52 protein-coding genes and 1 other RNA gene (2 of these 53 cut by a window edge) are annotated in these 57671 nt (G+C 67.3%); 38 read left to right on the forward strand and 15 right to left on the reverse strand.

The window, feature by feature from the left end; all coding sequences use genetic code 11:
* The 8 genes from ACILRJ_RS16200 to ACILRJ_RS16235 form a co-directional block, all read left to right on the forward strand.
* Positions 1-183, forward strand: the 3' end of a protein-coding gene (locus ACILRJ_RS16200; protein WP_395684247.1) for a hypothetical protein. The gene continues 1290 nt to the left of window position 1, outside the view; only the last 183 of its 1473 coding nucleotides appear in the window; the start codon falls outside the window, past its left edge; its stop codon occupies positions 181-183.
* 466 nt (positions 184-649) lie between these two features.
* A complete protein-coding gene (locus ACILRJ_RS16205; protein ID WP_395684248.1) occupies positions 650-1993 on the forward strand; it encodes a hypothetical protein in 1344 nt (447 codons plus the stop codon).
* Positions 1994-2230: 237 nt separating this feature from the next.
* On the forward strand, positions 2231-3022 hold the full coding sequence (locus tag ACILRJ_RS16210; protein WP_395684249.1) for a peptidylprolyl isomerase: 792 nt from the start codon (positions 2231-2233) through the stop codon (positions 3020-3022).
* Positions 3023-3095: 73 nt separating this feature from the next.
* Positions 3096-3863: an ABC transporter permease gene (locus ACILRJ_RS16215; RefSeq protein WP_395684250.1), complete on the forward strand. Its 768-nt coding sequence runs from the start codon at positions 3096-3098 to the stop codon at positions 3861-3863.
* The gene (locus tag ACILRJ_RS16220) at positions 3860-5062 is read left to right on the forward strand and encodes an ABC transporter ATP-binding protein (RefSeq protein WP_395684251.1); all 1203 of its coding nucleotides are present in this window, start codon (positions 3860-3862) and stop codon (positions 5060-5062) included. Before ACILRJ_RS16215 ends, ACILRJ_RS16220 begins: the two co-directional genes overlap by 4 nt.
* A complete protein-coding gene (locus tag ACILRJ_RS16225; protein ID WP_395684252.1) occupies positions 5059-5940 on the forward strand; it encodes a methyltransferase domain-containing protein in 882 nt (293 codons plus the stop codon). The genes ACILRJ_RS16220 and ACILRJ_RS16225 overlap by 4 nt, the downstream gene beginning before the upstream one ends.
* Positions 5941-5944: 4 nt before the next feature.
* A complete protein-coding gene (locus ACILRJ_RS16230) occupies positions 5945-7804 on the forward strand; it encodes a hypothetical protein (protein WP_395684253.1) in 1860 nt (619 codons plus the stop codon).
* Positions 7805-7812: 8 nt separating this feature from the next.
* A complete protein-coding gene (locus ACILRJ_RS16235) occupies positions 7813-8700 on the forward strand; it encodes a glycosyltransferase family 2 protein (protein ID WP_395684254.1) in 888 nt (295 codons plus the stop codon).
* 6 nt (positions 8701-8706) lie between these two features.
* On the opposite strand, the gene ACILRJ_RS16240 is transcribed toward ACILRJ_RS16235, so the two are convergent.
* From ACILRJ_RS16240 to ACILRJ_RS16250, 3 genes are all read right to left on the reverse strand, one after another.
* Positions 8707-9321, reverse strand: a complete 615-nt coding sequence (locus ACILRJ_RS16240; protein ID WP_395684255.1) for a hypothetical protein — start codon at positions 9319-9321, stop codon at positions 8707-8709.
* Between the two features lie 77 nt (positions 9322-9398).
* A complete protein-coding gene (locus ACILRJ_RS16245; protein WP_395684256.1) occupies positions 9399-10016 on the reverse strand; it encodes a hypothetical protein in 618 nt (205 codons plus the stop codon).
* Between the two features lie 67 nt (positions 10017-10083).
* Entirely contained in the window at positions 10084-12030 is a 1947-nt protein-coding gene (locus ACILRJ_RS16250) for an OPT family oligopeptide transporter (protein WP_395684257.1), read from the reverse strand.
* Positions 12031-12273: 243 nt separating this feature from the next.
* Between ACILRJ_RS16250 and def the strand changes: the two genes are divergently transcribed.
* Positions 12274-12810, forward strand: coding sequence for a peptide deformylase (gene def, locus ACILRJ_RS16255; RefSeq protein ID WP_395684258.1), 537 nt, complete (start codon positions 12274-12276; stop codon positions 12808-12810).
* 238 nt (positions 12811-13048) lie between these two features.
* Here the strand turns inward: def and pyrF are convergent, their stop codons facing one another.
* The 4 genes from pyrF to ACILRJ_RS16275 form a co-directional block, all read right to left on the reverse strand.
* Positions 13049-13867: an orotidine-5'-phosphate decarboxylase gene (pyrF, locus tag ACILRJ_RS16260; RefSeq protein WP_395684259.1), complete on the reverse strand. Its 819-nt coding sequence runs from the start codon at positions 13865-13867 to the stop codon at positions 13049-13051.
* 26 nt (positions 13868-13893) lie between these two features.
* Positions 13894-15555: an energy-dependent translational throttle protein EttA gene (gene ettA / locus ACILRJ_RS16265; protein WP_395684260.1), complete on the reverse strand. Its 1662-nt coding sequence runs from the start codon at positions 15553-15555 to the stop codon at positions 13894-13896.
* A gap of 128 nt (positions 15556-15683) precedes the next feature.
* Complete coding sequence (locus ACILRJ_RS16270) at positions 15684-16286, reverse strand: TetR/AcrR family transcriptional regulator (protein WP_395684261.1); 603 nt, start codon at positions 16284-16286, stop codon at positions 15684-15686.
* Entirely contained in the window at positions 16286-17341 is a 1056-nt protein-coding gene (locus ACILRJ_RS16275) for an alpha/beta hydrolase family protein (RefSeq protein ID WP_395684262.1), read from the reverse strand. Before ACILRJ_RS16275 ends, ACILRJ_RS16270 begins: the two co-directional genes overlap by 1 nt.
* A 135-nt stretch (positions 17342-17476) precedes the next feature.
* Between ACILRJ_RS16275 and glyA the strand changes: the two genes are divergently transcribed.
* The 10 genes from glyA to ACILRJ_RS16325 all read left to right on the forward strand — a co-directional run bounded on the left by glyA (position 17477) and on the right by ACILRJ_RS16325 (position 25388).
* Complete coding sequence (gene glyA / locus ACILRJ_RS16280; protein ID WP_395684386.1) at positions 17477-18730, forward strand: serine hydroxymethyltransferase; 1254 nt, start codon at positions 17477-17479, stop codon at positions 18728-18730.
* Positions 18731-18738: 8 nt separating this feature from the next.
* Entirely contained in the window at positions 18739-19455 is a 717-nt protein-coding gene (locus ACILRJ_RS16285) for a CTP synthase (protein ID WP_395684263.1), read from the forward strand.
* Entirely contained in the window at positions 19455-20030 is a 576-nt protein-coding gene (nrdR, locus tag ACILRJ_RS16290; RefSeq protein WP_395684264.1) for a transcriptional regulator NrdR, read from the forward strand. The genes ACILRJ_RS16285 and nrdR overlap by 1 nt, the downstream gene beginning before the upstream one ends.
* A 29-nt stretch (positions 20031-20059) precedes the next feature.
* Positions 20060-21151, forward strand: coding sequence for a bifunctional diaminohydroxyphosphoribosylaminopyrimidine deaminase/5-amino-6-(5-phosphoribosylamino)uracil reductase RibD (ribD, locus tag ACILRJ_RS16295; RefSeq protein WP_395684387.1), 1092 nt, complete (start codon positions 20060-20062; stop codon positions 21149-21151).
* A gap of 11 nt (positions 21152-21162) precedes the next feature.
* On the forward strand, positions 21163-21750 hold the full coding sequence (locus tag ACILRJ_RS16300; protein ID WP_395684265.1) for a riboflavin synthase: 588 nt from the start codon (positions 21163-21165) through the stop codon (positions 21748-21750).
* Positions 21747-22856: a 3,4-dihydroxy-2-butanone-4-phosphate synthase gene (ribB, locus tag ACILRJ_RS16305; protein WP_395684266.1), complete on the forward strand. Its 1110-nt coding sequence runs from the start codon at positions 21747-21749 to the stop codon at positions 22854-22856. The genes ACILRJ_RS16300 and ribB overlap by 4 nt, the downstream gene beginning before the upstream one ends.
* Positions 22857-22965: 109 nt before the next feature.
* Positions 22966-23430, forward strand: a complete 465-nt coding sequence (ribH, locus tag ACILRJ_RS16310; RefSeq protein ID WP_395684267.1) for a 6,7-dimethyl-8-ribityllumazine synthase — start codon at positions 22966-22968, stop codon at positions 23428-23430.
* Positions 23427-23894: a transcription antitermination factor NusB gene (gene nusB, locus ACILRJ_RS16315; protein WP_395684268.1), complete on the forward strand. Its 468-nt coding sequence runs from the start codon at positions 23427-23429 to the stop codon at positions 23892-23894. Before ribH ends, nusB begins: the two co-directional genes overlap by 4 nt.
* A gap of 25 nt (positions 23895-23919) precedes the next feature.
* Entirely contained in the window at positions 23920-24900 is a 981-nt protein-coding gene (gene thiL / locus ACILRJ_RS16320) for a thiamine-phosphate kinase (protein ID WP_395684269.1), read from the forward strand.
* The gene (locus tag ACILRJ_RS16325; protein ID WP_395684270.1) at positions 24897-25388 is read left to right on the forward strand and encodes a phosphatidylglycerophosphatase A; all 492 of its coding nucleotides are present in this window, start codon (positions 24897-24899) and stop codon (positions 25386-25388) included. The genes thiL and ACILRJ_RS16325 overlap by 4 nt, the downstream gene beginning before the upstream one ends.
* 75 nt (positions 25389-25463) lie before the next feature.
* On the opposite strand, the gene ACILRJ_RS16330 is transcribed toward ACILRJ_RS16325, so the two are convergent.
* The 7 genes from ACILRJ_RS16330 to ACILRJ_RS16360 form a co-directional block, all read right to left on the reverse strand.
* Complete coding sequence (locus tag ACILRJ_RS16330) at positions 25464-26942, reverse strand: hypothetical protein (RefSeq protein WP_395684271.1); 1479 nt, start codon at positions 26940-26942, stop codon at positions 25464-25466.
* Positions 26943-26974: 32 nt separating this feature from the next.
* Positions 26975-28450, reverse strand: a complete 1476-nt coding sequence (locus ACILRJ_RS16335; protein ID WP_395684272.1) for a hypothetical protein — start codon at positions 28448-28450, stop codon at positions 26975-26977.
* A gap of 87 nt (positions 28451-28537) precedes the next feature.
* Positions 28538-29986 carry a hypothetical protein gene (locus ACILRJ_RS16340; protein WP_395684273.1) on the reverse strand — a complete coding sequence of 483 codons (1449 nt, stop codon included), beginning with the start codon at positions 29984-29986 and terminating at the stop codon, positions 28538-28540.
* Between the two features lie 118 nt (positions 29987-30104).
* Positions 30105-31469, reverse strand: a complete 1365-nt coding sequence (locus ACILRJ_RS16345; protein ID WP_395684274.1) for an FAD-binding oxidoreductase — start codon at positions 31467-31469, stop codon at positions 30105-30107.
* A 13-nt stretch (positions 31470-31482) separates the two neighbouring features.
* Positions 31483-32073 carry a BON domain-containing protein gene (locus ACILRJ_RS16350; protein WP_395684275.1) on the reverse strand — a complete coding sequence of 197 codons (591 nt, stop codon included), beginning with the start codon at positions 32071-32073 and terminating at the stop codon, positions 31483-31485.
* A gap of 10 nt (positions 32074-32083) precedes the next feature.
* Positions 32084-32473: a YraN family protein gene (locus ACILRJ_RS16355; RefSeq protein ID WP_395684276.1), complete on the reverse strand. Its 390-nt coding sequence runs from the start codon at positions 32471-32473 to the stop codon at positions 32084-32086.
* On the reverse strand, positions 32470-34293 hold the full coding sequence (locus ACILRJ_RS16360) for a penicillin-binding protein activator (protein WP_395684277.1): 1824 nt from the start codon (positions 34291-34293) through the stop codon (positions 32470-32472). The genes ACILRJ_RS16355 and ACILRJ_RS16360 overlap by 4 nt, the downstream gene beginning before the upstream one ends.
* A 90-nt stretch (positions 34294-34383) precedes the next feature.
* On the opposite strand from ACILRJ_RS16360, the gene rsmI reads away from it, so the two are divergent.
* From rsmI to lpxC, 17 genes are all read left to right on the forward strand, one after another.
* Positions 34384-35238 (forward strand): 16S rRNA (cytidine(1402)-2'-O)-methyltransferase, encoded by an 855-nt coding sequence (rsmI, locus tag ACILRJ_RS16365; RefSeq protein ID WP_395684278.1) that lies wholly within the window; start codon positions 34384-34386, stop codon positions 35236-35238.
* Positions 35239-35345: 107 nt separating this feature from the next.
* An RNA gene (rnpB, locus tag ACILRJ_RS16370) (RNase P RNA component class A) lies at positions 35346-35694 on the forward strand.
* A gap of 452 nt (positions 35695-36146) precedes the next feature.
* A complete protein-coding gene (mraZ, locus tag ACILRJ_RS16375) occupies positions 36147-36590 on the forward strand; it encodes a division/cell wall cluster transcriptional repressor MraZ (protein ID WP_395684279.1) in 444 nt (147 codons plus the stop codon).
* A gap of 13 nt (positions 36591-36603) precedes the next feature.
* Entirely contained in the window at positions 36604-37530 is a 927-nt protein-coding gene (gene rsmH / locus ACILRJ_RS16380; RefSeq protein ID WP_395684280.1) for a 16S rRNA (cytosine(1402)-N(4))-methyltransferase RsmH, read from the forward strand.
* 2 nt (positions 37531-37532) lie between these two features.
* Positions 37533-37796, forward strand: coding sequence for a cell division protein FtsL (gene ftsL / locus ACILRJ_RS16385; RefSeq protein ID WP_395684388.1), 264 nt, complete (start codon positions 37533-37535; stop codon positions 37794-37796).
* Positions 37793-39562, forward strand: coding sequence for a peptidoglycan D,D-transpeptidase FtsI family protein (locus tag ACILRJ_RS16390; protein ID WP_395684281.1), 1770 nt, complete (start codon positions 37793-37795; stop codon positions 39560-39562). Before ftsL ends, ACILRJ_RS16390 begins: the two co-directional genes overlap by 4 nt.
* Positions 39559-41058 carry a UDP-N-acetylmuramoyl-L-alanyl-D-glutamate--2,6-diaminopimelate ligase gene (locus tag ACILRJ_RS16395; protein WP_395684282.1) on the forward strand — a complete coding sequence of 500 codons (1500 nt, stop codon included), beginning with the start codon at positions 39559-39561 and terminating at the stop codon, positions 41056-41058. Before ACILRJ_RS16390 ends, ACILRJ_RS16395 begins: the two co-directional genes overlap by 4 nt.
* Positions 41052-42428 (forward strand): UDP-N-acetylmuramoyl-tripeptide--D-alanyl-D-alanine ligase, encoded by a 1377-nt coding sequence (gene murF / locus ACILRJ_RS16400; protein WP_395684283.1) that lies wholly within the window; start codon positions 41052-41054, stop codon positions 42426-42428. The genes ACILRJ_RS16395 and murF overlap by 7 nt, the downstream gene beginning before the upstream one ends.
* Positions 42418-43551 (forward strand): phospho-N-acetylmuramoyl-pentapeptide-transferase, encoded by a 1134-nt coding sequence (gene mraY, locus ACILRJ_RS16405; RefSeq protein WP_395684389.1) that lies wholly within the window; start codon positions 42418-42420, stop codon positions 43549-43551. Before murF ends, mraY begins: the two co-directional genes overlap by 11 nt.
* Positions 43551-44762, forward strand: a complete 1212-nt coding sequence (ftsW, locus tag ACILRJ_RS16410; protein WP_395684284.1) for a putative lipid II flippase FtsW — start codon at positions 43551-43553, stop codon at positions 44760-44762. The genes mraY and ftsW overlap by 1 nt, the downstream gene beginning before the upstream one ends.
* A complete protein-coding gene (gene murG / locus ACILRJ_RS16415) occupies positions 44759-45844 on the forward strand; it encodes an undecaprenyldiphospho-muramoylpentapeptide beta-N-acetylglucosaminyltransferase (RefSeq protein ID WP_395684285.1) in 1086 nt (361 codons plus the stop codon). Before ftsW ends, murG begins: the two co-directional genes overlap by 4 nt.
* Positions 45841-47298 carry a UDP-N-acetylmuramate--L-alanine ligase gene (gene murC, locus ACILRJ_RS16420; RefSeq protein ID WP_395684286.1) on the forward strand — a complete coding sequence of 486 codons (1458 nt, stop codon included), beginning with the start codon at positions 45841-45843 and terminating at the stop codon, positions 47296-47298. Before murG ends, murC begins: the two co-directional genes overlap by 4 nt.
* Positions 47295-48332, forward strand: coding sequence for a D-alanine--D-alanine ligase (locus tag ACILRJ_RS16425; RefSeq protein ID WP_395684287.1), 1038 nt, complete (start codon positions 47295-47297; stop codon positions 48330-48332). Before murC ends, ACILRJ_RS16425 begins: the two co-directional genes overlap by 4 nt.
* Positions 48329-49201 (forward strand): cell division protein FtsQ/DivIB, encoded by an 873-nt coding sequence (locus ACILRJ_RS16430; protein ID WP_395684288.1) that lies wholly within the window; start codon positions 48329-48331, stop codon positions 49199-49201. The genes ACILRJ_RS16425 and ACILRJ_RS16430 overlap by 4 nt, the downstream gene beginning before the upstream one ends.
* Positions 49198-50430 (forward strand): cell division protein FtsA, encoded by a 1233-nt coding sequence (ftsA, locus tag ACILRJ_RS16435; protein WP_395684289.1) that lies wholly within the window; start codon positions 49198-49200, stop codon positions 50428-50430. The genes ACILRJ_RS16430 and ftsA overlap by 4 nt, the downstream gene beginning before the upstream one ends.
* A 252-nt stretch (positions 50431-50682) precedes the next feature.
* A complete protein-coding gene (gene ftsZ / locus ACILRJ_RS16440) occupies positions 50683-51861 on the forward strand; it encodes a cell division protein FtsZ (protein WP_395684290.1) in 1179 nt (392 codons plus the stop codon).
* A gap of 309 nt (positions 51862-52170) precedes the next feature.
* A complete protein-coding gene (gene lpxC, locus ACILRJ_RS16445; protein ID WP_395684291.1) occupies positions 52171-53082 on the forward strand; it encodes a UDP-3-O-acyl-N-acetylglucosamine deacetylase in 912 nt (303 codons plus the stop codon).
* 234 nt (positions 53083-53316) lie between these two features.
* Here the strand turns inward: lpxC and ACILRJ_RS16450 are convergent, their stop codons facing one another.
* Positions 53317-53730 carry a DciA family protein gene (locus tag ACILRJ_RS16450; protein WP_395684292.1) on the reverse strand — a complete coding sequence of 138 codons (414 nt, stop codon included), beginning with the start codon at positions 53728-53730 and terminating at the stop codon, positions 53317-53319.
* 77 nt (positions 53731-53807) lie between these two features.
* Between ACILRJ_RS16450 and ACILRJ_RS16455 the strand changes: the two genes are divergently transcribed.
* On the forward strand, positions 53808-54746 hold the full coding sequence (locus tag ACILRJ_RS16455; protein ID WP_395684293.1) for a peptidoglycan DD-metalloendopeptidase family protein: 939 nt from the start codon (positions 53808-53810) through the stop codon (positions 54744-54746).
* 215 nt (positions 54747-54961) lie between these two features.
* Positions 54962-57671, forward strand: partial view of a preprotein translocase subunit SecA gene (gene secA / locus ACILRJ_RS16460; protein WP_395684294.1) — the 5' portion only. Its footprint extends 38 nt past the window's final position; the window shows 2710 of its 2748 coding nt (coding positions 1-2710); its start codon is at positions 54962-54964; its stop codon lies beyond the right edge, outside the window.

Here is a 57671-nt window from a genome sequence, read left to right on the forward strand (position 1 = left end):
ACGGGCGTGGCTGTGGCTCCGGCAACGGGCGCCGTGGTGTTCAACGGTCTGCCGGCAACGGGCTTCATGAGCTACAACATCATCAATGCGAATGCGCAGCCGGGCAAGCTGGCCAACTACGGCAGCCTGTTCCGTCACCGTGCGAACCGTTCGTGCACCGTCGGTGGTGTCGCCTGTTCGTAATGGTTTGACGTGATGTGTTTCACCGGAGGGGGCCGCAAGGCCCCCTCTTTTTTTTTGGTGCGCCCGGCACGGGCACGTTCCTTGAGGCAGACCTCCCGTCAGCCGACCACCGGCGAGCGAAGTGATTGCAATGGAGACGCCGGACGTGCGTCGGCTGTTCCAGCGATGCGGGATCGAAGGATGCGGCGGGCGTCTCCGAAGGCCGCAACGCTTGATCGACTTTCCGGCGGCGTGGCCAAGGGCGCGCGCGATGGCCAGGTCGAGACCGACGGGTGCCGTTGCGCCCTGTCCACCGCTGCCTAGGCGTCATGCCAAAATCGCCCGCGGAGCGGAGGAAAAGCGCCGCTGTACGTACCCGGTGCTTCCGTGCACCGTCTACATTTCACAACAATTTTATACCCCCGGCCGGCATGGAGAGGTAGAATGGGCGCGACGAATTCTGCTCGCAGCACGTGGACTTGAACCCATGTTTCATCGCTTCCAGCTTCAACGCCCGATCCGCCTCCTCGTCGCCGTCGTCGGCGCACTTGTTGCGCCGCTGGCCAGCGCCCAGGTGCAGATCAAGCTGACCACGACGCAGTCGCAAGACTGCACCGCCCTCACCGACTCGCAAGGCCTGCGCTTGGCTCCGGACGGCGTCAATCTGTTGGCAACTGGCGTGGCGCTGTCGGGCAACGGCTGCGGTGGCAACAACGCGGCGGACTATCAGGTGGCTACCTCGGTCCCTGCCAATGTGACGGCGGGTACGGCATTCAACGTCAGCTGGTCCGCGGCGGCGGCTGCCACCGCCTGCTATTACAGCGGTTCATCAGCGGCAGGTTGGCCGGTTGGTAGCAGTGCCTGCACGGGCGCTGCCTGTGCGGGTTCGCACAATACGTCGGTAACCGTAGCCGCAGCGGGCAGCTATACCTTCGGCGTGATCTGCACCAATGCCACCGGCGCGGCCTCGGGCACAACCACCGCCACTGGCGCCCCGCAACCGCCGCAGCCGAACGGTTTCGCGCTCACGGCGCCGGCCACCGCGACGGTGGGTACGCCGTTCTCGGTGAGCTGGTCGGTCAGCGGCGCCACCTCCTGCACCGGCACGGCCTCGCTGAGCGGCAGCTCCGCCAACCTGCCGGGCTGGACGGACACGACCTCCCCCGGTTCCCCGCGCAGCGTGACGGCGACCTTGGCCGGCACCTACACCTTGCAGCTCATCTGCTCGAATGCCGTCCCTGGCAATGCCACCAGCCAGCAGGCGATCGTTGTCGTCGGCGGCGGTGTCGATCCCGACAACTGCCCGGCCACGCCGATGTCGCGCATGACAGTGGCAACTATCCAATACCCGAACATTCCGCCGGGGAGCACCACGCGCACCAACGTGGATCTGCGCGCCTACGAAAACATCTGGGGCCACAGCGACAAACTGGACGCGGCCGTCCTTTGGCCCGGTCGGGCCGGCTCCCAGCCAGCGATCATGAACTGGCCCAAGACGCAGTACATTGCGGCAAAGTTCCATGTGCCCGCCGGTCAGTCGACCACGTCCAATGGATGGCTGGGTTATGGCTCCTATTTCTCCGGGCCTGCCATCACGCTGGCTATCAGCACGCAATGCGGTGATTTCGCACCGGTCAATCCGCTGTGCGTGACCACGCGCAACGGCGGCGAGTCGTTCGGCAAATGGCGCATCGTGCCGAATCTCAATGGTTGCCCGCTGACGCCGGGTCAGGACTATTTCATGAACATGCGCATGGAAAACCCGCAGACGAGTGATTGCGGCGGTGGTGGCGCTTGCACACTCGCCACGAACAATACGTTCACGAACTGACATCCACACGGTCTGACCTTCGCGCCGGCAGCAATGCCGGCGCGAAACTATTTGTGCGGTCGCGATTCCAATGCGATCCAGAATCCACTGATACGGAGTTTCATCATGTCGTCGTTGCGCGTTTGCCTGCCCGTGATTGCTTCCCTGCTGTTTTCCGCACCGTGTATCGCGCAGACGACCGGAGCACCCAGCACGGTGGTGGTCAAGCAGGGTGACGTCAGTGTCACGCTGGCCGACGTGGACGCGTTCGCGAAGAGCGTGCCGGCGAAGGACCGGCGCGGCTTCTTCGACAATCCCAATCGCATCGAGTCGCTGCTGACCAACCTGCTGCTGCAAAAACAGCTCGCTGCCGAGGCGCGTGCCGCGGGAATCGACAAGTCGCCGGCAACCCAGTCGCAGATCGAGCTGGCCATCGACACCGAACTGGCCAAGATCCGCATGCAGCAATTCCGTACCGACGTGAAAGTGCCCAACCTGGATGAGCTGGCGCGCGAGGAATACATTGCGCACAAGGAGAAGTACCTGCTGCCGGTGACGGTGACGGTCAAGCATGTGCTGATCTCCACCAAGGAGCGCAGCGACGAAGAAGCAAAGGCCCTGGCGGACAAGGTGGCCGTCGAAGCGAAAGCCGATCCTGCCGGCTTCGACGCCCTGGTGGAGAAATATTCCGACGATCCCAGCAAGGCCGACAACCACGGCGTCATCGTCGATGCGGCCAGCGGCAAGTACGCGCCGGAGTTCGCCCAAGCTTCGGGCGAGCTGATGAAGCCGAACGAAATTTCGCCGGTGGTCAAGACCGGCTTCGGCTACCACGTGATCGAACTGGTCAAGCGCGAAGAAGCGAAAAAGCGCAGCTTCGAAGAGGTCAAGGGCGAGATCGCCGCGCGCCTGCGTAGCGAATTCGTGGACAAGCAGGTCAAGGGTCACACCGACGCGCTGCGCAACCAGCCGATGGATGCCAATGAGGCTCTGGTAGCGTCGTTGCGCCAGCGTTACGCCGACGAGGCGACTTCACCCGCGGGCAAGTGAGCAGCGGCGTGCGCATGGCCATGCAGCCATCCTGTGCGCGCGCTCGACGTTCCAGCGGCTTCTCGCGCCCGTGATGCCGGTCGCACTGACGCTGCGCTTCGTGCAGCGCGAGCTGCGCAACCGTTTCGCGGGCAGCTTCTCCGGTGGCCTGTGGGCGGTGCTGCAACCGCTGCTGCAACTGGCCGTCTACTCGCTCGTGTTCGTGCACATCTTCAAGGCGCGCGTCCCCGGCGCGGATGCGCCCGGTTACGTGCCGTTCCTCGTCACCGCACTGTGGCCGTGGACCGCCTTCGCCGAGGCGATCCTGCGTTCGACCACCGCGGTCCAGGACAATGCGGCGCTGATCGGCAAAGTCGCGTTGCCGCGCGAGGTGCTGGTGGTGGCGGCGGTGTGCTCGAGTTTCGCGATCCATGTGGCCGGTTTCGTCGCCATCGTGGTGGTCATGGGGCTGCTGGGCGAGAGCATTTCCCTCTCAATGCTGCCGCTGGCGCTGCTGTTGTACCTGCCGCTGTTCGCGCTCGCTCTGGGACTCGCGCTCGCGTGTGCCGCGATCCAGGTCTTCGTGCGTGACCTCATCCAGGCCTTGGGCCAGCTGTTGCCGCTGCTGATGTTCGCCGCGCCGGTCTTCTACGATCGAACCCTGTTGCCCGATCGCTTCCAGGGCTGGCTCGACCTCAACCCGTTCACTTTCTACGCCGAATCGTTCCGCGCCCTGCTGCTCCACCATGGTCGCATCGAACTGGCGCAGGTCGGCATCGCGCTCACCACCGCCGTGTTGTGCCTGCTGCTGGGCCACTGGCTGTTTCGTCGACTCGATCCGCACTTCGAGGACTTTCTGTGAGCAACGTGCTGATCGAAGCGCGTGGCCTCGGCAAGGCCTATCCGAAGGTGCATCGGAGCAGCGACCGCATTCGCGCACTCGGCCGGTTGCTGTTCAGTGGAACCGATCGGGATCGCATCAGTGTATTGCGCGACGTCGACCTCGAGGTTCGCCGCGGCGAATCGCTCGGCCTGATCGGCGCGAACGGCGCCGGCAAGTCGACCCTGCTCAAGTTGCTGACCGGCGTACTCACGCCGACCACCGGCCGCGTGCGCGTGAACGGTGAAGTCGGCGCCTTGCTCGAACTGGGCGCCGGGTTCCATCCCGAATACAGCGGGCGCGACAACATCACGATGGCGGCTGCGCTGCACGGAATCAGCGCGGCCGAACTGCGTCGACGCCTGCCGGAGATCATCGAATTCGCCGACATCGGCCGTTACATCGACGAACCGGTGAAGCACTATTCCTCCGGCATGGTCGTGCGGCTCGGCTTCGCGGTGATCGCGTCGTTGAAGCCGGACCTGCTCATCACCGACGAGGTGCTCGCGGTCGGCGACGAGTCATTCCAGAAGAAGTGCGTGAAGTGGATGCAGGATTACCTTGCCGATGGCGGCACCCTGATCCTCGTTTCGCACAGCATGTATCACATTCAGAAGCTGTGCCGGCATGCGTGCTGGCTGCGCGATGGAGAAGTCGCGATGACCGGCGACGTGTTCGATGTCACCCAGGCCTATCTCGCCTGGCACGAGCGCAAAGCGGCACCTGACATGGCCATCGACAACGCCGATCGGCACAACGTCGAATTCAGCGTGCTCGATGTCGCACTCAACGGCAACGCGGCAACCGCGCCGCTGTTGCTGGAGCGCGGTGATGCGTTGCGTTTGCAGGCTCGCATCCGCTCGCGCGAGGATCGCGTGCCATGCATCGCGGTCGGCATCGTGCGCGCCGATGGCACGCCGGTGTATGGCGTCAGCAGCGAGATGGACGGGCATGTGCCGGTTCGGCTCGGGCCCGGCGAATACGCCTGCGAGCTCGAGTTCCCGGCGTTGCCGTTGCTGCCCGGCAGCTATACCGTGCGCGTGCATCCGATGGACCCCGAAGGCGTGCGTGTCTTCGACACGCTCGAGCGCAGCGTGACGATCCGTGGCGCGACGCGTGAGTTCGGCCTGGTGCAACTGGCGCATCGCTGGCACTCCCCCGCCCGGGAGGGTGGGCCATGAGCGACCAGCTTCCCTTCACCGGCGAGCGCTTCACACCCGAGTGCGTGCGCGAGATCTGGTACGAGCACTGGCACCGCTATGCATTCGCGCGCCGGCTCGCGGTCGGCCGGCGCGTGCTCGACGCGGCGTGCGGCGAAGGCTACGGATCGGCGATGCTGTCGAGCGTTGCGGCGGACGTGGTCGGCATCGACATCGACGCGGCGGCCGTGGCGCATGCGCGTTCGCGCTACGCGGCCTTGCCGCGCCTGCGCTACGAATGCGGCGACGCGACCTCCCTGCCATTCGCCGACGGCTCATTCGATCTGGTCGTCTCGTTCGAGACGCTCGAGCATCTCGCCGCGCAGGAGCAGCTGTTGCAGGGCTTCGCGCGCGTGCTCGCCGACGACGGCGTGCTGGTCATTTCCTCGCCGGACAAGCGCACCTACAGCGAACTGGCCGGCTTTCGCAATGAGTTCCATGTGCGCGAGCTGTATCGCGAGGAACTGCTTGCATTGCTGCGTCCGCATTTCCCGTCGATACGCTTGTACGGACAGAAGCTCCTGTTCCAGTCGGCCATCTGGTCGCTGGATGGCGCGCCGGCGACGAGCGAGGCGCTGACCGCGCAGCGCAGCGACGAGACCGTGCAGCCCGGCCTGGCCCATGCGCCGATGTACTACGTCGCGGTGTGTGCCCGGCGTGAGTGTCCGGCGGACCTGCCGGACCTGTCCGTGTTCGGTGACGACCAGGAATCGGTCTACGCACACTACAATCACGAAATCCGCAAGAACATCAGCGCTGGCGCCCGCATCGCCGAGCTCGAGGCCGAACTCGAACGGTCGCGTGCGCAGCCTGCATCCGCGCCTGTGCGCGACTGGCGCTGGTGGCGCCGCAACCGGTAGACCGATGAGCAGCCAATTCAACTATCAGATCAACTACGGTGCCGGGACACCCGGTGCGTCGCCGCGCATCGACCCCGCCGCGCCGCTGTACGCGTCCGAGGACGGCGTGGTGGCCTCGCTGTCGAACAACGAATGCATCTTCCAGGTCAAGCGCAGCGGCGAGACGCATGTGATGACCTTCCAGGTGCTGCAGGCGCTCGACCAGAGCCGCGAGTTCCGCACGCTCGACGAGCACGTCGCGCGCATCATGGCGACGATCCCCGGGCTTGCCTCGCAGCGCGAAGGCGTCGTGCGCGTGCTCGAGAGCCTGACCCGGCGTGGTCTGCTCGTGTCGGACAGCGAGTTCCTGAAGCGTGTGGCGGGTGCCGCTGCGGCGGAGCCGGAGCCGCTGCGAGCCGTGTTCATCCGCGCCTGCGAACGTCCGGATCGCGTCGAGCGGCTGCTTGCCACGCTGGCCGATTACGAACGGCGTTTCCGCGCCAATCGCCACTACGTGTTGCTCGACGACTCCACCTCGCGCGACGCGGCGAATCGCCATCGCGACCTGCTGCGCGAATTCGCCCGCGCGACCGGCTGCAAGCTGACCTACATCGGCGCCGCCGAACGCCAGCGCCTGCTCGACTCGCTCGCGCGCGCCGTGCCGCAGGCGGCGCAAAGCCTGGCGTGGCTCGCCGGCGGCAGCGAGCCGGGCCGCTTCGGTGGAGGACGCTCGTGGAACGTCGCGATGCTGCTGTCGGCAGGCGCGCGCGCGATCCTGCTCGACGACGACCATCGCCTGCCGCTGCGCCGGCTGGAGGACATGCGCGAAGGCCTGGATCCGAATCCATCGGCGGCGTCGACCACGCGCTTCTTCCGCAACATCGACAACGCGCTCGGTGCCGGCGAGGAGGTCGAAGAGGATCCGTTCGAATTGCATCTGGACGTGGTGGGACGGCCGCTCGGCGCGCTGACCTCGTCGCGGCGCTACGCGATCGAGCCGGCTGCATTGCGCGGACTGACCCTGAGCCGCCTCGACCATCTGCATGGCGGCGCACCGATCCGCACCACCCATCATGGCAGCTATGGCAGCGCGCGCTCCGAATCGGGCCTGTGGCTGTATCATCTGTCGCCGGAAGACCGCGCCGAATTCACGCGCGATCGCGACAGCTACCTGCGCAATGTCGAGGGCGGCAGCGTCTGGTACGGCTACCGGCAGGCTCGCGCGGCGGGCGCCGGCACGTTCAGTCCGTTTGCGTTCGACAACAGCGTCATGTTGCCGTGCACGAATCCGCTCGGTCGCGGCGAGGACGCCTTGTTCTCGAGCGTGGCCGAGCTGTGCCATGACGGGGCGCTCATGCTCGAGCTGCCGCTCGCGATCGGCCACGTGCAGGAGTCGCAGCGCAAACGATCCACGCAGACGCTCGCGGCGCACGCGCCGCGCTTCAATTATTTCGTGACCGACTTCGTGCGCAGGCAATTGCCGCAGTTCAACGCGGATGACCCGGCGCAACGCCTGCGCCTGCTTGCCGCACACTTGCGTGACATCGGTGGAGCAAACGAGCGCGGCTGCTTGCGCCAGTTGCAGGACTACCTCGCCTATTCGCGCGCAGACCTGATCGAGCGTCTGCAGAACCAGTACGACGGCGCACCCGACGCGCCGGTGTACTGGCAGGCCGATGTGCGCACGATCATCCAGGAGAACGGCAAGGCGCTGATCGCGAAGGCGCCACCGCGCCTCGGCGACTGGCCGGAAGGCATCGACGAAGCCGCGTGCGCGACCCGCCTGCGCAAGGAAACGACCGAACTCGCCGGCGCGTACGAGGCCTGGCCCGCGTTGTGGTCGTGCGCGCGCGACCAGGGCGCGCGCCTGCTCGGCGCGGTCTGACCTTCGTCGTGGGTACGGAGTCGATCGCCGGACTCACCAGCGTCATCGTCGTCGCGGCCGACAGCGGCCCCCTGCTGCGCAGCTGCGTCGAATCGATCCTGGCAGCGCGCGATCCGCTCGAACTGCTGCTGGTCGACAATGCCTCGGGCGATGGCGTGGTGGAGCAGGTCGAGGCGGCGCACCGCGCCGATGCGCGCCTGCGGGTACTGCGCAATGCGGGCAATCTCGGCTTCGGCCCCGCATGCAACCGCGGTGCCGCGCAGGCAGTCGGCGACGTGTTCGTGCTGCTCAATCCCGATTGCATCGCCCCGCACGACTTCATCGGGCGCGTGCGTGCGGCGTTGTCGAGCGATCCGCGCATCGGCATGCTCGGCGTGCAGGTCACCGATACCGATGGCCGTCCGGCGCGCGGCAACCGGCGCCGCGATCCGACCTTGCGCCGCGCGCTGGCGACGCTGACCGGCCTTGCGCGGCTGGAAGCGCGCTGGCCCGCGTGGCAGGGCGTCGAAATGCCGCCGGCGAACGGGGCGGGTGTCGAAACGGTCGAGGCCGTGTCCGGCGCGTGCATGATCCTGCCGCGTGCCGCGTTCGAGCGGGTCGGCGGTTTCGATGAAGGATACTTCCTGCATGCCGAGGACCTCGACCTGTGCCGGCGCGTGCGCGACGCCGGTTGGCGCGTCGCGATCGATCCGGGCACCCGGGTGGCACATGCGCAGGGCAGCTCCAGTCGAGCGCGACCGCTGTTCGTCGCGCGCCACAAGCACCGGGGCATGTGGCGCTACTTCACCAAGTTCGATCCCGCCGCGCGCAACCCGCTGCTGCGCGCGGCCGTGTGGCTTGGAATCTGGTCACACTTCGTCACTGCCGGGCTGCTCAAGTCGGCGCGGCGGCGATGAAGCGACTCAGTTGTTGAACGTGCTGTTCAAGCCGATCGAGCATTCGGGCTGACCGATGCAGTCCTGTGGCTGTGCGTTGACGAGACGCCCGTTCACGAAGTAGTCGGTGTCGGGAGTCAACGGACAGTTCTGCACGTTCGGCGAGATACGCCATTTGCCAAACGACTCGCCCGCGCCACGCGTACTTACGCATGCCGTGTTGGCGGGCAGGAAGTCGCCGCACGTGGTGCTGATCGCGATCTCCATCAAAGGGCCGGAAAAATAGGTCGAGTAGCCGTAGAACCCTGAGCTCGTCGTCGTGATGCCGGGCGGCACATGGAATCGCGCCGCGAAGAATTGGTTCTTGCCGAAATGCAACAACGCCGGCGAGGAGCCGTTGCGGCCGGGCCAAGGCACGACGCTGTCATTGTTGTTCGAGTGGCCCCAGATATTTTCGAACAGCGTGAGGTCGACGTCCTGGCGCAACGAATAGCCGGTCGTCGGGTAGCGGATGTCGCCGCGCGACGCGCGGATCGAGCTGTCGGGACAGCCGTCCAACGAAAGGTCGAAGGTGTCGCTAAAGACGACATCGCCCGCAGCGAGCAGGGAGGCGGAGAGTAGCAATGCACTCGTCGCGAACACGGGTCACCTCATCGCTTGTTTCAGGCGCCTTACAGTGTAACAAGCGGCGAATTTCGTATGTTAAAGAGTTGCGCGCTTCAGTGGCCAAGCACGTTGCCTATCGCCAGTTGGCAGCTCGGGTTGCCGCCGCAGTCCGTCGCCTGCGGGTCGGCGAGCCGGATGTTGACGAAATAGTCCGCGCCCGGCGTCAGAGGGCAATTGATCGCGCTCGGCGCGATGCGCCACTTGTTCTCGAAGATTTCGCCGGTGCCGCGCGTCGCGACGCAGCGCGCGTCCACGGGCGCGAAATCGCCGCAGCGCTCGCTCAGCGACAGCGTCAGCAACGGGCCCGAATAGTAGGACGCGTAGACAAAGAAGCCATAGTCGCTGGTCGGGAAATCCGGTGGCACGTGGAAGCGCGCGGCCACGAACTTGTCCTTGTCGAAGTCGAGGATTGCCGACGTGTACTGGTTCCCGCCAGGCCAGGCGAGTTCCGCGTCACTGCTGGTCGCGTGACCCCAGATGCCCTCGAAGCGCGTGAGGTCACCGAACAACCGTACCGAATTGTTGGTGTTCGGGTAACGGATACGGCTGATCGACAGGCGTGAAGAACTGTCCGGGCAACCATCCGCGCTCAGATCGAACGTGTCGGAATAGATGATGTCCGATGCCCCGAAAACCGAGGCGGCAACGAGGAAGGCAGCGCTGGCGAACATTGAAGCTCCTGCGAAATCGATGCACGAGGGCTCGGCGAGGCCGCGCCCTCCGCGGAGTGGACTCTGGCTATGCCGTGCGCCGCGTCGCGCTGCGGTAGAGCAGCCAGCCGACGACGGCGAGTACGGCGAGGCCGGCGAGCTGGCCGAAGTGCAGCTTCTCCGGCAGGGCAAGCACGTCGGCCTTGCCGGACACGACGATCGGGATCGCGATGAGGATGCCGGTCAGCGCTTCGCCGGTGATGAGGCCGGCCGAGAACAGCGTGCCCGGGCGGTGCACGCGATCGCGCTCGGCCTCGTCGTGCGGATGCACGCCATGCTTCTTTTCGACGAACCACGAGATCAGGCCGCCGAGGAAGATCGGCACCATCAGTTCGAGCGGGAGGTAGATGCCGATCGCGGCGCCAAGCACGGGCACGCGGAAGTGCGAGCCGCGCGACTTCAGCCACTCGTCCAGCGCGATGATCGCGGCGCCGATCAGCGCGCCGATGCCGATCATGTCCCACGGCAGGTGGCCGCCGAACAGGCCCTTGGCCACCGACGCCATCAGCATCGCCTGCGGCGCTTCGAGCGAGTTCGGATGCAATGCATCCTTCGGGCCGATGCCGTAGGCGGTCGCGAGCAGGTTCAGCACCGGCGCCATCACGAGCGAGCACGAGAACGCGCCGATCATGAGCATCAACTGCTGCTTCCACGGCGTCGCGCCGACCAGATAGCCGGCCTTGAGATCCTGCAGGTTGTCGCCACCGACGGCCGCCGCGCAGCAGACCACCGCGCCGATCATGATCGCGGCGACCGGGCCGATCTTCGAATCGGGACCGAGCAGCAGCATCAGCACGACCGAGGCGAACAGGATCGTCGCGATCGTGATCCCGGAGACCGGGTTGTTCGACGAGCCCACCAGCCCCGCGAGATAGCCCGACACCGACACGAACAGGAAGCCGGCGACGATCATGATGATCGTCATCGGGATGCTCACCCACCACATGCCGACGATCGCCTGGTACAGCGCGAGCAGGGGCAGGGTGAATGCGACCAGCGCAACCAGCATCCACTTCATCGGCAGGTCGCGCTCGGTCTCGGCGATCGTCGCGCCACCGCTGCCCTTGCGCGCGGCGGCGATGCCACTCTTGATCCCGGAGACGAGCGACTTGCGCAGCGAGAACAGCGTCCACACGCCACCGATCAGCATTGCGCCGACGCCGAGGTAGCGCACCTGCGCCGAACGGATCATCGCCGCCGCATCCGCCGCGCTGGCGCCGGCCAGTTGCAGCGCGAGCGCAGGATCGTGGTTCATGAAGAACGCGTGGTAGAGCGGGATCGCGATGTTGTAGGACAGGATGCTGCCCGACACGACGACGATGCTGACGTTGAGGCCGATGATGTAGCCCACGCCGAGCAGCGCCGGCGACAGGTTCGTGCCCATGTAGCCGAGGTACTTGCCGATAAAGCCGGAGCCGACCGCGTTGTCCGGGATCATCCGCAGGCCGCTCTCGGCGGCGAGCTTGACCAGTGCGCCGATCGCGCCTGCGACGGCAAGGATCTTCACGCCCGGACCCGGATTCTCGCCCGCGCGCAGCACTTCCGCAGCGGCCTTGCCTTCCGGGAACGCGAGCGGTTCCTCGACGATCATCGAGCGGCGCAGCGGCACCGAGAACAGCACGCCGAGCAGGCCGCCGAGACCGGCGATCGCGAGCACCCACGAATACTTGAAGTCCTGCCATGCGCCGAGCATGACCAGCGCCGGGATCGTGAAGATCACGCCGGCCGCGATCGACGAACCGGCCGACGCGCCGGTCTGCACGATGTTGTTCTCGAGGATCGTGCCGCCGCCGAGCAGGCGCAGCACTGCCATCGACACCACCGCAGCCGGAATCGCGGTCGCGATGGTCAGGCCGGCGAACAGCCCGAGATAGGCATTCGCCGCGGCGAGGATCATCGCGAGGATCACCGAGAGGATCACGGCGCGGACGGTGAGCTGCGCGACGGGTGCGGCCGCAGCCGGTTGGGAACTCATGCACTACCCCTTGTCGAAAACCGCGGCAGGCGCCGCAGCCCGGTATCAAAGCACAAGCCCCGGCGGGCGTCACGCCAGCCCGGTCCGGAGCCGAGCCTTGGGTTGCAGAATCCGTTCGCCCTGGGCGCAGACCCCCAGGCCGAAATCGAAGGGCGCGGCAGGCGGATTCGCGCCGGGCCGCTGCAGGCCGGGATGGCTCGGCTGCGCGATAATTGCGCGCGTACAAGGCCAGGCTCTGCACCGATGATTCGCGAAATCCTCAAGATGGGCGATCCGCGCCTTCTGCGCGTGGCGCCGCCCGTGCCGCCCGCAATGATCGCCAGCGCGGACCTCGACGCGCTGATCGCCGACATGTTCGACACCATGCACGATGCCGGCGGGGTCGGCCTCGCGGCGCCGCAGATCGGTGTCGACCTGCAGCTGGTGATCTTCGGCTTCGAGCGCAGCGAACGCTATCCCGATGCGCCCGCAGTGCCGCGCACGATCCTGCTCAACCCGACGATCACGGCATTGTCGGAGGAGCAGGAGGAAGGCTGGGAAGGCTGCCTGTCGGTGCCCGGATTGCGCGGCGCCGTGAATCGCTGGACGCAGATCCGCTACACCGGCATCGATCCCGCGGGCACGGCGATCGATCGCGTCGCCGAAGGCTTCCATGCCCGCGTCGTCCAGCACGAGTGCGACCACCTGGTCGGCCGCCTGTACCCCTCGCGCATCACCGACTTCACGAAGTTCGGCTACACCGAAGCGCTGTTCCCGGGACTCGAAATCGCCGACGACTAGGACAAGAGCGATTCGAGCTCGCTTCCACAAGCTGCGCCGGGCGGCTGCTAGCGACGTTGATCTGCTCGCGCAGCGCCCGTGTCGCGCGGCGTGCCGCATCGGCGAAATCATCGCCGCCGCTTGCGTAGAGGATCGCGCGCGATGCATGTCGTAGGGCGGGTCGAGCGCGAAGCGCGAGTCCCGCCGCAGGCTCGCGGCGGCGTCCAACGACGGCGGCACGCGCTGCGCGCGTACCGCCCTACGTCTTGCGAACGGAATTGATCGCGTCGCGCAGGACGCGCGCTGCGTTGCGCGCCGCATCGGCGAAATCGTCGCCGCCGCTTGCGTAGAGGATCGCGCGCGAGGAACTCACGAGCAGGCCGGTGCCGTCGCTCGTGCAGCCATTCTTCACGACTGCCTCGACGTCGCCGCCTTGCGCGCCGACACCGGGTACGAGGAATGGCACGTCACCGACGAGCGTGCGCACGTCGCGCAACTGCTGCGGCCAGGTCGCGCCGACGACGAGCACGCAGTTGCCGTTCGCGTTCCATTCGTTCGCGACCTTCGCCGCGACGTGCTGGTACAGCGGTCGCCCCTCGACGACGAGATCCTGCAGGTCGCCGGCGCCAGCATTGGAGGTGCGGCAAAGGACGATCACGCCCTTGTCGGCGCGGTCGAGGAACGGTTGCAACGAATCGCGGCCGAGATACGGATTCACCGTCACGGCATCGGCGCCGTAGCGGTCGAACGCTTCGATCACGTAGTTCTGTGCGGTTGAACCGATGTCGCCGCGCTTCGCGTCGAGGATCACCGGCACGCCCGGATGCGCCGCATGGATGTGCGCTATCAGGCGTCGCAGCGCGTCCTCAGCGCCGAGCGCGGCGAAATGCGCGATCTGCGGCTTGAACGCACAGACGAGATCGGCGGTTGCATCGACGATCGCGCGACAGAAGCCGAACACCGCATCGGGATCGCCGGCGAAACATTGCGGGAACTTCGCCGGCTCGGGGTCCAGCCCGACGCAGACGAGCGAGTCGTTGCGGCGCCAGGCAGCTTGCAGCGATTGCACGAACGTCACGACATTCCCCTCGGTCGATGCCGCGATCAGACGAGTTTTTTGTAGCGCAGCCGATGCGGCTGCGCCGCCTCGTCGCCGAGGCGACGCTTCTTGTCTTCCTCGTATTCCTTGTAGTTGCCGGGGAAGAACTCGACGTGCGAGTCGCCCTCGAACGCGAGGATGTGGGTGGCGATGCGGTCGAGGAACCAGCGGTCGTGCGAGATCACGAACACGTTGCCGGGGAACTCGAGCAGGGCGTCCTCGAGCGCGCGCAGCGTTTCGATGTCGAGGTCGTTCGATGGTTCGTCGAGCAGCAGCACGTTGCCGCCCTGCAACAGGGTCTTGGCCAGGTGCAGGCGTCCGCGCTCGCCGCCGGACAGCGTGCCGACGAGTTTCTGCTGGTCCGGACCGCGGAAGTTGAAGCGACCGAGATACGCGCGCGACTGGATCTCGATGCCATTGATGTTGAGGATGTCGGCACCGCCGGAGATTTCCTGGAAGACGTTGTGGTTGCCTTCGAGCTTCTCGCGGCTCTGGTCGACGTAGGCGATGTTGACGGTCTGGCCCTTGACGATCTCGCCCTTGTCCGGCGTTTCCTTGCCGATGATCATCTTGAACAGGGTCGACTTGCCGGCACCGTTCGGGCCGATGATGCCGACGATCGCGCCGGGCGGGACGGTGAAGCTGAGATCGTCGATGAGCAGGCGATCGCCGAACGATTTCGTGACCCCCTTGAATTCCAGCACCTGGCTGCCGAGGCGCTCGCCCGGCGGAATGAAGATCTCGTTGGTCTCGTTGCGCTTCTGGTAGTCGACCGCCTGCAGTTCCTCGATCCGCGCAAGACGCGCCTTGCCCTTGCTGCGGCCGCCCTTGGCATTGCTGCGCGCCCATTCGAGTTCGCGCTGGATCGCCTTCTGGCGTGCCTTCTCGCTCGATTCCTCCTGCTTGAGGCGCTCGTCCTTCTGCTCCAGCCAGGACGAATAGTTGCCCTTCCAGGGGATGCCGCGACCGCGGTCGAGTTCGAGGATCCATTCGGCCGCATTGTCGAGGAAGTAGCGGTCATGGGTGACCGCGACGACGGTGCCGGGATAGTCGTGCAGGTAGTGCTCCAACCACTCGACCGATTCGGCGTCGAGATGGTTGGTCGGCTCGTCGAGCAGCAGCATGTCGGGCTTGGACAGCAACAGGCGGCACAGCGCGACGCGGCGCTTCTCGCCGCCGGACAGCTTGGCCACGTTCGCGTCCCACGGCGGCAGGCGCAGCGCGTCGGCGGCGACTTCGAGCTGGCGCTCCAGCGCATGCGCATCGTTTGCCGCCAGCAGGTTTTCCAGGCGCTGCTGTTCGGCCGCGAGCTTGTCGAAGTCCGCGCCTTCCTCGCCGTACGCGGCGTAGATCTCGTCCAGCCGCTGCTGCGCACCGATGATCTCGGAGACGCCTTCCTCGACGACCTCGCGCACCGTCTTGGCCGGATCGAGCTGCGGTTCCTGTTCGAGGAAACCGATCTTGATGCCCGGCTCGGGGCGAGCTTCGCCCTGGTAGTCCTTGTCGGTGCCCGCCATGATGCGCAGCACGGTCGACTTGCCGGCGCCGTTCAGGCCGAGCAGGCCGATCTTCGCGCCGGGGTAGAACGACAGCGAGATGTCCTTGATGATCTGGCGCTTGGGCGGGACGACCTTGCTGACGCCGATCATCGTGTAGATGTATTGCATGCCTGGCTCCGGGCGTGGACCGCGCAGGCGCCGCAGGGCGCGAGCGGGGGTGAATCGATGGGTTAGCCGCGCATTATCGCCGATTTGCGACTGCTGCGGCTGGTCGCCTGCACGCGCGGCGGCGGGCGTCAGTCCCGGCTCGTCCGCGCGGTCTCGAACAAGGCGGCGACAGTGCGCGTATGCAGCGAAGCGGCGTCGTATCCGGCCGGCAGCAGGCCGGCGATCTCGAGCATCACCGCGCCGTGCAGGGAGGCCCAGATCTGGTGGCCGAGGATCGGCGCGTCGGCCTCGATCGCGCCTTCGGCGATCAGCACGTCGACATGTGCGGCGATCGTGCGCCACATGCGCGCATGCGCGGCGCGCCAGGCGGGGTCGCCGTGGTCGGCGTGCGGATACTCGAACATCAGCCGGTATGTCGCCGTGTCTGCGCGCGCGAACGCGATGTAGGCATCGCGCACCGCGCGGCTGCGGGTGCGGCCGTCGCCGGGTGAATCGAGCGCGCGCTCGAGCGCGTCGGAGAAACGATGCAGGCCGCGCGTGCGCACCGCGGTCATGATCTGTTCCTTGCCGGCGAAGTAGCGGTAGGCGGTCATCGTGCCGCAGCCGAGTTGCCGTGCGACTCGGCGCATGGTCACCGCGGCCGGGCCTTCGTCGACGAACAGGCGTGCGGCAGCGGCGCAGATGCGCTCGCGGAATGCCTCGATTTCCTGTTCGCTGAGTGCGGCCGGCATCAGCGTGACTTCGGCGCGAGTGTGCGGGCGAAGAACGCGAGCGCATCCGCATCGATCTGCGCATGCACCTTAGCGCGATCGACTCCGGGCGGGTCGTTGCAGATGTCCTTCACGCGCGCGGCGAGTGCGGCGGTACACGGCGCCATGAAAACCCAGTGATCGGCGTCCGCGACGGCCTTGGCGTCGACGAGGTTCTTCAGCAGCGGCCGGATGTGCAGCGCGTTTTCGTCCGGCAGCAACACATGGTCATCCTGTGCGTAGTAGAGGAAAACGGGCCGGGTAGTCGTCGCCAGACCTTGCCCCTCGAAGAACAGGCTGAGCGGCGCCATCACGAATGCGGCACGCACGCGTGGATCGGCGGTAGCGCCCCAGCGCGTCAGGCCCGCATGCAGATCAGCGAGGCTTTGCGTGCGTTCGTCGGCGGACAGGCGCGCGAACCAGCACATTTCCGGGTCGTCGGGATGGCGCTCGCAATAGCCGTTGATGCGTTCGAACGCGGGCACCGCGCCGACGAGCAGCAGGCTGGTGTAGCCGCCCGCGGAAAAACCCGCTACGCCGATGCGCGAGGGGTCGATCAGCGCCTTCCAGCGCGGTTGTGCAAGCAGATGGCTGATCATCGCCGACACCTGCCGCGGCCGTCCGGCGAGCACTTCGGGCGTGCCTGCGCCGGTCGTATCGCGGTAGTTGTCCTTCGGATGCTCGAGCGTGGTGACGACATAGCCTTCGCGGGCGAGCGCGGTCGCGAGATCGTGGTGGCCGAGCATGGAACCGCCGTGCCCGTGAGAGATCACGATCAGCGGCTTCGCGCCAGGGGTGGGCGGAGCGCCTGCGTTTGCCGCAACCGTGTAGGCGCCGATCACGGTGGTTCCGGGGGCGACCTCGGACGGATAGAACACCATCCCGGGCAGGGCGCCTGTACCAACCGGATCGCGCGCCTCGATCGTGGCGAAGCCGACACCACTGGCGGCGTGCGATCCGGTCGGCGCGAGCGCGATGAGGCACAGCGCCCAGCGCAGCAGCAGCGCGCCCGGATACGGGGGAATGGAGGTCGGCATGGTAGGCCCCTAGCGTTGCGTACGTTGTACCGTACATCGTACGCAAACGTTTGACAATATCCCCTCGACCCCGCATTCGCGGGCAGGCGGGTACACTTGGCGGTCCCGCTCCCGCTCGCCACCCACGAGGTCAGGATGTTCCCGAAGGACTGCACGATTGCCGGCTACGACGATGCACTGGCCAAGGCGATTGCCGCCGAGGGCCGGCGCCAGGAAGACCATGTCGAACTGATCGCCTCGGAAAACTACGCGAGTCCGCGCGTACTCGAAGCACAGGGTTCGCTGCTCACCAACAAGTACGCCGAGGGCTATCCGGGGAAGCGCTATTACGGCGGTTGCGAATATGTCGACATCGCCGAATCGCTTGCGCTCGAACGCGTCAAGCAGTTGTTCGATGCCGACTACGCGAACGTGCAGCCGCATTCGGGTTCGCAGGCGAACCAGGCGGTGTACTTCGCGCTGCTGCAACCGGGCGACACGATCCTCGGCATGAGCCTCGCCCACGGCGGCCATCTCACGCATGGCGCCAAGGTCAACCTCAGCGGCAAGATCTTCAACGCGGTGCAGTACGGCGTCGACGCGAACGGGATGATCGACTACGACGAAGTGCAGCGCCTCGCAAGCGAGCACAAGCCGAAGATGCTGGTCGGCGGTTTCAGCGCCTACTCGCAGGTGGTCGACTGGGCGCGCATGCGCACGATCGCCGATTCGGTCGGTGCCTTGTTCTTCGTCGACATGGCGCACGTGGCCGGCCTCGTCGCCGCCGGCGTCTACCCGAGTCCGCTGCCGCACGCGCACGTCGTGACGTCGACCACGCACAAGACCCTGCGCGGCCCGCGCGGCGGCATCATCGTCGCGAAGGGCGCGTCGGACGACCTCGTCAAGAAGCTGCAGAGCGTGGTCTTCCCGGGCATCCAGGGCGGCCCGCTCATGCACGTGATCGCGGCCAAGGCGGTCGCGTTCAAGGAAGCGCTGGAACCGGCGTTCAAGCAATACCAGGCGCAGGTCGTGAAGAATGCGCAGGCGATGGCGAAAGCGTTCATCGCACGCGACTACAAGATCGTTTCCGGCGGCACCGAGAACCATCTGATGCTGATCGACCTGATCGGCCGCGACGTCACCGGCAAGGACGCGGAAGCCGCACTCGGGGAGGCGCACATCACGGTCAACAAGAACGCCGTGCCGAACGATCCGCGCTCGCCGTTCGTGACCTCGGGCCTGCGCATCGGCACGCCTGCGGTGACCACTCGCGGTTACAAGGAACAGGATTGCGTCGACCTCGCGAACTGGATCTGCGACGTGCTCGACGCGCCCGGCGACGCCGGCGTGATCGCGCGCGTGCGCGAACAGGTCACCGCGCAGTGCCGCAAGTACCCGGTGTACGGCTGAGGCGGGCGATGCGGGCGCTGCGCATCGGCTTGGTCGGCGATCGCGACGACATGGTCGTCGCGCATCGCGCGATTCCACGCGCGCTTGCGCTCGCGGGCGAAGCCGCCGCGCAGCCGCTCGACGTTGAATGGATTGCCACCGACACGGTTGACGATGTGGCGCGCCTCGCGGCGTTCGACGGACTCTGGTGCGTGCCGGCAAGCCCCTACCGTGACATGGACGGTGCGCTGCGCGCGATCCGCCATGCGCGCGAAGCGCAGCGGCCGTTCCTCGGCACCTGCGGCGGTTTCCAGCACGCGGTGGTCGAGTACGCGCGCAACGTGCTCGGTTGGGCCGATGCCGATCATGCCGAGACGGCCCCGGATGCTGCGCGCGCAGTGGTCGTGCCGCTCAGCTGCGCGCTGGTCGAGGTGCGCGATGCGGTGCATCCGGTTGCGGGTTCGCGCTGCGCGCGCGCATACGGCGTTGCGCGCATCGAAGAAGGCTACCACTGCCGCTACGGCCTCGGTGCGGCATTCCGCGCCGCGCTCGAAGGCGGTCCGCTGCGCATCGCCGCGCTCGACGACGCGGGTGACGTACGTGCGCTCGAGCTCGACGGCCACCCGTTCTTCGTCGCGACGCTGTTCCAGCCCGAGCGCGCCGCGCTCGACGGGCGCTGCCCGCCGCTGGTGCGCGCATTCGTCGACGCGGTCGCCGCGCAATCGCGCATCGAGCGGGCCGCCTGATGCATTGCCCCTTCTGCCAGCATGAAGACACCCGGGTGATCGATTCACGTGTGTCCGACGACGGCGCCACGATCCGGCGGCGGCGCGAGTGCGAGGCGTGCGGTGAACGCTTCAACACGTTCGAGACGGCGGAAATCAAGCTGCCGAACGTGGTCAAGGGCGATGGCAGGCGCGAATCGTTCGACGAAGGGAAGCTGCGCACCGGCTTCATGCGCGCGCTGCAGAAGCGACCGGTCGGCAGCGAACAGGTCGATGCGGCGGTGCGCGCGGTGGTGGAGGAACTGCGTCGCAGCGGCGAGCGCGAAATCCCGTCGCTGCGCGTTGGCGAACTGGTCATGCGCGAGCTGAAGAAGCTCGACCACGTCGCCTACGTCCGTTTCGCCTCGGTCTATCGCAGCTTCGAGGACGTGCAGGCGTTCCGCGAGGAAATCGAGCGGCTCGAGCGCGACCTGCCTTCGCTCGAAGGCCTGCAGTTGTCGTTGCTCGGCGATATCGCGCCGCGCAAGGAACGCAAGCGGGCGGCGGAGCCGTCGGCCCACGAAGCGGCAGCGAAGCCGAAGACGCTGGAAAAGTGAGCGCGTTTTCCCCCATCGATCACGCGCTGATGGCGCGCGCATTGCGTCTGGCCGCGCGTGGCCTCGCCACGACGCGCCCGAATCCGCGGGTCGGTTGCGTGGTCGCGCACGGCGATCGCGTGGTTGGCGAGGGATGGCACGCGAAAGCCGGCGGTGCGCATGCGGAAGTGCTGGCATTGGCCGAAGCGGGCGCGCAGGCTGAGGGTGCGACTGCGTACGCCACGCTTGAACCCTGCGGCCTGCACGGTCGCACGCCGCCCTGCGTGGATGCACTGATCGCTGCCGGGATCGCGCGCGTGGTCGTCGCGAGCGAGGATGCATTCCAGCGTGCGGGCAGCGGCATCGATCGACTGCGTGGCGCCGGCGTCGAGGTGCAGGTCGGCCTGATGCGCGACGCCGCGCGCGAGCTCAACCGCGGCTTCTTCAGTCGTATCGAACGTGGCCGGCCGTGGCTGCGGCTCAAACTCGCGATGAGCCTCGATGGACGCACCGCGCTCGCCGATGGCCGCTCGAAATGGATCACGTCCGCGGCCTCGCGCAACGATGTACAGCGCTGGCGCGCGCGCAGCTGCGCGATCCTGACCGGCAGCGGCACCGTGCTCGCCGACGATCCGCGCCTGGATGTACGGCGGTCGGAACACCATCCCCACCCAAACCCTCCCCTTGGGGAGGGCTTTGTACCGCCGCTGCGCGTCGTGCTCGATCGCTCGTTGCGCACGCCGCGCGCGGCGCACGTACTCGATGGCAGCGCGCCGACCCTGCTGCTGCACGCGCCTGATGCGCGCGTCGTCGACGACCGCTTGGATCGTGTCGAGCGCCACGCGCTCGCCGTCGATGCGGCGGGGTTCGACCTCGCGGCCGTGATGGCGTTGCTCGCCAGTCGCGGCATCAACGAAGTCCAGGTCGAGGCCGGGCCCACTCTGTGTGGCGCGCTGTTTGCCGCGGGTCTCGTCGACGAGCTGCTGCTGTACGTGGCACCGGTCCTGCTCGGCGATTCGGCGCGGCCCCTGCTCGCGTTGCCGCCGCTCGCGGACATGGCGGCGCGCTGGACATTGCGCGTGGCGGAGCAGCGCCAGGTCGGCGACGACATGCGCCTGCTGCTGCGTCCGCAAACGAACTGACCGGAGCATCGATGTTCACCGGAATCATCCAGGCCGTAGGCCATATCGCGTCGCGCGAGGCGCGCGGCGGCGACGCGCGCCTCGTCATCGACGCCGGCGCGCTCGATCTCGCCGACGTCGCTCTCGGCGACAGCATCGCGGTCGCCGGCGTCTGCCTCACGGTCGTCGCGATCGATGGCGCGCACTGGACCGCCGACATTTCCGCGGAGACGCTGGCCCGCACGACGCTCGGCGCGTTGCGCGTCGGCGATGGCGTCAATCTCGAAAAGGCGCTGCGACTGGCGGATCGCCTCGGCGGGCATCTGGTTTCCGGGCATGTCGACGGCGTCGGCACGGTCGCCCGCATCGATGACGATGGCGCCTCGCAGCGCTGGACGTTCCGCCTGCCGCGCGAGCTCGCGCGCTACGTCGCGGTCAAGGGCTCGATCTGCGTCGACGGCACCAGCCTGACCGTGAACGAGGCCGGCGACGACGGCTTCGGCGTCACGCTGATCCCGCACACGCTCGCCGCGACGACCTTCGGCGCGCGTCGCGCCGGCGACACGGTCAATATCGAGGTCGATCTCGTCGCGCGCTATCTGGAGAGGTTGCACGCATGAGTTTCGCGACGATTCCCGAACTCCTCGCCGACATCGGCGCCGGGCGCATGGTCGTCATCGTCGACGACGAGGACCGCGAGAACGAGGGCGACCTCATCATGGCCGCGGCGAAGGTGCGCCCGGAGGACATCAACTTCATGGCGCGCGAGGGCAGGGGCCTCATCTGCCTGTCGATGACGCGCGCGCGGTGCCGCCAGCTCGGCCTCAAGCCGATGGTCGAGACCAACACCTCGCCGCACCACACGAATTTCACGGTATCGATCGAAGCGGCCGACGGCGTGACGACCGGCATCTCCGCGCACGACCGCGCGCACACGATCCGTACCGCGGTGCGCGCGGATGCCTCGCCGGTCGACATCGTGCAGCCGGGCCACATCTTTCCGCTGACCGCGCAGCCTGGCGGCGTGCTCGCGCGCGCGGGACACACCGAGGCAGCAAGCGACCTCGCCGCGCTCGCGGGGCTGGAGCCGGCCGGCGTGCTGGTCGAGATCCTCAGCGAGGACGGCACCATGGCGCGCCGCCCCGAACTCGAACGCTTCGCCGCCAGGCATGGCCTGAAGATCGGCACGATCGCCGACCTGATCCGCTACCGGCTCGAAACCGAGAAGACCGTCGAGCGCGTGCACGATGCCATGGTCGAAACCGAATTCGGTCGCTTCCGGCTGGTCGCCTACCGCGACGTGCTCGCGCGCGAGCTGCATTTCGCGATGGTGCGCGGCGAGATCGACGACGGCTCGCCGGTGCTGACCCGCGTGCATGTGCGCAACACGCTCTCGGATGTGCTGCATCTCGAGCGCGACGACCTCGGTTTGACGGTGACGGCGGCGCTGCGGCGCATTGCCGCGGAAGCGCGCGGCGTGGTGGTGGTGCTGGCCGACGAGAATGCGGCCGACGGATTGCTCGCTCGCCTGCACGGCGCGCCGGCCGCCGAGCCAGCGACGCCCGCGCAATGGCGCCGGCTCGGGCTCGGTGCGCAGATCCTCGCCGACCTCGGCGTGCGCCGCCTGCGCGTGCTCGGAACGCCGCGCAAGCTGGTCGGCCTCGCCGGCTTCGGGCTCGAGGTGGAAGGGTATGTGGAAGAGCGAGGGCTGAGCGCTGACGGCTGAGGGCAGGAGGCAGAGGCAGGAGACGGCGTGGCTCCCACAAGCCCATCCAATCGCGCGCCCGCGCAACCGCGTAAACTCCGGCCCTCAGCCATCAGCCCCCAGTGCTCGAATGCCCACCCTTGTCGGTGAATTGCGCCCCGTAGCGGACGCGCGCTACGCGATCGTCGCGAGCCGCTGGAACCCGCGCATCGTCGATACGCTCGTCGAAGGTGCGCTCGCGGCGCTGCGCGGGCATGGCGTCGCCGACGATGCGATCGACGTCGTGCGCGTACCGGGTGCGTGGGAAATCCCGCAGACGGCAGCGAAGCTCGCCGCGGACGGCAGGGCGAGCGCGATCCTCGCGCTCGGCTGCGTCGTGCGCGGCGACACGCGCCACTACGAGCAGGTCGCCGACGGCTGCGCGGAAGGTTTGATGCGCGTTGCGCTCGAACACCGCGTTCCGGTGCTGAACGGCGTGCTCGCGGTCGAAGTTCACGCCGACGCCGAAGCGCGCGCCGGCGGCGCGCACGGCAACAAGGGCGAGGAAGTCGCGCTGGCGGCGCTGGAAATGATCGATCTGTGGAGGAAGCTGTGACGAACCCGACGAACCCGAGCACGCCCGTGGGCATCGACCCGGCCGCGCGCTCGCGCGCGCGTCGCCGCGCCTTGCAGGCGCTGTATGCCTGGCAGATGAGCGGCAATCGCATCGAAGGCGTGATCGACCAGTTCCGCCACGAGCAGGACATGCAGATCGCCGACCTCGAATACTTTGAGGAACTGGTGCGCGGCGTCGTGCGCCTGCAAGCGGAACTCGACGCCGCGATCGTTCCGTATCTCGATCGCGAAATCGCGCGCGTCGATCCGATCGAGCGTGCCGCGCTGCGCATTGCCGCGTACGAATTGCGCGAGCGCATCGACGTGCCGTACCGCGTCGTCATCAACGAGGCGGTCGAGACGACCAAGCGCTTCGGCGCCGACCATGGCCACACCTACGTCAACGGCGTGCTCGACAAGCTCGCGGCGTCCTGGCGCTCCGCCGAGTACGCGGCGCGCAAGTAGCGCCGCGGCTGCGCAAGGAGGGTGCGTGGAGTTCGACCTGATCGAAGTGATCCGTTCGCGCTGCAGCGTATCGCGTGCCGACGTCCGGCTCGGCATCGGCGACGACGCCGCCGTGCTCTCGCCGCCGGCCGGACACGACCTCGCGGTCAGCACCGATACCCTGGTTGCAGGGGTCCATTTCCCGTTCGCCGCGTCGGCGCGCGATCTCGGCTGGAAGGCACTCGCGGTCAACCTGTCCGATCTTGCTGCGATGGGTGCGACGCCGGCGTGGGCGTTGCTCGCCCTGACCTTGCCGGATGCGAGCCGCGATTTCGTCGCCGCGTTCGCGGATGGCTTCGCCGAACTCGCCGCGCAACACGGCGTCGCGCTGGTCGGCGGCGATACCACGCGTGGCCCGCTCAACGTCGGTGTGACCGTGCACGGCTTCATTGCGAGCGGACGCGCACTGCGTCGTGATGGCGCGCGCCCCGGCGACCTCGTGTTCGTCACCGGCACGCTCGGGGATGCGGCGGCCGGCCTGCGCTGCCTCGATCGCGCCGATTCGCGCGCACCGGAGCTGTTCAATGCGCCCGCGGATACGCGCGAAGCACTCGTGGCGCGCCTGAATCGACCCTTGCCCCGAGTCAGCGCGGGTGCCGCGCTACGTGACCTGGCGAGCGCGTGCATCGACGTGTCCGATGGCCTGCTGGCCGACCTTGGCCACATCGCCGAACGCAGTGGCGTCGGCATCGAACTCGACGCCGAGGCGCTACCTTCCTCGTCGGCGTTGCTTGCACTGTTCGAGCGCGACGAGCGCCTCGTGCTGCAGGCGGCCGGCGGCGACGATTACGAGCTCGCATTCTGCGCAGCGCCGGCACGGGCGACCGAGGTGCAACGCGACCTCGCGCGCATCGGCTGCGGCGCGACGCGCATCGGCAGAGTGGTCGAGGGCGAGCGCGTACGCCTGTTCGACCGCGACGGCAGCGAGCTCGTGTTCGAGCGAGGCGGCTGGAATCATTTCGGATGAAGCTCGACGCGGCGCAGCGGCGTGCCCTGCTTGGCCATCCGGCTGGCTGGATCGCGTGCGGCTTGGGCAGCGGCTTGAGTCCGCGGGCGCCGGGCACAGCCGGCTCGCTCGCGGCGCTGCTGCCATGGCTCGTGCTGCGCGATCTCGAATGGCCGGCCTATGTTGCGGTCATTGCGTTCGCATTCGCGCTCGGCGTATGGGTATCGAATGTCGCGATCGCGCGATTGCGCATCGACGATCCCGGCGTCGTCGTTTGGGACGAATTCGTCGGCCAGTGGATCGCGTTGCTGCCGCTCGTCCTCGCACCGCGAGCGTGGCCGTGGACGCTCGCCGGCTTCGCGCTGTTCCGCCTGTTCGACATCTGGAAACCCTGGCCGGTGTCGTGGGCCGACCGCCGCATCAAGGGCGGCTTCGGTGTCATGCTCGACGATGTCGTCGCGGGTTTATACGCGGCGATCGTGCTTGCGTGCGCGATGCCGCTGATCTGACCCTTCGTGCAGGCCCGGAAACGGTGTCAGGTTAATTTATCCATTTATTTTGACAAACGAACCCGACCCCATTTGTTACTCACACGCAGAACCGTCCGGCAACGTGATGCAGGCGAAGATCGAGCGGTGCGCGTACACGCCGCTGTAGTTGGCGAGCTTGCCGGGTTGCGCGTTCGCGTTGATCACGTTGTAGGCCATGAAGCCGGTGGCAGGCAGGCCTTTCAGTGCGACGGCGCGACCGTCGGCGGGGAGTTGTCCGCCCGGGAGCGAGGCGCCGTAACCGGCGAGATCGAGATCGACCCAGCCCGCACCGATCGGCGGCAGGTCCTGCCCGTACGGAAAGCCATATGGCAGCAGCGCAGTCGACAGCGTCGAGCCGAACACTTCGGACGGTTGATCGATCGTGTGCCGCGGCAGGATCCGTACGACATTGGTCGCATAGGGAAGAACGAGCGGAAATGTCCCGACGCATATGAATCCGCAGCCGTCGGGCGGCACGTCGGTGGTGAAAGCGCGTTCTTCCTGGTCGAAGAAGTTCGCACGTAGCCAGACGTCGGATCGTTCGGGTGCCGAAAACGCTTGGTCGAATGGTGCCGCCGGTGCAGCAACGAACCGCCTATCAACGTAGTACTGCTTGGTCGGAAACGTCACGACCCAGTCGGTCGCCGCGCCGAGGCCGGACGCGTTGAGGAAATCGTTGTGCAGTGCCTGTGCCATGAAGACGGCGCTGACCGCGTCCTCGCCGCGCGCATAGTCGATTGCGAGTGTGCCCTTGCCGGTCGACACATAGGCACGTGCGACGCCGCGCGTGGCTTCGCTCGAATTCGCGGAACGCAAATCCGGCAAGGTGAAGGGCGGCGCATAGAGCGCGCGCGCCGTGAAACCGCTCAGCGCATCCGCGGTATAGGGATAGAAGGTGCCGATACCCACGTTCACGATCGCACCGACGCCCGACAGGTCGTCACCCGGTACGTCGAGGTCGGCCTCGACATTCGTTTCCGTGATCTCGCCGCAACCTGGAGGTGTGTCGTCGCCGGGGTGGCCGTGCCATTGGTGCGTGATGCGTATCGCCGTCGCGCTGCCGGGAATGACGTCGCCGAGCGCGATCAACTGGATCGAGCCCTCGCGCGTGCGTTCGATTCCGCTTGGTCCGCCGTCGGCGTGCGCGCCGGCGTAACCTGTGGTGAGGAACGCGACGCCCTCCACGGGCAGCGCAGGAAGGGTGCAGGAGCGGTCGTGGCTGACCAGGCGTGCGCCGCCCGCGGCATCGTTGCTGACGGCGCCGGTCCAGACGTCGTGCGCAGAGAGGAACAGGTCGAAGTCGAGAACGTCGCGCTGGTTGTAGCCTTCGAGGAAACGCACGCGGACGACCTTGCCCACGTCGCCCGCATTGGTCACGGAGACAAGCGTGTCCTGGCCGGCATTGACCGTGTAGTACGGATAGACCAGCGCTTGCCCGAGGCCGCGCGGATTGAGCATGACGGCTTCGGCGTCAATGACCGAAAGGGCTGTGACGGCCAGCAGTGCAATGCAAGCGAACGAAGGGGTGCGCATGCGTCGATTCCTCGAAAAGCCCGGTCCGCGGCTCAGCTGCAGGGAGGCAGGGCCTGGCCGGTGCGGCTGCTGCAGGTCACGCGCTTGCGGTGCGCGAACGCGCCGCTGTAGTTCGCGAGGCGGCCCGGGTGCGCCTGCGCGTTGATGATGTTGTAGACCATGAAGCCGGCGACCGGCAGGCCGCGCAAGGTCACCGGGGCGCCGTTGAGGGTGCCCGTCGCGAGCGACTGGTTTTCGTCCGCGGCGAGGTCGAGATCGGCCTGGCCGGAGGTCCAGTCCGGATACGTCGCTGTCAGGGTCTTTACGAGGTGTGAGCCCAATACATCCGAGGTCGTCGCCGGCGCGCCTTCGGACGGCCTGAACGCGATCACGTTGACCTCGTACGGCGCAGTCAGCGTCGCGGGCGATGGCGGCACGCCGCAGATCGGGCCGCACGGATCGGACACGTAGAGTTCTTCGTTGTCGTACAGGTGCCAGCCGATCGTCACCGGCGCCGCGCCGTTCTCGAAGCGGCTGCCGAACGGAGCGCGCGGCGAGCTGGGGTAGGCGAGACCGTCGACGTAGTAGCGTCGCGTCGGGAACGTGAGTACCCAGTCCGTGGCTGCGCCGAGTGCGGGGTTGATCAGCACGTCGTTGTAGACGCTCTCGGCCATGAATACCGCGCTGACCGCATCGATGCCTAGTGCGTAGTTGATCGTCGCGACACCGCGGTCGGTGAAGACCGTCGCCGACGGAACACCGTCGCCCGCATTGGCGCGATTGAGATCGTCATAGCCGACCCAGGAGCCGTTGTCGGCCAACGTACTCTGCGTGAAGTCGGCGAGCGCGAGCGCGTCGTACGGGAAGAACGTGCCTTCGGCGACGTTGACGATACCGATCGAACCGCCGAGCGTGTTCGCCGGTGCGACGAGATCCGCAGCGATAGCCACGAAAGGAATCTGCGCGCACAGCGGCGACCCGGCACCGGGCGTGCCGTTCTGCGCGTGCCGAACGATGCGATCGGTCGGACTGTCGGGCACGATGTCACCGTTCACCACGATCTGGACATGGCCTTCGCGTGTGCGCGCGATCGTCTGAGGCCCGCTGTCACGCAGGTTGTACGGGGACACGTTGCCGCCGGTGTAGTTTGCACTGCTGAACGCCTGGCCGCCGACGGGGATCGCCGGCTTGGTGCAGCTGTGGTCGCTCGTGACCAGTTTCGCGCCCGCCGTTTCGCCAGCGTCCGCGACGGTGATCGCCGCACTCCACACGTCGTGCGGCGAAAGCAGCACGAGGAAATCGAGCACCTCGCGACCGTTGTAGCCCTCGCGGAAGCGCACGCGCGCGACCTTGCCGAGGTCGGAAGCATTGGCCAGCGTGAGGAGCGTGTCCTGTCCCTTGTTGACCGTGTAGTAAGGATAGATGAGCGCCTGGCCGAGGCCGTTGGGGTTCAGGGTCACCGCACCGCTCAGGTGCGTCACGCCGACCAGGGCGACGCCCATCGTCGCCATGAGTAGTCTTCGATACATCGCATGCCTCCCTTCGCTATCGCTGGCAATCGGAATCGGGGGAAAGGGCGGTTCATTCACCTTGATGATGAAGCCTGACCCTTTTCATCACGGGCAGGTCGCAACTCCCATGCCGCTGCAGGCGACACCCGTGCGATGCGTGAACGCGCCGCCGTAGTTGGCGAGGCGGCCGGGCGCTGCGTTGGCGTTGATGATGTTGTAGACCATGAAGCCGCTCGCGGGCAAACCGTGGAGCGTGACCGTGTGGTCTCCGGCGTGGCCGTCCGGCAACGTGTGTCGTTCGGCGTCGCTGTCGAAGTCCATCGAGATCCAGCCGGCATCATTCAGCGATGCGGCCATCGTGTACGGCTTCAGCACGCTCGCGAGTTGTGAGCCGAGTACCGGAGAGCGGCCGTCGGTGCCTGCGTGCAGGATCGAAAGTACATTGACCGCGTAGGACAGCGGGGCGAGGTTCGTCGCGCACGACGTGCCGCAGTTCGGCGGCAGGATCGACGCGGCCGCGCCGCCTTCCTGGTCGTGGAAGGTCGCGTCGACGCGTACGTCGGCGCGACCGGCCGCGAATGCCGAAGGGAATGGCGCGCGCGGCGCTCCGGGGTACGCCTGCGCGTCGGTGTAGAAGCGCTTGGTCGGAAACGCGACGACCCAGTCCGTCGCGGCACCGAGCGCCGACGCGGTGAGGTATTCGTTGAGCGCGGAATCGACCATTAAGACGGCACTGACCGCGTCGATGCCGCGCGTGTAGTCGATCGAAAGCGGCTCACCGTCGTCGCCGACGACGTGTGCGGTTGCCGTGAGAGAAGAGCTGGCCGAATTGGCGGCTCCCAGGATCTCGATCTCTGCTGTCGCCGACGACCCGAAAAACAACGCGGTGGCGGTGAAGCCTGCGAGCGCGTCGGCGCCGTAGCCGAAAAACGTGCCCTCGCCGACGTTCACGATCGCCGCGCTGCCGAAGAGCGTGTCGCTGGGCACGACTTCCGAGACGTCGTTGATGGCCACCGCATTGCAATCGCGCGGCGGTCCTCCGGGCACCGCCGGCGCGATGGCCCGGTAGGCGTCGCTGTCCTGCGGAAATTCGTACTTCGTCACGATGTCGATGTGGCCTTCGCGCACGCGATCGAGTGTCTGCGGGCCGCTGTCGGGTGCGTTGTACGGTGCGATGGAGTGGCCCGTGTACGCGTCACTCGAGAGCGGCAGGCCCTCGGTCGGGATCGCCGGTCGCGTGCAGCTCGCGTCAGCGGTGACGATCTTCGCGCCGTCCGCTGTGGACGTGATCGCGGCGGTCCACGCATCGTGTGCGGACAGATAAACGTCGACCCACGCGACGAGGCGGCTGTTGCGTCCTTCCCGGACCTGGACATACACACGCTTGCCCTGCTCGGACGTGTTCACAACGGATATCAGCGTGTCCTGGCCGTTCTCCACGGTGTAGTACGGGTAGATCAGTACCTGCCCGCGACCGTGCGGGTTGAGGGTCACGGCGTGCGCACACAGGCACGCCGTCGAGGCGAGTGCGGTGGCGACGATGTACTTGATCATGGCCGTCTCCAGGGGTTTGGGATAAAGGTGAAAAGGGTCATGTTCATTTGTCTAGATAATGAACATGACCCCTTTCCCTTTTTCCACCGGCCAGCATACGTCGAGACCGCTGGTGGAGCTACAGGAGCTTGCCGGGATTCAGGATGCCGTCCGGATCGAACTGCGCCTTGATCGCGCGCATCAACGCGAGTGCGTTCGCGTCGACGGCGCGCGGCATGAACGCGCGCTTGGCGAGGCCGATGCCGTGTTCGCCGGACAGCGTGCCGTCGAGGCGGATCACCGCGTCGAACAGTTCGTCGAGCGCGGCCGGTGCGCGCGATTTCTCGTCCTCGTCGCGCGGCAGAAGGTTCACGTGCAGGTTGCCGTTGCCTGCGTGGCCGAAGCAGACGACAAGCAACGCATGCTTCGCGGCGATCGCGCGCGTGGCGGCGACGAGTTCGGGCACGCGGCTCACCGGTACGACGACGTCTTCGTTGATCTTGTCCGGCGACAGCGTGCGCAGGGCCGGCGACAGCGCCTTGCGCGCCGACCACAGCGCATCGACTTCGGCGCGATTGCCGGCGACGAGCAATTCGAGCAGGCCATCGCCGCGCGCGGCGTGCGCAACCGCATCGGCGCTGGCTGCGAGCGACCCTTCTTCACCATCGACTTCGATGACGAGCATCGCGCCGGCGAGCGGGATCGAATCGCCCCCGTGCGTGCGCGCGAGTGCGAGGCACTGGTCGTCGAGGAATTCCAGCGCGCACGGCGTGACCGGCTGCGCCATGATGCGCGCGACCGCTTGCGCGGCTGCGCCTACATTGGCATAGGTCGCGCGCAGGGTGCGCTTCGCCGACGGCAGCGGCACGAGCTTGAGCGTCGCTTCGGTGAGGATCGCGAGCGTGCCTTCCGAACCAACCAGCAAACGCGTGAGATCGTAGCCGGTCGAACCCTTGGTCGTCGGCGTGCCGCACCGGAAGTCCTCGCCATTGCCGGCAACCGCGCGCAGCGCGAGCACGTTGTCGCGCGTCGCGCCGTACTTCACCGCGCGCGGGCCGCCCGCATTGCAGGCGATGTTGCCGGCGATCGTGCAGAACGGCGCCGAGGTCGGATCCGGTGGCCAGAACAGCCGTTGCGCTTCGAGCATGGCCTGCAGGTCGCCGTTGATCACGCCGGGTTCGACCACGGCGATGCGATCGTCCGCATCGATGCGCAGCACGCGGTTCATGCGTTCGAAACTCGCGACCACGCCACCCGAGGCCGGCACGCTCGCACCGGTCGTGTTGGTACCACGTCCGCGCGCGACCAGCGGAACGCGATGCGTGCGGCACGCGCGCACGAGGGCGACGACCTGGTCATGCGCGGTCGGGAACACGACCGCGTCGGGCATCGCCTGCCGGCGCGAATTGTCGTAGCCGTACACGAGGCATTCGGCGGCATCCGTCGTCAACGCGTCCGCCGCGAAGATTCCCTGCAATTCACCCAATGCATTGGTCGGGAGCACGCCGGCGTCGCCTCTAGTCGAGGTACTCGAACAGCTTCACGACCTTCTCCACCCCGCTGACGTCGCGCGCGATGCCGGTCACCGCCTCGTCTTCCTCGCGCGTGACCTTGCCCATCAGGTAGACCGTGCGGTGCACGGTGGTCACGTTGACGCGGGTCGGGTCGAAGCCTTCGAGGCTGGTCAGGTCGAGCAGCGCCGTCTTCACGTGCAGCGTGATCGTGTTGTCGCGCCGGCGCGACCAGAAACCGACAGGTTCGCCGACGGCGAGTTCGTTGACGATCCGGCGCGTGCCCTCGAACCCGCTGACAAGGCGCTCCGCGCGCTGCTTCAGCTCGTCCGTGCGCACTTCGCCTGCGAGCAGCATCACGCCGTCGTAGACGACGATGACTACGCGATTCTTCAGCGCGAGCTCCTTGTCCTTGTTGAGCGTGTCGTAGGCGCTGAGGTAGATGCGCTTGTCGTCGACATAGCTGCCGATGTCGCGCCGGTCGTGCGCGGCGCGCGCACCGACGGCTGCACCGCCGACAACCGCGGCGAAGCAGCCGCCGAGCACGGGCAATGCGAGCAGCAACAACAGCCATGCGATGCGCTTGCGATGGTGCATGCGGTATTCCTCAGTTGGCCTCGAAGGCATTGGGCAGCCATTCCAGTTGCGGCGCGGCGGCATCGCCCGCGACCGCGACCACATCGAAGCGGCACGCACATCCGGCCAGGCGCGGGTGCTGGGCGAGGAACATCGCCGCGGCGCGCACGAGTCGCGTGCGCTTGCTCGCGCCGACTGAATCGATGCCGTCGCCGAAACGACCGTCGCCACCCTTGCGGCGATAGCGCACTTCCACGAACACGACGATGTCGCCGTCGCGCATGACCAGGTCGAGTTCGCCGAGGCGGCAATTGAAGTTGCGCGCGATCGGCACGAGCCCGGCGCGTTGCAGGTGCGCGTCGGCAAGATCCTCGCAGCGGGCGCCGGCCTCGCGCGTGGCGCTGCCGGGTCGCGCATTCATTGCTGCAGCGGCGCGCTGTCGAGCGCGCCGTCGATCGGCAGCGCGACTCCGTTCTGGAAGCGCGCCCAGCCGACCAGTCGATGGATGCGGCCGAAGCTGTCGGCGGTCAGCTGGCCGGTTGCGCCGTTGAGATAGGAATCGGGATGCGCGAGCAGCCAGTCCATGTACGGCAGCAGCGCGTAGGCGTCCATGCCGAATGCAAACAGGCGGCTGCCAAGTCCGTTCGCGCTGTCGATGCGCGACGCCACCGCGTTGCGATCCGGGCGACCCGGCACCGGCCCGAACAGCCACGGCGCATCGGAGAACTCGATGCCGTCGAGATCGCGGTCGAGTGCGGCATTGGCTTCGCCGGAATAGACATGCGAAGTCGCATAGACCGGCAGGTTGATGTTCGCCACCTTGAGCTGGGGCAGCAACAGGCGCGCCTGTTGCGGCCGCATGCTGACGAATACGCCGGCGTCCGCTCCCTGGCCGAGCGCGGCGGTCGCCTGGGTGATCGCGGTGGCGAAATTCACGTCCTTGTCGGCGAGGCGGGTCTCGCCGACGATGCTGCCGCCAGCCGCCTCGAACTGCGCACGGAACGCGCGTGCGGCGCGCTCGGCCCAGTCGGACGTGGCGGCGAACACGGCGACGCGCGTGATCCCGCGCGCGCGCATGCGTTCGGCGACCTGCGCGCCTTCCGCATCCGGCAGCAGGCCGAATTCGGCGCTGCCCGCCGGCGGGACTTCGCCGGTGTCGGGATGATTCAGCGCGAGCACGGGCGACTTCAGTGACTGGTGGAACAGCTCGCCGACCGATTCGCGCTGCAACGGTCCGATCACGTGGTCGGCGCCGTCGGCGACCGCGCGTTCGTACGCGGCGATCGCATCCGCCGGGGACTTGCCGGAATCGTAGATGTGCAGTTCCGGGCGGCGCGCGCGCTCATCGGCAAAGTAGGCGCTGAGGAAGCCGTCGCGGATCGATTGCGCGACCGTCGCGAACTGCGCGCTCAGCGGCAGCAGCAACGCGATGCGGTGCGGAGGAAAATACCCTTCGGCCTGCAATGCGCCGCCACCGCCCGGTTGCACGGTGCCGACCGGGCGACTTGGCCGGGGCAGCGCGCGTGCAAGCGGCTGGCCCTTGCCGCGCAGGGTCTGTTCGACCCATGGACGCAATGCGTCCTGCTCGGCCAGCGTGTCGATGCGCGTGCGCAACGTCGCGATATCGAGTCCGGCCAGCGCTTCGACCAGTTGTCGCCGGTTCTGTTCGCGGTCGGCGCCGGAGAGATCGCGGTCGAGCACTGCGCGCGAGCGCGCCGACGCGAAGCGGTCGCCGCGTGCGAGGTCCGTGCGTGCGCGCAGCTCCAGCGCGCGCACGCGCACCGATTCGGTCGGGTTGTCGCCAAGTCCGGCGAGCAGCGCCTCGGCCTGGTCGAGGTCGCCATGCTTGAGCGCGATTTCGGCGTCGAGCAGGTCCAGTCGCTGCGCCTCGTCGCCGTGCAGGCGGCGGCGCTTGATGTCGCCGAGCGCGCGCGCCGCGCCTTCGATGTCGCCGCGATCGCGCATCACTTCGGCGGCGCGCAGGCGGTAGTGCGCGGCCGCATCGCCGCGCGCGGCGTCGGCAAGGGCGAGGAATTCGGTCGCGGCCTGATCGAGTTGACCTTGCGTGTACAACTGTTCGGCGTGCCCGGCCTCGGCCGATGCAGCGGTGGAACCGCCGGCGCGTTCGCCGAAGTCGCCCATGGTTGCGCAGGACGCGAGGGCAAGCGCGGCCAGCAGCACGAGCGCGCCACGGACGATCGCGCCGGTCTCCAGGGTGTCGCGGAACCTGCGAAGCCTCATGGTCACTCCCTGCGCGCGATGAGCTACGCTGCGGATGATAGCCGATGCGCGCCGCTCTCCGCGCTGCCGGCGCGGTGAAGGAGTGACGGAGTGACGGACGTGCAGCCGAAACGCGGGCGCCTGTGGATCGTGGCGACGCCGATCGGCAATCTCGATGATCTTTCGCCGCGCGCGCGCGACGTGTTGCGCGCGGTCGCGCTGGTCGCGGCGGAGGACACGCGCCACAGCGCGCCACTGCTCGCGCATGCGGGCAGTCGCGCACGCACGCTCGCGCTGCACGAGCACAACGAACGCGAGCAGGCTGAGCGCATCGTCGAGCGCCTGCTCGCCGGCGACGACGTTGCGCTGGTGTCCGATGCCGGCACGCCACTGATCAGCGATCCCGGATTTCGCCTCGTTCGCGCCGCGCGCGAAGCCGGCTGCGAGGTATCCCCTGTGCCCGGTCCGTGTGCCGCGATCGCCGCACTGTCGGTGGCCGGATTGCCAAGCGACCGCTTCGCGTTCGAGGGTTTCCTGCCGGCGAAGGGCTCCGCGCGCCGCGAGCGGCTGCAGGCACTCGCAGCGGAGCCGCGCAGCCTGATCTTCTACGAATCGAGCCATCGCATCGTCGAATCGCTGCTCGACATGGTGGCGGTGTTCGGTGCGACGCGCGAGGCCGCGCTCGCGCGCGAACTGACAAAGCTGTTCGAGACGATCATCGCGGCGCCGCTCGGTGTCGTGCACGCGCGCGTGGTGGCCGATGCGAACCAGCAGCGCGGCGAATTCGTCGTCATCGTCGCCGGTGCACAAGGCGATGACGCGGACGCGCAACTCGCCGAAGGGCGTCGCGTGTTCGCGCTGTTGCGCGAGGAGTTGCCGCCGGCGCGTGCGGCGAAGTTGGCGGCGGCGATCAGCGGTGCGCCGCGCAAACTGCTTTATGCCGAACGCAGTGACGAGCGCTCCTGACCCGCCTCCCCGTTCGCACCGAGTGCAGCGAGCGAAGTCGAAACGACTGCGATCACCGCACGCCGTTACGCTCGTTTCCGCAGGCGCGTCCTGTTACGCTGCGCGAGGGAGCCGGCCAGGCAGCCGCGTCGCGCTTTGCGCGCCGAGGAAAGTCCGGGCTCCATAGGGCAGGGTGCCAGGTAACGCCTGGGCGGCGTGAGCCGACGGAAAGTGCAACAGAGAGAAGACCGCCGATGGCCCGCAAGGGATCAGGCAAGGGTGAAACGGTGCGGTAAGAGCGCACCGCGAGTCTGGCAACAGACCGGCACGGCAAACCCCACCTGGAGCAAGGCCGAATAGGGGAACCATGACGCGGCCCGCGTCGTTCCCGGGTTGGCTGCTCGAGCCCTGCGGCGACGCAGGGCCTAGAGGAATGGCTGCTCACGACAGAACCCGGCTTATCGGCCGGCTCCCCCTCGTTCTGCTGCAATGCCGGTCGCGCGACCGGCATTGCAGCGCGCGTCGTGTGCGCAAGCGTCGGCGCTCCCCTGGTGGTCGCGGACGAATTTCCCGCCGTTGCAGCGAAAGTTGCTGCGCCGCCCGAGCAGACGCGCGATTGCGGTCGTAGCCCACCATGTGGGGCCTGCCGAGTCCTCGCCTTGCGTCGAGACCCGTCGCGACCAGGGAGCTCCTGCGAGCCGGAGCCACGAAAACCCTCGATGCCTTGCAGCCCTGAAGCCTCAAGACCAACACCATCAATGTGTTGAAGAAGGTTCCTCAAGACACTTATCAAAACCGTTCGGTTCGGCAACCGCGCAAAGATCACAAATCATTGCGGCGCCAGCGTTTTTTTCCCGTTTTTTCCTTGACACATCCCAGCGTGCCGCCTAATGTGGGTTCAAGTGGTTTTTTGTGGTGGGAAGTGGTCGATGTTTCAGGGCGAAACCGCCGTCACGCTGGACGACAAGGGCCGGGTAGCCATCCCGGCGGCCCATCGCGACCTTGTCGCGAAATCCGGCAATCGCCTCGTGGTCACCTACAACCCGTTCGAGCATGGATGCCTGTGGCTGTTTCCGCAGGCCGAGTGGGAGCGCGTGCGTGACGTCGTGAACGGGCTGTCGTCGATGGTGGCCGTGCATCGCAACCTGCAGCGCAAGCTGGTCGGTGCGGCGGCGGCGCTGGAGCCGGACGCAAACGGTCGCATCCAGCTGCCGGCGAGCATGCGCAGCCAGAGCGCGCTGGAAAAACGCGCGGTCCTGCTCGGCATGGGCAACAAGCTCGAGCTGTGGAGCGAGCAGGCGCACCTTGCCACGATCCGCGAAACGATCGGTGAGGCGCAGATCACGGAGGACATGCTCGAGCTGACGCTGTGACGGGCGCGCAGCGATGAGCGCCGCGCCGCTGCGACATGTGCCGGTGATGTTGGAGGAAGTCCTGGAGGGGCTGCGTGTTCGACCCGAAGGGCGGTATTTGGACGGCACGTTCGGGCGCGGCGGTCACGCGCGCGAGGTGTTGCGGCGGTTGGGACCGGACGGTCGCCTGCTGCTGATGGATCGCGATCCGCAGGCGATCGCGAGCGCACAGGCGGAATTCGCGGCGGATGCGCGCGTCGGCATTCTCCACTCGAATTTCGCCGCAATGGCGGCCTGGCCGGAAGCGGCCGCGGGACTGGATGGCGTGTTGCTCGATCTTGGCGTGTCGTCGCCGCAACTGGACGATCCGCAACGCGGCTTCAGCTTCCAGGGAGACGGTCCGCTGGACATGCGCATGGATCCGACGCGTGGAACGAGTGCCGCGCAGTGGTTGGCGGTCGCGGACGAAAGGGAGATCGCCGACGTGTTGTGGCGGCTTGGCGAGGAAAGGATGAGTCGACGCATCGCACGGGCAATCATCGAGGTTCGACAGGAACGGCCGCTTGCGACCACGCGCGAGCTCGCCGACCTCGCCACCCACGCGATCGGTCGTCATCGCGAACGCCACAAGCATCCCGCGACGCGCACGTTCCAGGCGCTGCGCATCCACGTCAATGACGAGCTTGGTGCGCTGCGCGACGGCCTCGATGCCGCGGTGGCCTGTCTCAAGCCTGGCGCGCGCCTCGCGGTCATCAGTTTCCATTCGCTCGAAGACCGCGCGGTGAAGCAGTTCATCCGCGGCGAAGTCGCGCGGCCGGTGCGTCGCGGTCTGCCGCAGCCGGAAGCTGCGCCCTCCGCAATGATCGCGATCGGGCGCGCGCAGTTCGCCACCGACGAAGAAACCGCGGCGAATCCGCGCGCACGCAGCGCGGTGCTGCGCATTGCGGAAAAACGCGCATGAGCCTGCGCTCCCTCGCCCTCGCGGTACTGCTGGCGGCAACGATCGCGAGCGCGATCGGCGTCGTCTACGCGCGCCAGCAGAGCCGACTGGCCTTCGTCGAGTTGAGCCGCCTCGGCAATGAGCGCGACAACCTCAATTTCGAATTCGGCCGCCTGCAACTCGAACAGGCGACCTGGGCCGAGAACAACCGTATCGATCAGATCGCGCGCGGCCGCCTCGGCATGGTCTCGCCGGGACCTGCGGAAACGATGGTGATCAAGCGGTGAACGCGCGCACGAAACCGGCCAACACGCGCACGCGGCTGTATGTCGTGCTGGCCGTGCTCGGCCTCGCTTCGAGCGCGCTGGTCGTGCGTGCGGTCGACCTGCAGGTCGTGCGCAAGGATTTCTATCAGGAGCAGGGCGACGCGCGCTATCTGCGTGACATCGACATCCCGGTCTCGCGTGGCACGATCTTCGACCGCAATGGCGAGCCGCTTGCGGTGTCGACGCCGGTGGAGTCGATCTGGGCGAACCCGATGGAACTGCTCGAGCACGCCGAGCGTATCCCGGATCTGGCCAAGGCGACCGGTCTCGACGAGGATTCGTTGAAGGAGCGTCTCGTGGAGCGCTCCGACAAGGAGTTCTACTACATCAAGCGCCACCTCAATCCCGACGACGCGCAGGCGGTGCTCGATCTCGGCATTCCGGGCGTTTCGAGCCAGCGCGAGTTCCGCCGCTACTATCCCAGCGGCGAAGTCATCGGCCACGTGCTCGGCTTCACCAATATCGACGACGCAGGCCAGGAAGGGCTGGAGCTCGCGTTCGACCAATGGCTGGCCGGCGAGAAGGGCATCAAGCGCGTGATCCGCGACCGCCTCGGCCACGAGGTCGAGAATGTCGAGCTGGTGCGCGAGGCAAAGCCGGGCCGCGATCTCACGATTTCGATCGACCGGCGCATCCAGTACCTGGCCTACCGCGAGCTCAAGGCCGCGCTGGTCGAGCACCGCGCGTCGTCCGGTTCGATGGTGATCCTCGATGTGCCGACCGGCGAGATCCTCGCCATGGTCAACCAGCCGTCGTTCAATCCTAACGCGCGCGGCAACGTCGACCCGGCGTATCGGCGCAATCGCGCCGCGACCGACGTGGTCGAGCCGGGATCGACGATGAAGGCGTTCACGATCTCCGCCGCGCTCGAGACCGGCAAGTGGAAGCCGCACACGCCGATCGACACCTCGCCTGGTACCTACACGCTGTACGGTCACACCATCAGCGATGTGCACAACAAGGGCCTGATCGACGTCACCGGCGTCATCACCTATTCCAGCAACGTCGGTGCCGCGAAGATCGCCGCGACGCTGGGGCGCGACGAAATGTACGATGTGTTCCATCGCTTCGGCTTCGGCGAAGTGACCGGTTGCGGCTTCCCGGGCGAATCGCCGGGCAACCTGCCGATCGCGAAGAACTGGGGACCGGTCGAGCAGGCGACGATCGCGTACGGCTACGGCCTCAGCGTGACGCCGTTGCAGCTTGCGCAAGGCTACGCTGCGCTCGCCAACGATGGCCGCCTGCGCGCGCCGACGTTCGTCAAGGGTGCGCAGGCGCAGGATCGCGCGGTGATCGATCCGCAGATCGCCGCGACCCTGCGCGGGATGCTGGAGACCGTCGTGCGTCCGCCCGGTGGCGGCGTCAAGGCCGCGATCACCAACTACCGCGTTGCCGGCAAGACCGGCACCTCGCGCACCGCGATCGGCGGTGGCTACCAGAAGAAATACATCTCGCTGTTCGCCGGCATGGTGCCTGCGAGCGAGCCGCGGCTGGTCGGAGTGGTCGTGATCCACGATCCGCAGGGCGCCTACTACGGCGCGCTGGTTTCCGCCCCGGTCTTCAGCAAGGTCATGGACGGTGCGCTGCGCCTGCTCGACGTGCCGCCCGACGATGTCCAGAACTGGTACACCGCGACGCCCGATTCCGGGCCCACCGTACGCACCGGACGGCGGGCGCCCGATGGCGCGCAAGCTGAGCCGGACTACTCGGAGGGTGTGCCGGAATGAACCAGCGAAGCATGTGCGTGCGCGAATTGTTGCAGGGTCGGGCCGACGCCGGCGCGAGCGGCGACATCGTCGTGCGCGGCCTGGCCCTCGATTCACGCCGCGTCGTTGCCGACGACGCGTTCGTTGCCCTTGCCGGTGCGCATGCGCACGGCATCACGTTTGCCCCGGCGGCGTCGGCGCGTGGCGCAGCGGTGGTCCTGGCCGACACGGCAGGCATCGCAGCGTCCGCGTCCGACGTGCGCCACCCTGACGGCGCGCCGGTGATCTGGATCGACGGGCTGCGCGAACAGGTCGGCGCGATCGCATCGCGCTTCTTCGGCGAGCCTTCGCAAGCCCTGCATGTGGTCGGCGTCACCGGCACCAATGGCAAGACCTCGACCGTGCAACTGCTGGCGCAGGCGCTGCAGCAGGCTGGGCATCGTGCAGCGACGATCGGCACGCTCGGCGCGGGGCTGCACGGCGCGATTCGCGCGGGCGAGCGCACCACGCCGGATGCGATCGCCGTGCATGGATTGCTGGCGGAATTCCGCGACGAGGGCGCGAGCCATGTTGCGATGGAAGTGTCCTCCCACGCGCTCGACCAGGGCCGCGTCAATGCGGTCGCGTTCGAGCTCGCGGTGTTCACCAACCTGACCCGCGACCACCTCGACTACCACGGCACGATGGCCGAGTACGGCGCGGCCAAGCAGCGCCTGTTCGCGTGGCCCGAACTCGGGGCGGCGATCATCAACGTCGACGATGCGTTCGGGCGTGTGCTGGTGGCGACGCTCGCCGCGGGCGTCGAATGCGTAGGCTACGGCGTCGAACGCGACGATGCGGACGTCGTCGCGCGCGCGGTCGAAACGCGCGCATCCGGCCTGCATTTCCGCCTCGTCACGCCGTGGGGCGAAGGAGATGTCGCGACCCGCCTGCTCGGGCGGTTCAACGTGTCGAACCTGCTAGCGGTCGCCGCCTGCCTCGGCCGTCTCGGACTTTCCTTCGACGCGATCCGCGCCGCGCTCGCCGTGCTCGATCCGGTCGCCGGTCGCATGAGCCGGCTCGGTGGCGAAGGCGCGCAGCCGCTCGTCGTGGTCGACTACGCGCATACGCCGGATGCGCTCGAACAGGCGCTCACCAGCCTGCGCGCGCATTGCAGCGGGCGCCTGGTCTGCGTATTCGGTTGTGGTGGCGAGCGCGACGCGGGCAAGCGCCCGCAGATGGGCGCGATCGCCGAGTCGCTCGCCGATCGCATCCTCGTCACCGACGACAATCCGCGTGGCGAGGATGGCGACCTGATCGTCGAGCAGATCGTCGCCGGTCTGCGGTTTCCACAGCGCGCGACGATCGAGCGCGACCGCGCCGCCGCGATTGCGCTCGCCATTGCATCGGCCCGGCCCGGCGACGTGGTGCTGGTCGCGGGCAAGGGCCATGAGCCTTACCAGGAAGTCGCCGGCATGCGCGTTCCGTTCGACGATTTCGACGTTGCGCGGCATGCGCTGGAGGCCCGCCCATGCTGAACCTGCGCCTCGCCGACGTTGCACGCTGGACCGGTGGTCGCCTGCAGGGCGATGACATCGCGTTCGATGCGGTATCGATCGACAGTCGCTCGCCCGCAGCGGGCGCGCTGTTCGTCGCCTTGCGCGGCGAGCGCCACGACGCGCACGACTACGCCGACGCCGCGCGCGCGAACGGCGCTGTGGCGCTGCTGGTCGAGCGCGCGTTGCCGCTCGACGTGCCGCAGGTGGTCGTCGCCGACACGCTGGTGGCGCTCGGCGAAATCGCACGCATGCTGCGCACGCGCAGCCATGCGCGCGTGATCGGCATCACCGGCTCGAACGGCAAGACCACGGTCAAGACGCTGCTCGCCTCGATCCTCGCGCGCCACGGCCGCACCCACGTCAATGCCGGCAACCTCAACAACGAAGTCGGCCTGCCGCTGACCCTGTTGGCGATGCCGGCCGACACCGAGTACGCGGTGGTCGAGATGGGCGCCGGCAAGCCGGGCGACATCGCCTACCTCGCGCGCATCGCGCGGCCGAATGTCGCGCTGGTCAACAATGTCGCCGCCGCGCATCTGGAACGCATGGGCTCGCTGCAGGGCGTGGCCGAAACCAAGGGCGCGATCTACCGCGCGCTGCCCAACGACGGCGTCGCGGTGATCAACGCGGACGATGCGTTCGCCGACTACTTCACCCTGCTCGCGGGCACGCGCCGCACACTGCGGTTCGGCCTGCTGCGGCGCGCCGATGTCAGCGCGAACCTCGAGCTCGACGCCGGCAACGACGGCTGCTTCCGCCTGCTCGCGCCGGCCGGCGCGGCGGAAATCGCGCTGCCGCTGCGTGGCCGCCACAACGTGATGAATGCGCTGGCCGCGAGTGCGCTCGCGCTCGCGCTCGGCGTGCCGCTGGCCACGATCAAGGCCGGCCTCGAAGCCGCGCCGGTGGTCGATGGCCGGCTCGCGCGCCAGCTGCATGCATCAGGCGCGATCGTCATCGACGACAGCTACAACGCCAATCCCGGTTCGTTCGCCGCGGCAATCGCGACGCTCGCGGCCGAACCCGGCGAACGCGTGCTGGTGATGGGCGACATGGCCGAACTCGGCACCGATGCGGAGCGCCTGCATGCGGACATAGGTGCGCTTGCCAAGCGCAGCGGCATCCAGCGCCTGCGCGCGGTCGGCCGGCTCAGTCGCGCCGCGGTCGAAGCCTTCGGTGGCGGCGCGCAGCACTTCGCCGAACAGGCGCAGCTGGTCGAAGCCTTGCGCGCGGAACTGCGCGCCGGCGTTGTTTTGCTGGTCAAGGGTTCGCGCTCGTCGGCGATGGAGCGCGTCGTCAAGGCGTTGCACGGCGATGCAGACGGCAACGGAGGCGAACGTCATGCTGCTTGAGCTCGCCGAGCTGCTGAAGGGATGGATCAGCGGATTCCACCTGTTCCAGTACCTGACGTTCCGCGCGATCATGGGCACGCTGACCGCGCTGGCGGTGTCGCTGCTGGCCGGGCCCGCAATCATCCGCAAGCTGGCCGCGCTGAAGGCCGGCCAGGTCATTCGCAGCGATGGTCCGCAGTCGCATCTGAGCAAGGCCGGCACGCCGACCATGGGTGGCGTGCTCATCATCGCCTCGGTCGCGGTCTCGACCCTGCTGTGGGCGGACCTGCGCAATCGTTACGTCTGGCTCGTGCTTGGCGTCACGATCGCGTTCGGCGCGATCGGTTTCTACGACGACTACAAGAAGCTGGTGCTCAAGGACAGCCGCGGCCTCGCCGCGCGCTGGAAGTACTTCTGGCAATCGGTGTTCGGTCTCGGCGTCGCGCTGTACCTCTATTTCAGCGCCGACACGCCGGCGGCGACCACGTTCTACCTGCCACTGATCAAGCACGTGCAGGTCCCGCTCGGGCATGCCGCCACGCTGATGGCGGCGTCGCCCTGGTTGAGCGGCCTCGGCGCCGTGGTGTTCATCGGACTCGCGTATTTCATCGTGGTCGGTTTCTCGAATGCGGTGAACCTCACCGATGGCCTCGACGGACTCGCGATCATGCCGAGCGTGCTGGTATCGACCGCGCTTGGCGTGTTCGCCTATCTCGCCGGCAACAAGGTGTTCTCCGAGTATCTGGGCATCCCTGCGATTCCCGGCGCGGGAGAATTGGCGATCTTCTGCAGTGCGCTCGGTGGTGCCGGTCTCGGTTTCCTCTGGTTCAACACCTATCCGGCGCAGGTGTTCATGGGAGACATCGGTGCGCTGGCGATCGGCGCGGCGCTCGGTTGTGTCGCCGTGATCGTGCGGCAGGAAGTCGTGCTGCTGATCATGGGCGGCGTGTTCGTGATGGAAACGGTGTCGGTGATGTTGCAGGTCGCGAGCTTCAAGCTGACCGGCAAGCGCATCTTCCGGATGGCGCCGATCCACCACCACTTCGAACTCAAGGGCTGGCCGGAGCCGCGCGTGATCGTGCGTTTCTGGATCATCAGCGTGGTGCTGGTGCTGATCGGCCTCGCCACGTTGAAGGTGCGCTGATGCTGCTCTTCGACTTCAGCAACGACGACCAGCAGGCGACCCGCCATGGCGACGCCAAGGGTCGCTATGACCTCGGCTTGATCGTCGCGGCGATGCTGCTCGCCAGCCTCGGCGTGGTCATGGTCGCGTCGAGTTCGATCGCGGTCGCCGACGGCCAGCACATAGGGGCGTTCTATTTCCTTTATCGCCACCTCGTATTCCTCGCCCTCGGCCTGGTCGCGGCGCTGGTGATGACGCGCATCGAACTGGCCTGGCTGGAGCGCAATGCGCTACCGCTGCTGCTCTGCGGCACCGTATTGCTGCTGCTGGTGTTCGTGCCGTTCATCGGCGTGCGCGTGAACGGCGCGCGACGCTGGATCCGCTTCGGCATCATCGGCTTCCAGTCGGTGGAGGCCGTCAAGATCCTGCTGGTCGTGTACATGGCGAGCTACCTCGTGCGCCATCGCGAAGGCCTGCAGACGAAGCTGCTCGGTGTGGTGAAGCCGCTCGGCATCGCGGCGATCTTTGCCGGACTGCTGCTCGCGCAGCCGGATTTTGGTTCGGCCACGCTGCTGATGGCGGTCACGCTCGGCATGGTCTGGCTCGGCGGTGCGCGCCTGCGCAACCTGACCTTGCTCGGTGCGTGCGCGTTGCCGGTGCTGGCAGCGCTCGCGATGAGCCAGGACTATCGCGTCAAGCGCCTGACCTCGTTCCTCGATCCATGGGCCGATCCGTTCAAGGACGGGTTTCAGCTGACCCAGGCGCTGATCGCGATCGGTCGTGGCGAATGGTTCGGTGTCGGCCTCGGCGCTTCCGTGCAAAAGCTGTTCTACCTGCCGGAAGCGCACACCGATTTCATCCTCGCCGTACTGGCCGAGGAACTCGGCCTGGCCGGCATCGTGGTCGTGCTCGCGCTGTTCGCGTGGCTGGTCGGGCGCGGCTTCGTGATCGGCGTGCGCGCGGTGGAACAGAACCGCCACTTCGCCGGCTACTGCGCGTTCGGGGTGTCGCTGATGCTCGCGCTGCAGGCGCTGGTGTCGATCGGAGTGAACCTCGGCGTGCTGCCGACCAAGGGCTTGACCCTGCCTTTGATCAGCTCGGGCGGTTCGAGCGTGATGATGACGTGCGCGGCGATCGGCTTGCTGGTGCGCGTCAGCTACGAAGTCACGCGCGCCGACAACGCGATGATGCAACTGGTCAACGAGCGCCGTGCGCGCGAGGTTGTCGCATGAGCGCGCCGGTCGCCAACCGCGAGGGCCCCGTGCTCATCATGGCCGGTGGCACTGGTGGACACATCTTCCCGGGGCTTGCGGTCGCCGACGAACTCGTCGCGCGCAAGATCCCGGTGGTCTGGTTCGGCGCGGTTGGTGGCCTCGAGACGCAACTGGTGCCGCGGCATCGGCTGCGGCTGGAGACGCTGCCGATCGGCGGTCTGCGTGGCAAGGGTCTCGTGACCAAGCTGGCGATGCCGTTCCGCCTTGCGCGCGGCGTCGCCGTCGCACGCAACCTGCTCAGGCAGCATGCGCCGCGCTGCGCGATCTCGATGGGCGGCTATGCAGCAGCACCCGGCGGCATCGCGGCGCAGCTGGCGAAGGTGCCGCTCATCGTGCACGAGCAGAACCGGATCGCCGGCATGACCAACCGCCTGCTCGCCCGTCGTGCGCAACGGGTGCTGACCGGTTTCGCCGACGTGTTTCCGCGCGGCGAATGGGTCGGCAATCCAGTGCGCGCTTCGATCGCCGCGGTCGTGCCGCCCGCGCAGCGCTACGCCGGCCGCGAAGGGCCGTTGCGCCTGCTCGTGCTCGGCGGCAGTCAGGGCGCGCAAAGCCTGAATGCGGCGCTGCCCGAAGTGCTGCGCCGACGCGGCGCGCGCCTGGCGGTGTCGGTGCGCCATCAGTGTGGAACCCGGCATTTCGACAAGGCGCGCGCGGCCTACATGAATGCCGGCATCGAAGCGGATGTGGTCCCGTTCGAGGACGACATGGCCGCAGCCTACGCGTGGGCCGATCTCGTGATCTGCCGTTCCGGTGCGTTGACCCTGGCCGAACTCGCGGCGGCTGGCGTGCCGGCGATCCTCGTGCCATATCCGAACGCGGTCGACGACCACCAGACGAAGAATGCACAGGCGATGGTTTCGGCCGGTGCCGCACGCCTCGTCGCCGAAGGCGACGATTTCGTCAAGCGCCTCGGTACCGCCTTCGAGGAAGTTGGCGAGCGCACGCGCCTGTTGCGCATGGCGAATGCTGCACGCGCGCTGGCCAAGCCTGACGCCGCGCGTCGCATCGCGGAGATCTGCCTGGAGGCCGGTGCATGACACTGAATCGCCTCAAGCAGCACGGCGACATCATGCAGGACTTCCGCCGCGTGCATTTCGTCGGCATCGGTGGCGTCGGCATGAGCGGCATCGCCGAGGTGTTGTGCAACCTCGGCTATTCCGTATCCGGCTCGGACAAGGCCGACAACGCCACCACGCGCCGCCTCGCCGGCCTCGGAGCACGCATCGATCGCGGCCACGACGCCGCCAACGTCGCGGAAGCCGACGTGCTGGTCGTGTCGAGTGCGATCCGCCCGGACAACGTGGAACTGGTCGCCGCGCGTGAACGGCGCATCCCCGTCGTGCCACGCGCGGAAATGCTCGGCGAACTGATGCGCTTCCGGCGCGGCATCGCCGTTGCCGGCACGCACGGCAAGACCACCACGACCAGCCTCACCGCGAGCGTGCTCGCCGAGGCCGGACTCGATCCGACCTTCGTCATCGGCGGCCAGTTGATCGCGGCCGGCGCGAACGCGCGCCTCGGCACCGGCGAATACCTGGTCGCGGAAGCGGACGAGTCGGACGGCTCCTTCCTGCTGCTGTCGCCGGTGATCGCGATCGTCACCAACATCGACGCCGACCATCTCGAGAACTACGACGGCGATTTCGAGCGCGTGAAGAAGGCGTTCCGCGATTTCCTGCACCGGCTGCCGTTCTACGGCGTCGCCGTGTTGTGCATCGATGACCCGGAGGTTGCGCTGCTGGCAGACGAGAGCAATCGGCGCGTGCTCACTTACGGCATCGACAACGCCACCGGCGATGTCCCGGCGGACGTGCGTGCCTCCGACGTGCGCCAGCAGGGCAGTGCGACCGAATTCACCTTGCACCTGCCCGAAGGCGGTCCGGCGTTCGCGGTGCGTCTGAACCTGCCGGGTCGACACAATGTTCTGAACGCTCTCGCGGCGTGTGCGGTCGGCTGGCAGCTTGGCGTGCCGCCGGAGGCAATGCAGCACGCGCTCGCGCAGTTCCAGGGCGTCGGTCGCCGCTTCCAGTTGCGTGGCGAGCTGCGCCTCGACCAGGGCAGCGCCCTGCTCGTCGACGACTACGGTCATCATCCGCGCGAACTCGCCGCCGTGTTCGCCGCGGCGCGCGCCGGTTGGCCCGAGCGCCGCCTGGTCGCCGCGTTCCAGCCGCATCGCTACTCGCGCACGCGCGATCTGCTCGATGACTTCGCCAAGGTGCTCGCCGAGGCCGACGTGCTCGTGCTGACCGAGGTCTATCCCGCCGGCGAGGCGCCGATCGCGAATGCCGACGGCCGCGCACTTGCGCGCGCGGTGCGTGCGCGCGGCAAGGTCGATCCGGTGCTGGTCGAACATCCACGGGACCTCGCAGGCGCGTTGCCGCCGCTGCTGCGCGACGGCGACCTGTTGTTGCTGCTCGGCGCGGGCGACATCGGCGCTGCGGCGAATGAACTGGCCCACGCGGGTCACCTGAAATCGCGAGGCGCTGCATGAAGATCATCGATCCGGCGGCGTTTGGCCGCGTCGCGGTGGTGATGGGCGGCCAGTCCGCCGAGCGCGAGGTCTCGCTCGATTCGGGCCGCAACGTGCTCGCCGCACTGCGCGCGAAGGGTGTCGATGCGCATGCGGTCGACGGCATCCCGGCTCTGCTCGATGCCTTGCGCGCCGGGCACTACGCACGCGTGTTCAACATCCTGCATGGCCAGAACGGCGGCGGCGAGGACGGAGTCCTGCAGGGCGCGCTCGATTCGTTGCACGTGCCCTACACCGGCTCGGGCGTGCTCGGCTCGGCACTGTCGATGGACAAGGTGCGCACCAAGCAGGTATGGATTGCCGAAGGCCTGCCGACGCCGCGTTTCGTCGCCCTGCGCAAGCGTGCCGGTGGCAGCGCCGACGTGCACGCGGCCGCCGCGAAACTCGGCCTGCCGGTGATCGTGAAGCCGGCCTGCGAAGGTTCCAGCGTCGGCGTGTCGCGCGTGTTCCGCGACTCCGATCTCGACGCGGCCGCCGAACTCGCGGCCCGCTATGCGGGCGATTTGCTTGTCGAGGAAATGATCGTCGGCGACGAGCTGACAGTCGGCATTCTTGCCGGCGAAGCACTGCCATCGATCCGCATCGTGCCGAAGGGCGCTTTCTACGACTACCACGCCAAGTACGTCGCCGAGGACACGCAGTACATTTGCCCCGGCCTCGACGGCGCGGCAGAGACGGAGATCCGCGCGCTCGCGCTCGCCGCGTTCGATGCCGCCGGATGCGCCGGCTGGGGTCGCGTCGATGTGATGCGCGACCGCGAAGGCCGCAACTACCTGCTCGAAGTGAATACCGCGCCGGGCATGACCAGCCACTCGCTGGTGCCGAAAGCGGCAGGCACGGTCGGCATCGGCTTCGAGGAACTGTGCTGGCGCGTGCTCGAAACAAGTTTGAGCCGTGACCCGGGATTCGTGATTGGAGATTCCGAAAAGACGGGCAAGAGCTCCGCTCGGCCAATCACCGATCATCAATCGCCACCCGGCGGAGGCGCGCCATGAAAGGTGGCGTGGCCGCCAAACTGCTCGCCTGGGGCATCGCGCTGACGCTCGTCGCATTGCCGATCCTCGGCGTGCTGAACGGCTGGTTCGCGAGCGATCGCTGGCCGGTGACCAAACTCAGCGTGAGCGCCGAGTTCAACCACGTCAGTGCCGAGCAGATTCGCGCCGCCGCACAACCGCAGCTCGGCAAGGGCTTCTTCGCGCTCGACCTCGACAACGTGCGCGACGCGCTGGCGAAGCTGCCGTGGGTCGAGCGCGCGGAAGTGCGCAAGCGCTGGCCCGACACGGTCGACCTGCTCATCTACGAACAGCAGCCGTATGCGCGCTGGAGCGGGCAACGCCTGGTCAACCGCCAGGGCCGCCTGTTCAGTGTCGCCGGTGCCGAAGGCTTGCAGGGCCTGCCGCGGCTCGCAGGCCCTGACGATCGCCTTGATGACGTGCTGCGCTTCTACGCCGACAGCCAACGCGAATTCTCCGGCAGTGGTCTCGTCATCGATGCGGTCGCGCTGTCGCCGCGCGGCGGCTGGCGCATCGAGCTGGTATCCGGCACCGTCATCGAACTCGGACGCAGCGACGCGCCAGCGCGCCTGCAACGGTTCCTCGACGTCTGGCCGCGTCTCGCCGGTGCGCATCCGCAGCCGCCTGCTTACGTCGACCTGCGCTACGCGAACGGGTTCTCGATGCGCTGGGCGGCGCCGACGCCGGCGGGGAATGGGGAATCGGGAACTGGGAATGGCCAGGCACAGACCGCCTCTTCCCGATCCGTTTCGCATCCGTTCTCGATTGACCCGATGACGTCGTTCGCCTCGCTGCGCTTCGCGGCTGTTGCGACTCCCGATTCCCGATTCCCGATTCCCGGCCTGCCATGAACCGCAAGAGCGAAAAAAACCTGATCGTCGGTCTCGATGTCGGTACGTCGAAGATCGTTTCGATCGTCGGCGAGCATACGCCGGGAGAGGCAGTCGAGATCATCGGCATCGGCTCGCACCCGGCGCATGGACTCAAGCGCGGCGTGGTGGTCGACATCGAGTCGACCGTGCATTCGATCCAGCGCGCGGTCGAGGAAGCGGAGCTGATGGCCGGCTGCCAGATCCGTTCGGTCTACGCGTCGATCGCCGGCAGCCACATCAAGGACGAGAACTCGCACGGCACCGCGCCGATCCGCGACAAGGAAGTCAGTGGCGCCGATCTCGACGCGGTGCTGACCTCCGCATGCGCAATCGCGATTCCGGCCGATCGCAGCGTGCTGTATCGCGAACCGCAGGAATACCTGATCGACGGCCAGGAAGGCATCCGCCATCCGGTCGGCATGTCCGGCGTGCGCCTGGAAGCGAACGTGCACCTGGTCACCGGTGCGGCGAGCGCGATCCAGAACATCACCAAGTGCATCAACCGCTGCGGCCTGCAGGTCGACGAGCTGTTGCCGGCTGCGGTCGCGTCAGCGCGCGCGGTACTCACCGAGGACGAACGCGAGCTGGGCGTGTGCCTGGTCGACATCGGCGCCGGCACCACCGATATCGCGATCTACACGGGCGGCGCGTTGCGCCACACCACCTCGCTCGCGATCGGCGGCGACCAGGTGACCAGCGACATCGCGCACCTGATGCGCACGCCGACCGCGCATGCGGAGGAGCTCAAGGTGCGTTACGCCTGCGCGCTGGCGCAGCTCGCGCACGCGGAAGAGACGATCCAGGTACCGAGCGTGGGCGACCGGCCGCCGCGTCGGCTGGCGCGACAGAACCTCGCCGAGGCGGTGCAGCCACGCTACGAGGAAATCTTCGAGATGGTGCAGGCCGACCTGCGCCGGAGCGGACGCGAGGAGCTGGTGCGTGCCGGCATCGTGCTGACGGGTGGCGCGGCGCGCATGGAAGGTGCGCTCGATCTTGCCGAGGAGTTGTTCCACATGCCGGTGCGCCTCGGCACGCCGCAGCACGTGACGGGCCTTGCCGACGTCGTCGCAAGTCCGATGCAGGCAACCGGCGTAGGCCTGTTGCTGTACGGCAGTCGTGGTGGGGTCGCGCGCCATGCGCCGACCGGCACCTCGGCAGTCGGCGGTTTGTGGGGCCGGGTTTCGACCTGGTTCAAGGGAGAGTTCTAGTGACAACGGAGTCGAGAGGCTCCTGTTGGAAAGTCCGGCATGGAAGCCGGTTTGTTCGTTGCCGTCACGGAGGACGGCAGAGGCTTTTGTTTGAAGTCCGGCATGGAAGCCGGTCTGTTGTCTGCCGTCATGGAGGACGGCAGGGGTAACCGCCACGGCACGCCAGCCGCGGCAGGACGGGCCGGACCGGGAAGGTCACGGACCCGGGAACGATAAGAAAGTCAGGCAACAACCACTTGCGGAGGATGGGAAATGTTCGAATTCGTCGAGAAGATGGCACCGAATGCGGTGATCAAGGTCGTCGGTGTGGGCGGTGGCGGCGGCAACGCGGTCAGCCACATGGTGCAGGCCGGCGTCGATGGCGTCGATTTCGTCTGCGCCAACACCGACGCGCAGGCGCTCAAGAGCAGCGGCGCGAAGTTCACCCTGCAACTGGGTGCGAACGTGACCAAGGGCCTTGGCGCGGGCGCGAATCCCGAGGTCGGCCGTCAGGCCGCGCTCGAGGATCGCGAGCGCATCGTCGAACTGCTGCAGGGCGCCGACATGGCGTTCATCACCGCCGGCATGGGCGGCGGCACCGGTACCGGCGCCGCGCCGGTGGTGGCGCAGCTGGCCAAGGAGATGGGCATCCTGACCGTTGCGGTCGTGACCAAGCCGTTTCCGTTCGAAGGCCGTCGGCGCATGCAGGTCGCGCTCAAGGGCATCGAGGATCTGGGCCAGTACTGCGACTCGCTGATCACGGTCCCGAACGAGAAGCTCCTGACCGTGCTCGGTCGCGACGTGACCCTGCTCAGCGCTTTCAAGCAGGCCAACGACGTGCTGCTTGGCGCGGTGCAGGGCATCGCCGACCTGATCACGCGTCCCGGCCTCATCAACGTCGACTTCGCCGATGTGCGTACGGTCATGTCCGAGATGGGCATGGCGATGATGGGCACCGGCACGGCGCGCGGCGATGACCGCGCGGTCGCGGCGGCCGAGGCGGCGATCAACAACCCGTTGCTCGACGACGTCAATCTCGCCGGCGCCTGCGGCATCCTCGTCAACGTCACCGCGGGCACCAACCTCACGATGCGCGAGTTCGACGACATCGGCCAGGTCGTGCACGAGTTCGCCAGCGAGGACGCGACGGTCGTCATTGGCACCGCGCTCGATCCGGAGCTCAAGGACGACGTGCGCGTCACCGTGGTTGCGACCGGCCTCAACCGGGCAGTTGCGCGCCAGCCGCTGCGTGATCAGCGCGAGCGGGAGACCGTGGTTTCCTCGCGTCCGCCGATGCGCGTGGTCAAGCGCGACGGCACGACCGGCCAGGTCGTCGAGGACTATCTCGGCATTCCCGGCCAGCCGATCCGCCATGCGGTCGAACATGCCCAGCCGGAGGCTTCCGGCGATTACCTCGACATCCCGGCGTTCCTGCGCCGGCAGGCCGACTGACCGGTCGGGAGCCTGCCGCAGCGCAGGCTTCCAGCCGGCTTCCCATCCGGGTGCAGCGACCGTTGCTGCGCCCCTGGCGGCGATGCTTCGAACACATCGCCGCCCAGATCCCGCCATCATGTGGCGTCATGGTGGCGGGCATCGTCGTCGACGGACGACGGAGGTCCGGGACAGGGATGGCCGGCACGAGTGTTGCGAAAAAGCGACGAGGTGTGGGTTCCATACGTCGCTCAACTTTTCTCGCCCCCGTCGCTGTGCTAACCTCGCCGGCGTTTTGTCAGCTCCTGCCCCAGGGGGCACATCATAAAAATGATCAGACAGCGCACGCTCAAGAACATCATCCGAGCGACAGGCGTGGGTCTTCACACGGGCGACAAGGTCTACATGACCTTGCGGCCGGCAACAGTCGACACCGGCATCGTGTTCCGCCGCGTCGATCTGCCGAACCCGGTGGATATCCGTTCCTGTTGCGAAAACGTAGGCGATACCCGTCTCTCCACGACGCTCGTGAAGGGCGATGTCCGCATTGCGACCGTCGAGCATCTGCTCTCGGCGATGGCGGGCCTTGGTATCGACAATGCCTACGTCGACCTGTCGGCGCCGGAAGTGCCGATCATGGACGGCAGTGCCGGTCCATTCGTGTTCCTGCTGCAATCGGCGGGAATCGAGGAACAGGCCAAAGCCAAGCGTTTCATCCGCATCAAGAAGTCGGTCACCGTCCGTGACGGCGACAAGTGGGCCCGCTTTGAGCCGTTCGACGGTTTCAAGGTCGGCTTCTCGATCGATTTCAACCACCCGATGTTCACCAAGCGCACCTCGACCAGCGAGATCGATTTCTCGACCACCTCGTTCGTCAAGGAAGTCAGCCGCGCGCGCACGTTCGGTTTCATGCGCGACATCGAGTACCTGCGGGAGCGCAACCTCGCGCTCGGCGGTTCGATGGACAACGCGATCGTGCTCGACGACTATCGGGTGCTCAACGAGGACGGCCTGCGGTACGAGGACGAGTTCGTCAAGCACAAGATCCTCGATGCGATCGGTGACCTGTATCTGTTGGGACACAGCCTGATCGGTGCGTTCTATGGCTACAAGTCGGGCCACGAGCTCAACAACAAGCTGCTGCGCACCCTGCTGGCGGACGCCAGCGCCTGGGAAGAGGTCAGCTTCGAGGACGAAAGCGCGGCACCGATTTCCTACGCCCACCCGGCGCAGGCAGTGTGAAACATTCGTGCCGCGTGGCGCCGGAGATTGGAACGGCGAACCGCGTCGCGAAATGGAATGACAGGTACCGGTAGGGTGCGGCTTGACCGGCGCAAAGACGCCGGCCTGTGCAGGACGCAGTCGGTTTACCCCGATGATGACCGCCACTAGCCCATGGGAGGGCGGCGCGGCGGACAGAAGAAGAATCGAAGGCCTCCGCCAGGGGGCTGGTGGGAAACGGAGCCGCCCCGGCTCCTAGCTGGAATCATCAGTGGCGATGGACGCCAGACGTAGATACAGGGCCGCGAGTTCCGGGTCCTGAAGGACTGTCGCTGTCGCTCGCAAATGGCGTGCGGTGGCGTCGGAAAGCGGTTTCGGCTTTGTCGGTTCCGGGGGAACGGTCGGCAAGGGCGCCACTTTCACGGCGAAACGTTCGACGCCACTGCCGAGTGCAGTGCGGGCCTCTGCCAGCAGGTCGGCTTGATGAAGCCGCAGCCGGCTGGCCCAGGTCGGACTCGACGCCAGGAAGACAATCCGCCCGTTGCGCACGTCCGCGAGCCGCGTCTCGCGCGCGGTCGCGGCGGGCAAGAGGCGGCGCAGTCTTTCATCCAGCGCATCCAGCACGCGCGCGCGTTCCGCGAGCGCGTCGAGGGCGATGCACTCCGTCACGGGCCGTGGGCCTTCGGCGGAAGCGGGATGGGGACGGCGACCTGGCGGCATGGCGAACACGAACTCGGCGCAGCAGCATGAACATCATTATCGTCCGCAACGCGCACGCACTGCCATTGCGAATCGACCTCGGCGGGCGCAACGCGCGCCTGCTCGCGGTCGCATTGTGCGCCTGTGCGAGCGTGCTGATCGCGGTCGGTGCCGCCGGTGCCTGGCTGTTCGCCAGCCCGCGCGCGCATGACTTGCATGAAATCGCGCAATTGCGTGCAGCATTGGCCGACCAGCGCAACGCGCTCGCTGGCCTCGACCAGGACTCGCACCGCAACCTCGACGCGCTCGCCGCCCAGCTCGGCCAGCTGCAAGCCCAGGCGACGCGCCTCAATGCGCTCGGCGAGCGCCTGACCCAGGTCGGCAAGCTCGACGACGGCGAATTCGATTTCGGCGCCGACCCCGCGGTCGGCGGCCCCGAGGAACCGGCGACCGGCGTCACGATGCCGCTGCCGCTGCAGAACGGCATCGACGACCTGCGCGCCGAGTTTGATCACCAGCAGGCGCAGCTCGACGTGCTGGAGAACCTCCTGCGCGACCGCAAGATCGACAACCAGCTGCTGCCGAGCGGAATGCCGGTGGCACAGGGTTACATCGCCTCCGGCTTCGGCGACCGCTCCGATCCGTTCGACGGCCACCAGGCGATCCACATGGGCGTTGATTTCTCCGCGCCGGAAGGCACGCCGGTCACCGCCGTCGCCGACGGCGTCGTCACCTTCACCGGCGTGCGCACCGGGTATGGCAACGTGGTCGAGATCGATCACGGCAACGGCTACATGACCCGTTACGCGCACAATTCGGCGATCGACGCGAAAGAGGGCGACCGCGTGCATGCGGGACAGACGATCGCGAACGTCGGCTCGACCGGACGCTCGACCGGACCGCATTGCCATTTCGAGGTCTGGTACAACGGCCGCGCCGTCAATCCGATGGTGTACGTGAAGTCGACCCGCGCCAACCGCGCCTGAAGGGGTTCCGGCGCCGCCGCGGCGCTTGAAACGGGGCCCTGCGCCACAAACTGGTTTGTTCCGGGCCGCCGCCGCCGTATCATCGGCGGCTTGGCCGTTGCCGGCGGAACCATTCCGCGGTCACAGGCCGGCCACGGCCCGGTTCCCGTCGGACGAATCCCGTCGGGGAATCCGCGCCGGTGCGGCCATCCCGAATTCCCAAGCGAAGACCCTCCATGCTCAACAGTTTCCTGACGCGCATCTTCGGCAGCCGCAACGAACGCGTGCTGCGCCAGCTCGGCAAGTCCGTCGCGCAGATCAATGCGCTCGAACCGAAGTACCAGGCACTCTCCGACGACGAGCTGCGCGCCAGGACCGACGAGTTCCGCCAGCGCCTCGCCGCCGGCGCGACGCTCGACAGCCTGCTGCCGGAAGCGTTTGCGACCGTGCGCGAGGCGGCGCGCCGCGTGCTTGGCTTGCGTCACTACGACGTGCAGCTGATCGGCGGCATGGTCCTGCACAGTGGCAAGATCGCCGAGATGCGCACCGGCGAGGGCAAGACGCTGGTCGCGACCCTGCCGGTCTATCTCAACGCGCTCGAAGGCAAGGGCGTGCACGTCGTCACCGTCAACGACTATCTCGCCAAGCGCGACTCGGCCTGGATGGGCAAGGTCTACGGCTTCCTCGGCATGACCGTCGGCGTGGTCTGGCCGGGCATGGACCACGGCGACAAGCGGGCCGCCTATGCCGCCGACATCACCTACGGCACCAACAACGAGTTCGGCTTCGACTACCTGCGCGACAACATGGCGCAGGCCGCCGAGCAGCGCTACCAGCGCGGTTTGCATTACGCGATCGTCGACGAAGTCGACTCGATCCTGATCGACGAAGCGCGCACCCCGCTGATCATCTCCGGACCGTCGGACGAGTCGCCGCAGCTGTACGTCAAGGTCAACCGCATCGTGCCGCGCATGACGCGCCAGGCGAAGGAAAGCAAGCCGGGCGAAGCGCCGGAGCCGGGCGACTACTACGTCGACGAGAAGCAGAAGCAGGTGCACCTGTCCGAAGAGGGCATGGAGCACGCCGAACAGCTGCTGCGCCAGGAAGGCATCATCGGCGAGGAAGAGGGCCTGTACGATTCGCAGCACATCGCGGTCGTGCATCACCTCAACGCGGCGCTGCGCGCGAACGCGATCTACCAGCGCGACGTCGACTACATTGTGCGCGATGGCGAAGTCATCATCGTCGACGAGTTCACGGGCCGCACGCTGGCCGGCCGCCGCTGGTCCGACGGCCTGCACCAGGCGGTCGAGGCGAAGGAAGGCGTGCCGATCCAGCGCGAGAACCAGACGCTCGCCTCGATCACGTTCCAGAACCTGTTCCGCATGTACAAGAAGCTGTCCGGCATGACCGGCACGGCGGATACCGAAGCGTACGAATTCCAGTCGATCTACGGCCTCGAGGTCGTGGTGATCCCGACCCATCGCCCGATGGTGCGCAAGGACGAGGCGGACGTCGTTTTCCTGAAGCAGCAGCCGAAATTCGATGCGATCGTCGAAGACATCAAGGAAAGTTACGAGCGTGGCCAGCCGGTGCTGGTCGGCACGGCCTCGATCGAGATGTCCGAGCTGCTCGATGGCCTGCTCAACAAGGCCGGCGTGCCGCACGAAGTCCTGAATGCTAAACAGCACGAGCGCGAGGCGCACATCGTCGCGCAGGCGGGCAGGCCGAAGGCGATCACGATCGCGACCAACATGGCCGGTCGCGGTACCGACATCGTGCTCGGCGGCAGCCTCGAAGCGGAATTGCAGGCGCTGGGCGAGGATGCCTCGGAAGCCGATCGCGCCAGGGTCAAGGCGGAATGGCAGAAGCGCCACGATGAAGTGCTGGCGCTCGGTGGACTGCGCATCATCGGCACCGAACGCCACGAATCGCGCCGCATCGACAACCAGTTGCGTGGCCGCTCCGGCCGCCAGGGCGACCCGGGATCGAGCCGTTTCTACCTGTCGCTCGAAGACAACCTGATCCGCATCTTCATGGGCGAGGGCGTCGCGCGCCTGATGCGCATGTTCGGCATGAAGGAAGACGATGCGATCCAGGACCGCATGGTCAGCCGCCAGATCGAGAAGGCGCAGCGCAAGGTCGAGGCGCACAACTTCGACATCCGCAAACACCTGCTCGAGTTCGACGACACCGCGAACGACCAGCGCAAGGTGATCTACCAGCAGCGCAACGAGCTGCTCGACAGCAACGATGTCGCCGCGACGATCGAGACGATCCGCCAGGACGTGATCACCGACGTCGTGCGACGCCACGTGCCGCATGACTCGGTCGACGAACAGTGGAAGCTCGGCGCACTGCAGGCCGAGCTCTTGAGCGAATTCGGCCTGCAGACCGACCTCCAGCAATGGCTCGACCAGCAGACCGATGCCGACGCCGACGACATTCTCGAGCACGTGCTCGCGCTGGCCGACCGCATGCTGCGCGAGAAGGAGGCGATGCTCGGCTCGGAAGTCATGCGCGGACTCGAGAAGCACGTGATGCTGTCCGTGCTCGACAACGGCTGGAAGGAACACCTCTCGAGCATGGACTACCTGCGCCAGGGCATCTACCTGCGCGGCTATGCACAGAAGCAGCCGAAGCAGGAGTTCAAGCGCGAGGCATTCGAGCTGTTCGAAGGCATGCTCAACCGGATCAAGTTCGAGATCGTGCAGCTGCTCGCGCGCGTGCGCATCCGCAGCGAGGAAGAAGTCGAGGCGATGGAGCAGCAGCAGCGCCGCCAGGCCGAGGCGCAGGCGCGCACGATGCAGTTCCAGCACGCCGAAGCGGACGGTTTCGCCGCGGACGACGAGATCGCGCAGGCCGCGCCCGAAGCCAGCGTCGGCATCCCGCAACTGCGCGAAGCGCCGAAGGTCGGCCGCAACGATCCGTGTCCGTGCGGATCGG

Source organism: Dokdonella sp. (assembly GCF_044227025.1).
In the GTDB taxonomy this organism is placed as follows: Bacteria; Pseudomonadota; Gammaproteobacteria; order Xanthomonadales; family Rhodanobacteraceae; genus Dokdonella_A.

What these genes read in the sequence shown, in the direction of transcription:
- ACILRJ_RS16250 (WP_395684257.1), bottom strand. Translation starts at nt 12,030, where the DNA reads ATGAGTTCCCAACCGGCTGCGGCCGCACCCGTCGCGCAGCTCACCGTC.
- lpxC (WP_395684291.1), top strand. Translation starts at nt 52,171, where the DNA reads ATGATCAGACAGCGCACGCTCAAGAACATCATCCGAGCGACAGGCGTG.
- murG (WP_395684285.1), top strand. Translation starts at nt 44,759, where the DNA reads ATGAGCGCGCCGGTCGCCAACCGCGAGGGCCCCGTGCTCATCATGGCC.
- ACILRJ_RS16325 (WP_395684270.1), top strand. Translation starts at nt 24,897, where the DNA reads ATGAAGCTCGACGCGGCGCAGCGGCGTGCCCTGCTTGGCCATCCGGCT.
- ribB (WP_395684266.1), top strand. Translation starts at nt 21,747, where the DNA reads ATGAGTTTCGCGACGATTCCCGAACTCCTCGCCGACATCGGCGCCGGG.
- ACILRJ_RS16330 (WP_395684271.1), bottom strand. Translation starts at nt 26,942, where the DNA reads ATGCGCACCCCTTCGTTCGCTTGCATTGCACTGCTGGCCGTCACAGCC.
- ACILRJ_RS16335 (WP_395684272.1), bottom strand. Translation starts at nt 28,450, where the DNA reads ATGTATCGAAGACTACTCATGGCGACGATGGGCGTCGCCCTGGTCGGC.
- ACILRJ_RS16425 (WP_395684287.1), top strand. Translation starts at nt 47,295, where the DNA reads ATGAAGATCATCGATCCGGCGGCGTTTGGCCGCGTCGCGGTGGTGATG.
- murC (WP_395684286.1), top strand. Translation starts at nt 45,841, where the DNA reads ATGACACTGAATCGCCTCAAGCAGCACGGCGACATCATGCAGGACTTC.
- def (WP_395684258.1), top strand. Translation starts at nt 12,274, where the DNA reads ATGATTCGCGAAATCCTCAAGATGGGCGATCCGCGCCTTCTGCGCGTG.
- ACILRJ_RS16225 (WP_395684252.1), top strand. Translation starts at nt 5,059, where the DNA reads ATGAGCGACCAGCTTCCCTTCACCGGCGAGCGCTTCACACCCGAGTGC.
- ribH (WP_395684267.1), top strand. Translation starts at nt 22,966, where the DNA reads ATGCCCACCCTTGTCGGTGAATTGCGCCCCGTAGCGGACGCGCGCTAC.
- mraZ (WP_395684279.1), top strand. Translation starts at nt 36,147, where the DNA reads ATGTTTCAGGGCGAAACCGCCGTCACGCTGGACGACAAGGGCCGGGTA.
- ACILRJ_RS16245 (WP_395684256.1), bottom strand. Translation starts at nt 10,016, where the DNA reads ATGTTCGCCAGCGCTGCCTTCCTCGTTGCCGCCTCGGTTTTCGGGGCA.
- ACILRJ_RS16285 (WP_395684263.1), top strand. Translation starts at nt 18,739, where the DNA reads ATGCGGGCGCTGCGCATCGGCTTGGTCGGCGATCGCGACGACATGGTC.
- ftsW (WP_395684284.1), top strand. Translation starts at nt 43,551, where the DNA reads ATGCTGCTCTTCGACTTCAGCAACGACGACCAGCAGGCGACCCGCCAT.
- ACILRJ_RS16300 (WP_395684265.1), top strand. Translation starts at nt 21,163, where the DNA reads ATGTTCACCGGAATCATCCAGGCCGTAGGCCATATCGCGTCGCGCGAG.
- glyA (WP_395684386.1), top strand. Translation starts at nt 17,477, where the DNA reads ATGTTCCCGAAGGACTGCACGATTGCCGGCTACGACGATGCACTGGCC.
- ACILRJ_RS16355 (WP_395684276.1), bottom strand. Translation starts at nt 32,473, where the DNA reads ATGAATGCGCGACCCGGCAGCGCCACGCGCGAGGCCGGCGCCCGCTGC.
- ACILRJ_RS16205 (WP_395684248.1), top strand. Translation starts at nt 650, where the DNA reads ATGTTTCATCGCTTCCAGCTTCAACGCCCGATCCGCCTCCTCGTCGCC.
- ftsA (WP_395684289.1), top strand. Translation starts at nt 49,198, where the DNA reads ATGAACCGCAAGAGCGAAAAAAACCTGATCGTCGGTCTCGATGTCGGT.
- nrdR (WP_395684264.1), top strand. Translation starts at nt 19,455, where the DNA reads ATGCATTGCCCCTTCTGCCAGCATGAAGACACCCGGGTGATCGATTCA.
- ACILRJ_RS16230 (WP_395684253.1), top strand. Translation starts at nt 5,945, where the DNA reads ATGAGCAGCCAATTCAACTATCAGATCAACTACGGTGCCGGGACACCC.
- murF (WP_395684283.1), top strand. Translation starts at nt 41,052, where the DNA reads ATGCTGAACCTGCGCCTCGCCGACGTTGCACGCTGGACCGGTGGTCGC.
- rsmH (WP_395684280.1), top strand. Translation starts at nt 36,604, where the DNA reads ATGAGCGCCGCGCCGCTGCGACATGTGCCGGTGATGTTGGAGGAAGTC.
- ACILRJ_RS16455 (WP_395684293.1), top strand. Translation starts at nt 53,808, where the DNA reads ATGAACATCATTATCGTCCGCAACGCGCACGCACTGCCATTGCGAATC.
- ribD (WP_395684387.1), top strand. Translation starts at nt 20,060, where the DNA reads ATGGCGCGCGCATTGCGTCTGGCCGCGCGTGGCCTCGCCACGACGCGC.
- ACILRJ_RS16275 (WP_395684262.1), bottom strand. Translation starts at nt 17,341, where the DNA reads ATGCCGACCTCCATTCCCCCGTATCCGGGCGCGCTGCTGCTGCGCTGG.
- ACILRJ_RS16360 (WP_395684277.1), bottom strand. Translation starts at nt 34,293, where the DNA reads ATGAGGCTTCGCAGGTTCCGCGACACCCTGGAGACCGGCGCGATCGTC.
- ACILRJ_RS16215 (WP_395684250.1), top strand. Translation starts at nt 3,096, where the DNA reads ATGCCGGTCGCACTGACGCTGCGCTTCGTGCAGCGCGAGCTGCGCAAC.
- ftsZ (WP_395684290.1), top strand. Translation starts at nt 50,683, where the DNA reads ATGTTCGAATTCGTCGAGAAGATGGCACCGAATGCGGTGATCAAGGTC.
- ACILRJ_RS16270 (WP_395684261.1), bottom strand. Translation starts at nt 16,286, where the DNA reads ATGCCGGCCGCACTCAGCGAACAGGAAATCGAGGCATTCCGCGAGCGC.
- ACILRJ_RS16430 (WP_395684288.1), top strand. Translation starts at nt 48,329, where the DNA reads ATGAAAGGTGGCGTGGCCGCCAAACTGCTCGCCTGGGGCATCGCGCTG.
- mraY (WP_395684389.1), top strand. Translation starts at nt 42,418, where the DNA reads ATGCTGCTTGAGCTCGCCGAGCTGCTGAAGGGATGGATCAGCGGATTC.
- ettA (WP_395684260.1), bottom strand. Translation starts at nt 15,555, where the DNA reads ATGCAATACATCTACACGATGATCGGCGTCAGCAAGGTCGTCCCGCCC.
- ACILRJ_RS16340 (WP_395684273.1), bottom strand. Translation starts at nt 29,986, where the DNA reads ATGATCAAGTACATCGTCGCCACCGCACTCGCCTCGACGGCGTGCCTG.
- ACILRJ_RS16350 (WP_395684275.1), bottom strand. Translation starts at nt 32,073, where the DNA reads ATGCACCATCGCAAGCGCATCGCATGGCTGTTGTTGCTGCTCGCATTG.
- ACILRJ_RS16395 (WP_395684282.1), top strand. Translation starts at nt 39,559, where the DNA reads ATGAACCAGCGAAGCATGTGCGTGCGCGAATTGTTGCAGGGTCGGGCC.